Genomic DNA, 57,671 nt, shown 5'->3' with positions numbered 1-57,671 from the left:
GGAAACCAATTCGATAATCACAGCGGCAGAGAAACCAATCATCGCTAAACGACCGTTCCAATTTTCAGCTCCTTCGCTGAAGCCCCAGTTCCAAGCGTTGCGTTTTTGTTCTTGCATAGTGCGAACTCTTTTTGTTAACTTTTGTAAGGCTTATGTAAATTAATATAACAGAAACTTGAAAAAAATGCAAGTTTATGATGTGTGAGATCGATCGCAAAGGCCCATCGACCTTGAGAATTTCGCCTAACGAGGGAAAATAGCCAACTCCGTATCCGGGTCAAACAAGTGAATCTTGTCATGGGCGACGGCCAGCCAAAGCTCCTCGCCAACACGGATCGATCGCTCAGGAGGAACCCGCACCTGCATCCGCACAGCCGGAGCATCAGTCAAACACACCCGCAAATAAGTTTCGTGCCCCAAAGCCTCCACAATTTCCACTTGTACAGACAGATTTTTGGTAGCAGGAGGGTGAATGCTCAGATGTTCGGGCCGGATGCCCAAAATTAGCTCTCGCCCGTCATATTGCTGTAGGTTTTTTGCCCAAATATCCGGTAAAGTAAAGCGAAATTGCGGGTGAGAAATCAACAGCGGGGCTGTAAACTGCACCGGCAAAAAATTCATCGGCGGAGAACCGATAAACTCAGCCACAAATAGATTAGCGGGCTTGTTGTAAAGCTCCAGAGGTTGAGCGACTTGCTGAAGCTGACCTGCATTCATAATCGCAATGCGATCGCCCATAGTCATCGCCTCAGTCTGGTCGTGAGTCACATAAATAGTCGTAGTTCCCAACTGTCGCTGCAACTGCACAATTTGCGATCGAGTTTCCGCCCTCAATTTCGCATCAAGATTAGATAGCGGTTCGTCCATCAAAAAAACTTCAGGATTTCGAGCCATCGCCCTACCCAAAGCTACTCGCTGCTTTTGTCCTCCCGAAAGTTGTTTCGGCAAGCGATTTAAAAGCGGTTCTATTTGCAATAATTGAGCTACCGCCCTAACTCTTTTGCCTACAGCCTTTTCCCGTTCCGAAAAATAGCGCAAACCCGGAGGAAGCTTGCGAGTTGCTCCAACTAAAAAGTCCTCCCCCAAAGTATATATTTGCTCTTTGTTTAAAGTATTAGAAGCCAAATAATTAATCAACTCTTTTAACTGATTTTTTATTTTTTCTGCCTGCACCAAGCTGCTTTTTTCTACCTCTGTCTCTGTCTCTGTCTCTTCTTTCCTCTTCCTTCTTCCTTCTTCCCTCTTCCTTCTTCCTTCTTCCTTCTTCCCTCTTCCTTCTTTCTTCTGAGAGCGACGCAATCCAAAGGCGAGATTATCGTAAACTGTTAAGTGAGGATAGAGAGCATAATTTTGAAACACCATAGCGATATTTCGGTCTTTGGGGGGCAAATCGTTGAGGAGACGATCGCCAATCCAAATATTGCCGGCAGTCAAAACTTCCAAACCGGCGATCGATCGCAGCAGAGTGCTTTTTCCGCAGCCAGAAGGCCCCACCAGCACCATAAATTCCCCGTCTTCGACCGTCAAGTTAATCCGCCGCAAAACGCTGTTAGAAGTTGAACTAGAGGCTTCGGGCGAGACACTTTCTGCGACGTTGTTTGCTTTTTTTTCCTGTTCTCCTTGGCGGAGTGGAAAACTTTTGTAGATATTTTCTAATACAACTTTCGCCATCAAACAATTTTAGATTTTATATTTTAGATTGGGAATTGGGGGAATTCGAGGCAGAGCCTCCAGGTATGTATTCCCAGGCTCTGCCTGGGAACAAGTCTTATGACTATTGACTAATGACTACTGACTACTGACTGCTGACTATTGACTGGTAATAACCTTAATAATTTTTTCACCGGGAGTGAGGTCAAAAACTCGATCGCCCGGAGCATCTTTCCCCCAAAAAGCTATAGCATCAGTAGTCGATCGCAGCAAGCGGCCAGAAGTAGTAAAAAGTTTAACATCCGTACCCGGAACAGATCGCAGCAAGCCAACCAAAGCATCTTTAGGTTCTGCGAAACGAAAAGCTTGAGTGCCAATTTCGCCGCGATTAGTAAGTCTGACAGAACCTGCGGGCATTCGTTTAGCCCAACCCAACTCCGAAAATAGCACCAGACTGTCTTCGGGATCGATCGTAATACAACCCACCAAAACTTCCTGCTTCCGCAACCTGGTTACTTGAGAACCTAGGGCGCTGCGACCCATTGGCGGCAGTTGTTCGTCATTAACATCAAACCGGAGAACTCGGCCTCCCGAAGTTGCGACGGCCACTTGCTCGCCAACTTTGCTCAGACTAGCGCTGCGAAGCCGATCGTCCTCCTTGAGTTTAACAACAGTCATGCCGCGATTAGTCACATCAGCCAATTCCTGCACCGGCAAACGTTTAATTTTGCCTTGCTCAGTCATAGTTACTAAATCCACCCCCTCCGAATTTTCCGGCAAAATAAAGTGTGCGATAGTAATTTCCGACAAAGCGCGATCCGTACTGTCTTTAGTAGCACTAGGGGATAACAAACCGACAATCGGCTTTCCTCGGTCTTTTGGATTGCTGCTAGGAATATCAGCCACTTTCAGCGGGTAAGCTTTGCCGTTAGGAGTTAAGACTACCAAAGTGCGATCGGTTTTAGTCAGCTCTGCAGTCACAATAAAATCTTCATTTTTTTCTAAAGCTGAAACCGATTTTTCGCGACTTTTCGAGCGCGGGCGATCGTTAGCCGGCAAGCGCCGCACGTACTGCTTGTGCGAAAATTCAACAATTGTTTCTTCAGGCTCTAGAACAGGCAATAAGTTAGGCTGAATTGTTGCCGGCGATAACTGCTTGAGTCCAGAATTTTTCTTACCAGCAAATTGTGTGTCTGTCTTGGCCGCGCGTCCTGTTTCCCTAGCAAATTTAGTGCGGCGGGGGTCAGCGTACTTGCGTTTGAGCGATCGCAATTCCTTCTTTAAAGCCTTTAAAAGTTCGCGCCTGTCGCTCAACAACCGCTGCAATTCTTGAATATTTCCCGTCAACTCATCCAGTTCGGCTTGCAAATGTTGCCTTTCCAAACCAGTCAGCCGGCGCATCGGCATCGCCAAAATCGCATCAGATTGACTTTCGCTCAAATCGAGGCGAACTTGGAAAGTTTGCTTAGCAGTAGTACCATCAGGAGAATTTCTGAGAATGTCGATCGTAGTATCGAGATTTGTCAAAGCCAACATTAAGCCTTGGACAATGTGACACCGACGTTCTGCCACCTGCAACTCGTAATTGTAGCGCCTGGTGATAGTCACTTCTCGGAAATCCAGAAATTCCTGCAACAATTGTCTGAGCGTCAACTGTCGGGGTTGACCGTTGACAATTGCCAGCAAAATCGCACCAAAATTTGTTTGCAGGTCAGTTTGTTGGTAAAGACGAGCTAGCACCGCTTCGGGAGTAAATTCCCGCTTGAGTTCAATCACAACTCGAATGCCATCGCGATCGCTCTCATCGCGCAAATCAGAAATACCGTCGAGACGGCCGGCATTCACCAAATCCGCCACCTTTTCAATCCAACTCGCCTTATTCACCTGAAACGGAAACTCCGTCACCACGATCGCCGTTTTAGTCCGCACCTTGCGATTACCAGGCACTTCTTCCACCCCAGCCACACCCCTGACCGCAATGCTGCCTCGACCCTTAGTGTAGGCATCAACAATGCCCTCTGTAGCGACGATTTCCCCTCCCGTCGGGAAATCCGGGCCCGGAATCAGTTCAATCAACTTCTCGTCCGAGACTTCGGGATTTTCAATCAAAGCAATTAAACCGTCTACCACCTCTCCCAAATTGTGCGGCGGAATATTAGTTGCCATCCCCACAGCAATCCCAGTACAGCCATTGAGTAACAGAAACGGCAACTGAGCCGGTAGTGCTGTCGGTTCCTGTTCGGAACTGTCAAAGTTAGCTGCAAAATCAACAGTTGCATCGCCGACTTGGGTTAGCATAGCTTCGTGGGCGATCGGTGCGAGCCTAGTTTCCGTGTAGCGCATCGCAGCAGCCGGGTCATTGTCCACCGAACCGAAATTGCCGTGACCCGCCAGCAAAGGATAGCGGCTCGAAAACTCCTGAACCATCCGCACCAGAGCGTCGTAAACCGATTGGTCGCCGTGGGGGTGATATTTTCCCAAAACATCTCCAACTACCCGGGCGCACTTGCGGTAAGGTCTGTCTGGTGTCAAACCGAGTTCGTGCATCGCATACAAAATTCGACGGTGCACGGGTTTTAAACCGTCGCGGACATCAGGCAAAGCTCGCCCGACGATCACACTCATGGCATATTCGAGGTACGATTGCTGCATCTCGGCGTGCAGAGGCGTAGAAATTACTTGCCCGGAAAGTAGGTTTAGTTGTTTGGCCATGAGTTCTTGTGTCCGTTAATTCCTGAGTGAAGACAGCCTCTGTCAATAATGCTCAGGTTGCCTGTCTCGAATGAAAAGCGTTTGCCTTCAAGCAAACCGATAGTTCGATAAAACCGCCCAGCAGGAGGATAAAAATAAATTTAACAGGTTAAAGCAAAATCAGAGTGCCGAAGACAGACAACACTTGCCTCTTACTCTCCACTCTTACCCTAACCTCTATATTGCCGACCGTTGCGATTACCTGTCTATTTACCGTCCGCCGCGAGAAGGTTGATTTACAGTCATGCTTTTATTTATAATCGCTCACAAATGCCGATCTTTGAGAATTCAGCAGTCAAAAGCTTTTCTCATGAGCTGTCCTAGTCTGACCTGCGATCGATCGAAGCGTCGATATTTTAAAGCAATGTCGATCGGTCTAAACTAAGAATTGCCCATCCTTAACAATCCCCGCTATGTTCCCTACTCCGAATGCTTCAGCGGCAGTACCTGAAACAACATTGCTTGATTTTAAGGGCAGCACATAAAACAATTGTCACACTACCACGACTATAAATCGCAGGCTTGACCCAGAAAAAAATCCTAAAAACCTGCTAATGAAGAATTTTGAAACTGTTGTCAGTGTCAGGGGGAACACCTCAATCAATGCAGTAAGTGTTTTTTTGACAGCCCATTTATAGTGCTGTCTGGCGATTGAGTATTATATAGGTCGATCGCCACCGCCTTGCACTCGCAAAAAAATGCTTGGCGACATAAATGAGATACTCCCTGGAAACTTTTAGGCATCTGTAGGCCATTTCGCCTACAAACCAGCGGGCCCAAGACAACCGAGTTGAAGGGAAACGCAATTCGCCGATCGGAGCCACCTAGTGCCATCTGTGATATAACTAGCTTGATGAAACAAGTTTTGACATAGATGAAATCCCCGTCCATTTTACGGCGGGGCAGATGTCAAAAGTATTGCAAACACATTCACAAAAAAGATGGCTATTTGTATGCAGCCGTATTGTTGCCCATCCTTTCCTCTCGCCTTCCCCGTGCTGAGTAAAGCGCCTTGGAAGCTGGTATCTAGGAGATCGCAAAGATGAAAACCGTTCTGATTGTAGAGGACGATTTGGTTAACGCTAGAGTTTTTTCTAAAATTCTGACTAAGCGGGGTGGCTTAGCCGTGAAGCACACAGAAAATGTTGAAGAGGTGATGCAGATTGCCGCGTCTGGAGAAGCTGATTTGATTTTAATGGATGTGTCTCTTTCACGCAGCGTCTATCAAGGAAAAGCTGTTGACGGTATTAAAATTACTCAACTGCTGAAAGCAGACCCGCAAACGGCCTCGCTACCAATTATTTTGGTAACAGCTCACGCGATGGCCGGTGATAGAGAAACTTTTCTAAATCAAAGTGGTGCGGACGGTTACATCTCTAAACCCGTGGTAGACCATCAAGAGTTTGTCGCTCAGATCAAGGCTTTGCTCCCTGATTGAGTGAAATATATAGCCTTTCTCGGTAACATGAGGTGCTAGGAGTGGGCATAGGGGATAGGCCAAACCGCGCATAGGCAGGAGTGGAAAGATCCCGCCTCACCAAGTTTGAGAACCGCTATACATGAAGGAGGAAGTTGGACAACGGATTGTGTAGCTGATCTAACGGATGTAAGGAAGAAGGAAGTTCGGCAACGGATTATGTAACGGATGTAAGGAAGAAGGAAGTTCGGCAACGGATTATGTAACGGATGTAACGGATGTAAGGAAGGAGGAAGTTCGGCAACAGATTGTGTAGCCGATATAACGAATGTAAGGAAGAAGGAAGAAGAAAGAAAGAAGAAGGAAGAAGGAAGAAGGAAGAAGGAAGAAGAAGGAAGAAGGAATTTTAATTGCATTGGATCTCAATGCTACATTTGTAGCAACAGCTCGCTATCGAGTTTGCACGGGCTGTATGTAACCAGCGGTGCGATCGATAGCGATAGAATATTATATCGGTCAATCTACCGGACAGGATATTAAAAAAAAGCTTTTTGTTGAAAAGCCACAGATGCTCCCTTTCACTATTTGTCATATCAAACACTTAAAACCTCGGAATTATAAATTTTTATTGAATTCTGACTTATATTTTTTGACGAATACACCTATTGCTTTCTTTTTTCCTTGTTTAAAGTCCGATCGCGCTTTTGGTAGCGAATTTGCCTGTGGAGAACACCAAGCTTTAAAGAAACAAACTTAATATTTTTACACCAGTGCCGAAACCGAAAAAAAATGCCACGCCGCCCGGTATTACGGGCGTGCGCGACAATTTCATAACTAAGATTACAGCCCTAAATTGGTTAAGGCTAAAGAAACCGGGTTTTTTACCAAATCAGTGAGCGAGTGGGAAAAATTGTCGAAAAAACCCGGTTTCTGACCACCCGCGAGTAAGTCCTGTATTACTCTTCGTCTTCGTCGAAATCGAAACCGATATCATCGTCCTCGTCGTCAGCCAAAACTTCTAACGAACCGTCATCACTTGAGCCGACAAAATCGTCTTCATCAACTTCAATTTCCTCAAACTCTTCATCAGGCTCAAGGTCAGAAACTGCTGCGGTATCGAAACTGCTTTCGAGCGTATATTTGCGGCGGGCAGTACGGTCATCAAGTACCACATCCTCCTGCAAATCTTGGAAATCGTCATCAAACACGGCACCTTCAAAACCCGCATCCTGAACGCTGGCATCTTCGTAAGCATTGAAACCAGTACCGGCGGGAATCAAGCGGCCGATGATGACGTTTTCTTTGAGGCCTCGGAGCCAGTCGGACTTGCCTTCGATCGCCGCTTCCGTCAGCACCCTGGTGGTTTCTTGGAAAGAAGCCGCAGAAATGAAACTGTCAGTATTGAGCGAAGCCTTAGTAATTCCCAGTAGCACCGGAGTGTAATCTGCCGGAGCCCCGCCGGTAATCGACATTGCCTCGTTCACCTGCTCTACCTGCCGCAGCTCTACCAGCTCGCCCGGTAGCATCGTAGTGTCGCCGCCGTCTTCTACGCGGACTTTGTTGGTCATCTGCCGCACAATTACCTCAATGTGCTTGTCAGAAATATCTACCCCTTGGGATTGATAGACAGATTGCACTTCGTTTACCAAGAGGGTTTGCACCTGCTGGAAACTTTCCAAAGCTGCTTCAAATGTGGACTGGCGCTCTTTGAGAGCTTGGAAGAAAACTTCGAGAATTTCATGGGGGTTGGCGGGCCCGTCAGTCAGGGCTTCGGCTACACCTACTCGCTGTCCGTCGGAGACGATCGGATTCTGCCCCGGTAGCAAAGGATATGCTTCGATGCGGCCGTCATCTTCAACTACAGCCAGTTCGACCATATCTTCCTCGGTGGATACGCGGGCAGTCCCCGGACGGTGGGCCAAAATGCAGGCTTCCTTCGGCTTGCGCCCTTCCAGGAGTTCTTCAATCCGGGGCAAACCCTGGATGATGTCGCCTGTTTTCGCCCGCTCGAACACCAGGATGACTAAGTTGTCGCCCCGCTGCACCAAGTCGCCGTCATCGACGTGGAGGACTGCACCGGCGGAAACCCGGTAAGGACGAGCTATTCTGAGCACGATTTTTGCAGGTTCCGAGCCGTTCGAGGGTACGACCTTGACTACTTGGCCGGATTCTTCCAAAAACGTGCCGGGGGCGATTTCCGTACCGGCTACTAGCAGTTGACCGGGACTGAAATCTGGGGCGACGGGGAGGTCGATCGAAATCGAGTCGGCTTCCCGCATGACCAAGAGGCGGCGCACCGGCTCGTTTTGTCCTTCGCGGATGCCCCGAACCGTCCCTGCTTCTTTGCAGAGAATTTCGGTGCGGGCTACTACTGCGCCCGGAGCGATCGACTGTCCGTCTTCTACCAAAAGCCGCGTCTGAGTGCTGCCCTGGGTGGGGTCTGCCGACACGTCGCGCCGAACTACGAGGGATTCTAAAATCACTAACTGCAGGCGGAAGGTTTTGGAAACCGGCGGTGCTTCGTCGCTTTCTCCTGCCAATTCTTGAGAGAGGGCGGTGGAGTCGGAGACTGCTGCTGGGGAGTCATAATCGTTGTCCGACAAGGCGGTATCATCTTCTGGGTCTGGCAAAAGTTCGATATCTGCTGCCAGTTGCGGAGCTCCTGAACCAATTTCTAGGATGAGCTGAGTCCGCAGGAGTTCGAGTCCTTCTACTGATTTGACGCGCTCTCCGTCTTTGTAGGGGAGGCGCTGGACTGCTTTGAGGGCGATCGACTCGTTGAGCGCAGTCTGGGAAGGCACCGGCGGCTTGTCGGGAACAGGAAACTCTACGACTGGCCGCAGCAGCAATGCTGGGCCTTCGGGTGTTTCGATGTATTCCGCATAGGCGAGTTCTTCAGCAACTAAGCCGGGGAAGATTTCTTGACCCGCGTTGACAATTTGACCTTCGGTTGCCGAAAGTGGGGGGCGGTCAACGAGGTGCAGGGTTCCAGGTTTGATGACAATTTCCCGCAAAATATCATTTTTTTGCGTTACTTCTACTGCACCGCTGGTTTGGCAGAAGATATCTTTGACTACTTCAGTGCCGGCTTCGACGTACTGGCCATCTTCGACTAGCAATAGAGAGATGTCTTTGTTGACTTCGTGGCATTCTTCCGGTATCCACAGCAGGGTGCCGCCCTTGATGACTTCGAGTCCTTGTTTGGCTTTGCCGCGCTTTTGGACTTCGACGCCGGCGTATTTGACAATGCCTCCGGTGGCGGTGCGGTAGGTGTCGTCGAGCAGTTCGGCTACGACTTCGCCGTTGATGACTTTGCTTCCGGGAGTTGTTTTGAGCGAGAACCGCTGGTTGGAAGTTGTTTCGATCGTGTAATATTCTCGGCCGCCGGTGCTTTCGGCTCGGACGATGGCTTGATCGAGCAATACTTGAGCGGTGATGATTTCAATTTCTCGCTCGTCGGCGATGCGGACTACGCCCCCGTGTTCGGAGACGAGTTTGGTTTCGGCGATGACGCTGTTTTCTGGAATTCGGGAGCCGTTTTTGACTGCCGGTTCCGCGCCGGGAGGGAGGTTGTAGACTTCTCCCGAGAGTATCCAAATCAGTCCGCCCCGGCTGGCGGTGCGGGTGGTGTTACCTTGGCGGTCGGTTTTTTCTTCGGGTACGATGTCGGCAAATTTGGCTTCGCCGGCTAAGTCTGAGGCTACGTCTGTGGTGACTTTTTCGGTGGTTTTGCGGGCTGCGCGTCCGACGATCGGCACTTGAGCCAATATTTGACCTTGGATGGCGCGCTGTCCGTCTTTGACCATGAGCGTGGAACCTTGGGCGATCGCCAGTTCAATCTTTAGTTTCTGATTTTTGGCTCCCGATTTGCCTTCCTCGAAGCCGTCGCCCTCGAATACGAGCTTGCCGCCGTTTTCGGCGATCAGGGCTTCTTCGCCGTGAGAAGTGCGGAAGGAACGGGTTCGCAAGTTCTTAAACTTTGCCACGCCCGGGAATGGGGCGCGTTCTTGTTTGGCGACTTCTCCAGTGAACACGCCTCCGGTGTGGAAAGTACGCATGGTGAGCTGGGTTCCGGGTTCGCCGATCGACTGGGCGGCAATAATCCCGATCGCTTCTCCCATGTCTACCATTTTCAGGTGGGCGAGGCTCCAGCCGTAGCAGCACTGACAGACGGAACGGGTGGCTTCGCAGGTTAGGGGCGATCGCAAATACACCTCGCCAACTCCTGAAGCGCCGATCGCGTCTGCGAGCTCTTCACTAATTGGCTGGTTGCGGACTGCCATGATGTTGCCGAACCTTACGATTTCTTTGGTTTTGGGGTGCACCACGTCTTTTGCAAACACCCGGCCGAGCAGCCTGTCTTTCAGGGGTATCAGCACGGTAGCTCCGTCGGTCATCGGCCGGACTCGAATGCCGCGTTGGGTGCCACAATCTACTTCGCGGACGATTACGTCTTGGGACACGTCTACCAGGCGGCGGGTCAGGTAGCCGGAGTCGGCGGTGCGGAGGGCCGTATCGACCAGTCCTTTGCGCGCTCCGTAGGAAGAAATAATGTATTCCGTGACAGTGAGACCTTCTCGGAAGTTGGTTTTAATTGGTAAGTCGATGATTTCTCCCTGGGGGTCTGCCATCAATCCGCGCATTCCGACAAGCTGCCGCACTTGGGAGATATTTCCCCGGGCACCGGAGAAGGCCATCATGTAGACCGAGTTGAGGGGGTCTGTGGCTCGGAAGTTTTTGACTACTTCGTCTTTGAGGTCTTCTGAGGTGCTGTTCCAAGTGTCGATTACTTTTTGGAAGCGTTCGACTTCGGTGATTTCGCCTCTGGTGTACCGCTGTTCGGTGATGCGGATTTCTTCTTCGGCTGCATCTAAGAGTTGTCGTTTGATTGGTGGTACTTGCAGGTCGTCTACGCTGATGGAAACTCCGGCGCGCGTAGCAAAGCGAAAACCCAAGTCTTTGAGTTTATCTGCCATTTGCGCGGTGCGGGCAGTTCCGTATTCCATGAACGACCAAGAGATTAATTTTTTGAGCTGACCTTTGTCAACAACTCGGTTGCGAAAAACAATTTCTTTATTTTCTTTGTATTCAGTCATTTGTTTGCTGTTAGTAATTTACTCGTCAGTCATCAGTTTAGAAACCGGGTTTCTGAGAATATTTCTCCTCACCAAGCCCAACCTGTAGAAACCCGGTTTCTCGCTCCTGGCACATCACTCATCGGTCATCAGTTCAGAAACCGGGTTTCTGAGAATATTTTTGGTCACATAACCCAACCCTTAGAAACCTAGTTTCTCGCTTCTGGGACATGGGTCATCGGTCGTGGGAGTAAAACCGGGTTTCTGAGAATATTTTTGGTCACATAACCCAACCCTTAGAAACCTAGTTTCTCGCTCCTCGACTGACCGATCGCCTATTACCCGCTGTTATTTCCCAATTTTCCTATTCCTAGTTATTAATGACCGATTCGATCGTTTGGTGATAGATAATTCGACCGGGAGTAGTGCGAATAAACTGATTGAGCAAGTTGCCTTCTTTGTCTTCTCGAATCCGGCGGAACTTGAATTCTTTCGTGACCGTACCGTCGGTCGATCGTTCTAGTTTCAGCGGTTCTCCTTCTGGTTCTATATTTTCTATCGGGCCTTGAAATCTCACCCACACGTAGGAATGCAAGTCAACAACTCCTTGTTCGTAGGCTACAACCGCATCGGTGAGGTTAGAGAAATAGTGACCTGCTCCTTTTTGAGCGTCGCGATTTTCCGCTGTCAAGTAATAGCAACCGAGCACCATATCTTGCGAAGGAGTGACAATTGGTCTTCCGGTTGCGGGCGACATAATGTTATTAGAAGCCAGCATCAGCAAGCGGGCTTCCGCCTGAGATTCCAGAGACAAGGGCACGTGCACGGCCATTTGGTCGCCGTCAAAGTCAGCGTTAAAAGCCGGACAAACTAGCGGGTGAAGCTGAATCGCCCTCCCGTCTACCAAAATGGGTTCGAAGGCTTGAATTCCCAAACGGTGCAGGGTGGGGGCCCGGTTCAGCATGACTGGGTGTCCTTCAATCACTTCTTGAAGCACCTCCCAGATGCTTGGGTCGCTGCGCTGGATCAATTTTTTGGCAGCTTTGATGTTATTGACCAATCCTTGGCGGATGAGGCGGTGGATGACAAAGGGCTGGAAAAGTTCGATCGCCATTTCCCTCGGTAAACCGCACTGATGAATTTTCAGTTTCGGCCCCACCACAATCACCGAACGTCCAGAATAGTCAACCCGTTTCCCGAGCAAGTTTTGCCGGAAGCGGCCTTGTTTCCCTTCAATAATGTCCGACAGAGATTTCAGCGGGCGGTTGTTTGCGCCCACAACAGTCCGGCCGCGGCGGCCGTTGTCAATCAGCGCATCCACAGCTTCTTGCAGCATCCGTTTTTCGTTGCGGATGATAATTTCCGGCGCTAGGATTTCTTGCAATCTCGCCAAGCGGTTGTTGCGGTTAATCACTCTCCGATAAAGGTCGTTGAGGTCGCTTGTCGCAAAACGCCCGCCGTCTAGCTGTACCATTGGCCGCAAGTCTGGGGGAATCACCGGAATCACCGACAGCACCATCCAATCGGGATGAGAACCCGTAGCGATAAAGTTGTCAATTACCCGCAAACGTTTGATTAACTTCGCTCGTTTTTGACCTTTAGCATTAGCAATATCTTCGCGCAGCTTTTCCGCTTCGCTTTCTAGCGGAATATTTTGCAGCAAAACTTGCAAAGCTTCAGCACCGATTCCTACTTCTACGCCGGTCAGCGTGGAATCTTCGCTGTAAAGTTCATCTTCTATTTCCAGCCAAGCATCTTCTGTGAGCAATTGCTTGTATTGCAGCTTTTCAGCATTGCCAGCATTCAACACAACATAGGCATTGAAATAGACAATTTGTTCGACATCTCGCAGCGGCATATCTAACAGAATCGCCATGTAACTGGGGATACCTTTGAGATACCAAACGTGAGCAACTGGAGCTGCTAATTTGATAAATCCCATGCGGTGGCGACGGACGCGAGATTCTGTTACTTCAACACCGCATCTCTCGCAAACAATGCCTCTATGACGAACTCTTTTGTACTTGCCACAATGACATTCCCAATCTTTTGCAGGCCCAAAAATTCGCTCACAAAACAACCCGTCCATTTCCGGCTTTAATGTTCTGTAATTTATGGTTTCTGGTTTTATGACTTCGCCAGTTAGCTGACCATTGGGTAAAGTTCTCTCTCCCCATTGTCGAATTCTTTCAGGTGAAGCTAACCCAATCTTTACATAATCAAATCGTTGTTCTATCTTAGCCATTCTTGACTCCAATCGATGATTTACTTGAAATTATTTGCTGTAATTTATCTGTTTTGATTGATTGTTTGGCGCTTAAATCAATGTCAGACTCCTTTATATGTGGCATTAGTTTTAATGTCATAAATGACATTTTTGGATGCTCCCAATTCGCGAGAAATCTTAGTTAGCAAGAGATTCTCCAGCTTTAATGCGTTCTCGCACATCCTGTGCTTGAGCAAAAGTCAGTTTGCGATCGAGATATCCACCCATGTGAGGAATCGGAATCTCTTCGCCTTCTTCCTTCCATGTCAGGTGATACTTAATATTGTGTATAGTTATCGGATTTACGCTGTATGCTTCAGCTAGATCCTTCATTCTCTCTCCTGCTGCTAGTTTTTGCCGGATTTCTCGCACCTTTTCCCAGTCTAATTTTGCATTGGAAAGGGGATGACTTTTTCCTTGGGTGCGTCCTTTTTTTGAAGCATCTAAGGCCTTTTGGGAACGAGTACCAGCCCAGAGGTGTTCTGGATTTATACAACTGGGAGTATCGCAGGTATGACAAGCATCTATATATGTGGGAACTTCATATCCTAATTTCTCTGCTAAAACAGCACGAGTAACTGATTTCAAATTCCCATTTTTCCAATATCTGCCATAGCCTGAACAATCTTTTCCGCCTTGAAAAATTATGCAGCCGTTGTCTTGAATTTCTCCTAAAAAATGTGGAGAAACTGTGGTGAAGTTATCAGGAATATTTGTCTGAACGATCTTAGTAATAGTTTCATGTTGTACCCCATACTCTTTTGCTAGGTGGTTCTTGACTTTTTCCGATAAATATTTAGTCTGAATTTCTCGCAGTTGTACGATCGACAATTTATCAATTCCCGGAATACTTTTGCGTCTGGGAGTTTGGCGTTAGCGCAGCCCTCGAAGAGGATCGCGCCCCATCATATGTCCCCTGTTCTCAGCGGCAGACCCCGCTACAAGATGTTCCGGGTTGATGCAGCTTGGGTTGTCGCAGGTGTGGTAAGCAAAATAACCGGAATCTAGGAATCCTGCTATTTTTGATTCGAGGACTAATCGGTGGACTAATACCGTTTTCCCCGACATCCACTTACGCCCGTAACCATTGCCAAACTTACTACTTTGCCAGTTAATACAGCCTGTCTCCCGATCGAATTCTCCTTCAATTCCGGGGATAACTGTTAAAATAATCATGTCAGCGCATCTCCTTGTTAGAGCGTTGATTCGCCTCAGTAGTGGTACGAACACTGCTGAGGCATTTTTATTCGAGATTGTCGATTTTAAATTTTAGATTAAATATTACTAAAAAATCTAAAATTTAAAATCGAAAAATCTCAAATCCCTAATCTTCGTCTTCGTCGCGAGAAAGCGATTCGTAAGTAGGCCTGGAGGGCGATCGCCGCCCGCCAGCATCCGCCATCAAATCCACCTCAACGTGCTCGCTGCCTTCGTCGTTCGTATTCACTTTGTGCACGGCAATGTCCAAACACAAAGACTGCAACTCCCGCATCAACACTTTGAACGATTCCGGCGTACCGGGGCGCGGGATGGATTTGCCCTTGACGATCGCGTTTAAAGCCTCGTTTCTGCCCTGCATATCGTCCGACTTGACTGTCAGCAACTCCTGCAAGGTGTAAGCGCAGCCAAAGGCCTCCAAGGCCCAGACTTCCATTTCCCCGAACCGCTGTCCACCCTGCTGCGCTTTGCCGCCCAAAGGCTGCTGCGTCACCAAGGAGTAAGGCCCGGTGCTGCGGGCGTGGATTTTGTCATCTACCAAGTGGACGAGTTTGAGCATATAGGCGATGCCGACTGTGATTGGGCGATCGAACGCTTCCCCAGTTCTGCCGTCATAAACTATAGTCTTGCCTGGGTGTTTTTCGTTAAACACCCAAGGCTTGCCAGTTTTTTCCCGCGCCTCTTCCAACTTGCCGTGAACGGTTTCCCGCGACTTTTCAGCGCCGTGCATTTCGTCAAACGGCACCATCTTGAACCGCATCGACAGATTTTCGCCCGCCCAGCCTAGCAAGCACTCGAAAATTTGACCGACGTTCATCCGCGACGGTACGCCCAAGGGGTTGAGCACGATGTCAATCGGAGTGCCATCGGGCAAGTAGGGCATATCTTCCTTCGGCAGAATCCGGGATACGATGCCTTTGTTGCCGTGGCGGCCGGCCATTTTGTCGCCGACTTGAATTTTTCGTTTTTGGGCGACGTAGACGCGGACGACCATGTTAGCGCCGGGGGGCAGTTCATCGCCTTGTTCGCGGGTAAAAACCCGCACATCTACGACGCGGCCTTTTTCTCCGTTGGGAACGCGCAGCGAGTTGTCGCGCACGTCGCGAGCTTTTTCACCGAAGATTGCTCTGAGCAGTTTTTCTTCGGGGGGTTGGTCGGATTCGCCTTTGGGGGTGACTTTGCCGACTAAGATATCGCCAGATTCTACCCAAGCGCCTTTGCGGATGATGCCTCCTTCGTCTAGCTGGCGCAGGGCGTCTTCGCCGACGTTGGGAATTTCGCGGGTGATTTCTTCGGGGCCTAGTTTGGTTTGGCGGGCTTCGATTTCGTATTTCTCGATGTGGATGCTGGTGTATACGTCTTCGTACACCAATCGCTCGCTGATAAGCATTGCGTCTTCGTAGTTGTATCCTTCCCAAGGCATATAGGCTACGAGGATGTTGTGACCGAGGGCGAGTTCTGCGCCTTCGGTGGAGGAACCGTCGGCGAGGACTTGACCTGCTACGACACGATCGCCCTCATAGATTAGGGGGCGCTGGTTCAAGCAGGTATCTTGGTTCGATCGCTGGTATTTTTGCAGTTCGTGTTCGATGCAGCCGGCGTATTTTTGCTTCCAAACCGAAGGCTGTCTGACTTTGAGTTCGTCGTACTCACGAATCAGGAAATGTTCTTCGCTGGAATTAGACTCGGCATCTGGTGCCAGGGGCTTGACAATAATCCGGGTCGCATCGATGTAAATGACTTCGCCGTCAATCCGGGAAACTACCACCATCCCGGAATCTCGCGCGGCCTGAGCTTCGAGACCTGTACCGACGAGGGGGCGTTCGGGTTTGAGCAGCGGCACGGCTTGCCGCTGCATATTCGACCCCATCAGAGCGCGGTTGGCGTCGTCGTGTTCCAAGAACGGGATCAGGGAGGTGGCGACGGAGACGATTTGTACGGGTGAAATCGCCATGTAGTCCACCTGCATCGGGGTGGTGGTGGTGAATTCTTGGCGGTAGCGGACGGCTACGGTTTCGCCCAAGAGGTTGTTGTTTTCGTCGAGGCTGATGTCTCCGGGGGCGACGCGCAAGTCGTCTTCTTCATCGGCTGTCATGTAGATGGGGGCTTTGTCCCGCAGCACCTGTCCTTTTTCTACTGGGTAGAATGGTGTTTCGATGAAGCCGTAGGGGTTGACGCGGGCGTGGGTTGCTAGGGAACCGATCAGTCCGGCGTTGGGGCCTTCTGGTGTTTCGATCGGGCAAATCCGGCCGTAGTGGGACGGGTGAATGTCCCGCACTGCGAAACCTGCGCGTTCGCGGGTCAGACCTCCAGGGCCGAGGGCGGAAAGCCGGCGTTTGTGGGTCAGTTCTGCGAGGGGATTGGTTTGATCCATGAACTGCGATAGCTGCGAGGAACCAAAAAATTCCTTGATTGCTGCTACCAGGGGTTTGGGGTTGACTAGGGAGGCGGGGGTGAGGGAGTCTGCGTCGGAGACTGTCATGCGTTCGCGGATGATCCGTTCTAGGCGGTTGAGTCCTACTCTGACTTGGTTTTGCAGCAGTTCGCCGACGCTGCGGACGCGACGGTTTCCTAAGTGGTCGATGTCATCCGTCGAGCCGATGTCGAATTCGAGGTTGATCAAATAGTCGATCGCCGTCAAGATATCTTGGGATGTCAGCACTCGCACCGTGTCGGGGACTGTCAACCGCAGTTTTTTGTTGAGTTTGTACCGGCCGACTTTGCCTAAATCGTAGCGTTTGGGGTCGAAAAAGCGGGAATTGAGGAGCTGTTCTCCTCCGGCTACGGTGGGGGGTTCGCCCGGTCGCAGTTTGCGGTAGAGCTCCATTAGAGCTTCCTCTTCGCCGAACTGTCCTTCTTTTTCGATGGTTTTTTGGAAGTATTCGGGGTGGCGCAAACTGTCGTAGATTTCGCCGTCTGTGAGCCCTAGGGCTTTGAGGAGGACTTGGGCCGATAGTTTGCGGGTTTTGTCGATTCTGACCCAGACTAAATCGTTTTTGTCGGTCTCGAATTTGAGCCACGCGCCACGGTTGGGGATGAGACTGGCGTTGTAGGTGCGGCGGCCGTTTTTGTCGGTTTCCGATTTGTAGTATACGCCGGGGGAACGGACGATTTGGTTGACGATTACTCGTTCCGCGCCGTTGATGATGAAGGTTCCCCGTTCTGTCATCAATGGCAAGTCGCCGATGAAGACTTCTTGTTCTTTAATTTCGCCTGTTTCTTTGTTGATCAGGCGGGTTGGTACGTACATTTGTACCGAGTAGGTGCTGTCCCGGCGCTTGGCTTCGTCCACGTCGTATTTCGGGCGCTTGAGTTTGAAGTCTTTGCCCATGAAGTGCAGTTCTAGTTTGCCGGTGTAGTCTGAGATCGGGGAGAAGCTGTCGAGTTCTTCGATCAGTCCGGCTTCTAAGAACCAGCGAAAACTTGCCCGCTGGATTTCGATCAGGTCGGGCAAGGTGAACGCGAATTCTGTGTAATCTTTAGTGATCATGGGTGTCCTTTTTCCGCTGTGGCTCTAGCTTTTTACATTGCGCCAAGGCTTGGCGTTTTTACTTTGTTGTGTTTTTTTGATGGATTGTGTGAGAGAATGTATATGATATTTTGGATCGCGATCCGACTTTTGCAACTGTTATTTGTGCGGGTTGCTCGCATTCGTTTTGTGCGGATTTACGCTTGATTGAGATGTTTTTAGAACCGATATTTTGCTGTTTCAGGGTAAACTCCCCATACATTCGACTCCTCAAATTGACTCGAAAGCTATTGCCAAATTACTGAGGTTCCAAGTGTCTCCCTGTCTGTAAATTTGACTGTGTAAGGAAAGAGTTTTTGCTGGAAGTTTTGGCTAGCGTTGGGACGGCGTGCTGGCCCGATTGCTGGCAGTTCGCCGACTGCTGCGATCGCGGGGATAGTCAGCCAAAGCTCGATCGGCTGGTTCTATTATTATAGGACGCAAATTCGATCGCGTGCCGTCAACGTCAAAGGAATCTCAGGGTGAGGATGAATCCGGTTTTTAGGGCAAACAAAATATAGATGAGATTACCCCTTACCCCGAAGGCTTGCCTCTAAATCGATTAGTTTTCCTCGTTTCCTTGTTCTATAGCGAGTGAAAGGCCAAATAGCTGACAGGCATTTTCGGTTGTCTGCCGCGACAAAGTTAAAAGAGAAACTCCTCTCAATTTCGCAACTTGCTCGGCTACGTAGTATACGTAAGCTGGTTCATTACGTTTTCCCCGCTGGGGTGCGGGGGCGAGAAAAGGGCAATCTGTCTCAACTAGGATGCGATCGCTATTTACCATACAAGCTGATTCTTGTATTTGCAAGGCTTTTTTAAAGGTGACTGTGCCGCTAAAACTGATGTAGAAACCCAAGTCTAAAAACCACTGGGTTTCTTCGGGCGTACCTCCCCAGCAGTGCATCACTCCCCGCACCGGGCCGCGTTTTTCCCAAAAGTTCCGCAGCATTTCGGCCATTGGGGCGGCAGCGTCGCGACAGTGGATGATGACTGGTTTGTCAAGTTCCCTGGCGATTTCAAGCTGTGCCTCAAACACTTTAAACTGGTGTTCGCGATCGTCAGCTTTAAAAAAGTCGAGTCCGGTTTCGCCGATCGCCACTACCCTAGAGTCAGAACTTGCCTTTTCGCGAATCATATTCGCAGTTTCGTCTTTCCACTTGGCGGCATCTAGGGGGTGAAGCCCCACCGCAAACGAGACTTCTGGAAATTGATCGGCAATTGCTTGAATTGAGGCAAACTCTGCAGGTTCCACACAAGAATGAACTAGCCGAACCACACCAGCTTCGCGCCAGCGTTGTCGAATAGTTTCTAATTCAGACTTGTAAGTCTCAAAGTTGATATGAACGTGAGTGTCAATGAGCTGCATGGGGGAAGCAGATTAGATTTGATACCAGAGCATCCGAGTTGTTGACGGGAGAGTGGGGGATGGGGAGAAGGGGAGATGGGGAGAGTGGGAGAGTGGGAGAGTGGGAGAGTGGGAGAGTGGGGGAATGGGAGAGTGGGAGAGTGGGAGATGGGGAGATGGGGAGAGTGGGAAAAATTCTCTTTCTTCCTTCTTCCCTCTTCCCTCTTCCCTCTTCCTTCTTCCTTCTTCCGACGGACTTACATCCGTTACATCCGTTACATCCCGTACATTGCTCGTTGCCGAACTTCCCTCTTCCCTCTTCCTTCTTCCTTCTTCCCTCTTCCTTCTTCCTTATCTTAGGATGCTGCTTGTGTTTCGTGAGGCTTTAGGGTTCTTGCCAAGCGGGACTTTTTGCGATCGCCGTTGTTGCGGTGGAGTACGCCTTTTTTGACAGCTTTGTCAATTTTGCTGTATGCCTCAGACATCCGCTGCTGAACTTCTTGCATCAATTCAGGAGAAGGAGTTGCGGCGTACTTTTCGACGGCTACAAAATACTTCTTCATCAAAGTTTTGACCGCTGACTTGTAAGACTTGTTGTACAAGCGGTTGCGCTCGGCGATTTTGACTCGTTTGATTGCGGACTTAATATTTGCCATAATGTCAGTTGCTGGAAGTAGGTATTCATTGATACATCCCCGTCTGGAGAAAGTCTCCAGACACGGGAATTTTGCGACAAGCTTTTCGGGAGCGAGCCACAAAAAGCTTGATTTTTAAAAGCTGAGTCTGTTGATTTGAGGTTGAAAATTTTAGATTTAGTCCGCAGGTGAACCTGAGATCTCGAACCAAAGTCTAAAATTTTGAGTTCTCCACGACTCACGACCAGGCGAGTGTCGGGGGCTTCCGTTTTTGGGCGGGTCGGACAGCCACTACCGCTAGCTCAGATTGAGCTGAGTCTGTGGGTACTTTCGGGCGACGCAATAATTTTTTATTGACTCATTTAACTGCCAATTTTTTATCCCTGACGATACCCAAAGGTATGATACAGGTGTTACACAGGCTAGTTGCGGGCGATCGACCGTCACGAGTTAAAGTTACGGTTTCTGACACGCAATTTTCAATTATACAATAATTTGGCGTTTTTCTATAAAAAAAACTATCTGGTGTTTGAAAAACTAATATAGCATCTATTCTGCTTAAAATCCCAATTCCCGGAAAAATCCAAGTTAAACTATAACAAAGAATACGGGTTATTTGGGCTTCTTGCTGGATCACTCATCGAATCGAAGGAAGAAGGAAGAAGGAAAAGGGAAGAAGGAAGAGGGAAGTTCGGCAACGAGCAATGTACGGGATGTAACGGATGTAAGTCCGTCGGAAGAGTGAAGAGGGAAGAGGGAAGTTCGGCAACGAGCAATGTACGGGATGTAACGGATGTAAGTCCGTCGGAAGGGGGAAGAAGGAAGGGGGAAGAAGGAAGAGGGAAGAAGGAAGAGGGAAAAAATCCCCCTCTCCCCTCCTCTGTGTCCCTCTGTCCCTCTAGATTCTCCCCCTCTCCCTCCGCACCCGGTTCTCTGGCGAGCAATTTCCCAGGAAGGTTGTGGCTTGTCCTCGGTGTTGCAAAATCCCGACAGAGATTTAAGCGCTGCATTGAAGCCTGTGAAAATGCCACGAGTCTGGCAGTTTAAGCTTGTGGACTGGTGGTGGCATACTTTTCTAGGATATATTCACAAAAATCCCAAATTGTCAAGCAAATGTTAGCTATACAGGCGGGAATCCCCAAACCATAACCGTTTCGGATTGGTGTTAAAATGAAAAACCAGCACTAATTGTAATAATTCTGGTAGAATATTCATATCTTGGATCCAAGAATAACAATCTGGGTCTAAGTAAAAAACTTTTCATGTGACAAGTGGGGCGGGACGTGTTCCTCACTATAAAACGCAGTAGAGGGAAACAATTGGAGTACCTTGAATGAAGTTCTAGATATCCTTAACCGGACTCTGAAGCCCACACCAACCCGAAGGGTATGGTGTGGGAGCGTCACTGAATTATTGACGGCATTCCTAATCTCCATGCTGCGAATTATTACTCAGTGGGTTGAGGCGCAAGCTGAACTGCGACGAATCTGCGATCGCACCCATGACGAACTTATTGTTCATAAAGAAGCCACCGTGCGGGAGGTGCTGCAAGCTGTAAGGCGTAGAGGCGATTTGGCCCTGCTTCACTACACTGCTGAATTCGATCGCATGACTCTAAATGTGGAAGATTTGCGGGTGAGCGGCGCCGAATTGGATGCTGCTTACCAACAGGTGTCGAAAGAATTATTAAATGCGATCCGCACAGCTTGCAAACAGGTAGAGGCGTTTCACCGACAGCGCGTACCCAAGTCTTGGGTGCAGTTTGGTGATGACGAAATTGTTTTGGGCAAGCGCTACACACCGGTCGATCGCGCGGGAATTTACATTCCTGGCGGTCAAGCGTCCTATCCTAGCTCGGTAATCATGAATGCGGTACCTGCAAAGGTCGCTAAAGTTCCGAGAGTGGTGATGTGTACTCCCCCCGGACAAGAGAAGAAAATGAATCCTGCGGTGCTTGTAGCGGCTCAGGAAGCGGGAGTTGATGAGATTTATCGAGTGGGCGGGGCACAGGCGATCGCGGCTTTGGCCTATGGTACGGAAAGTATTTCCAAGGTGGATTTAATCACCGGGCCGGGAAATATTTACGTGACGCTAGCGAAAAAACTGGTTTATGGAACGGTGGGAATCGATTCTCTGGCGGGGCCGTCGGAGGTGCTGATTATTGCTGATAGTTCGGCGAATCCCGTACACGTAGCTGCGGATATGTTGGCGCAAGCCGAACACGATTCGATGGCGTCGGCGATTTTGCTGACGGCGGATTCGGTGCTGGCGAGAAAGGTGGTGGCTGAGGTAGAGAGACAGTTGACAAATCACCCGCGCCGGACTTTGACGGAAAAGGCGATCGTTAATTACGGTTTAGTGGTAGTGGTTGATTCTCTCAAAGCGGCGGCGGAACTGTCTAACGAGTTTGCGCCGGAACACTTGGAATTGCAAGTGGCAGAACCCTGGGATTTGCTAGACCAAATTCGGCACGCGGGGGCGATTTTCTTGGGTTTATCTACACCGGAAGCTGTGGGTGATTATTTGGCGGGGCCCAATCATACTTTGCCGACTTCTGGGGCGGCGCGCTATGCTTCGCCGCTGGGGGTGGAAACTTTTATGAAGCATTCGAGTTTGATTGAATATTCGCCGACGGCGCTGAAGAAGGTTAGTAAGGCGATTGATGTGTTGGCCAAAGCTGAGGGTTTACCTTCTCATGCTGATTCGGTGCGGTTGCGGACTGAAAATGAGGGAAAGAGTGAATTTTAGATGGTAGAGTTGAGGCTGGCGATCGGGATTTACGCAATTCGGGCTTAAGAAACCCGGTTTCTTCCAATATCTTGCTTAAATGACGCAATTATGTTAAGAAACCGGGTTTCTGTGTTGATGATGATGTGGCCCGGTAGCGCGAAGTTGTGGAAAGTAGCCGATAATTAACGCGAAGTTTAAAGTCTAATATCTGAGATTTATAAGGTGCATTATATTGAATACTATTTTGGTGGCGATCGACAATTCAGAGTTAGCGACTCAGGTATTGCAAGTTGTAGGGCAATTTCAGCTAGAACCGAGGGCAAAGGTGATTCTAGTTCATGTTGTGAGTTCTGGTACGTCGGATTTTGATGCGGCGGTCGATCGACCTCACGCTCAGGGAAAGGAGATTGCTTACCGAGAAGTGGAGAAGTTACTGCAATCTTATCAGCAAAAGTTGCCTTGTCAGAGCGAGTTAGAGATTGTTTCGGGGGAACCGGCGCAGGAGATTTTGCGTTTGGCGAATATTTATAAAGCAGACTTAATTGCGATCGGCTGTCGGGGTTTGACTGGTGTCAAGCGAATTTTGGCAGGTTCGGTGAGTGCTGAGGTTGTGGCTGAGGCTCCTTGTTCGGTGTTGGTGGTGCGATCGAGGTAGGGGAATTGAACCGCAGGGGGAGAGGCGGGAGGCTTCTTGCACAGTAGCTAAAACTTGTACGGTGCGTCAGCTAAGAGTTATAATTTCACACACTCAGATATAATTGGGCGTAGTTTTTTAAACCGTTAAAAAAGCACTTTCATTAAAATTCACTAACTGCAAAGGCTATGAATAAAAAACCGCATCGCTTGATTCCGCAAGTTCTGGCTGCTGGTTTGACCCTGTTTGGGGCGGCGGGTTGTTCCCCTGTCTATTTCAGTCAAGGACTTGCTCGCGCAAATCAAGGAGATTTCAAGGGTGATCTGGCTGATTATAATAAGAAAATAGACTTTAATCCCAACTATGCTATTGCCTACCGTCGGAATGAACTCGATGAGATGCGTAGACTAGCGAACAAAGAAGACTGGCTCACAGGTTTTTTGAGGGAATTCGGCGATTCTAAATTAGGCTTGTGGATGATAATTGGGGCGGCGGCTGGTTTAGGTGTCTATTACAAACTAGCTCCTACATTCGCTGATGCCTACAACAATCGGGGTTTAGCCAAGTATAAACTCGGAAAAATAAAAGAGGCACTATCCGATTATAATCAGGCGATCGAGCTGAATCCCCAACTAGCTTCTGCCTATTTAAATAGAGGTTTAACCAAGTCTCAGCTAGGGAAAAAGAAAGAGGCGTTATCCGATTATGATCACGCGATTTACCTCGATCCAAAACGAGCCGCTGCCTACGTCTGTCGAGCTTTAGTAAATCAGGAACTAGGAAAAAAAGAAGAGGCGATCTCCGATTATACGAAGGCGATATACCTCGATTCAAAATTAGATATTGCCTACGTCGGTCGTGGTTTAGTCAAGTCTGACCTAGAGCAAAAAGCAGAGGCTATAGCAGATTATACGAAGGCGATCGAGCTTAATCCCAAAGATATTGGTGCTTACAAAAATCGGGGTTTAGCAAAGTTTAGTTTAGGAAGAATAGAAGAGGCGCTGGCAGATTATAATCAGGCAATCGATCTCGATCCCAACGATGCTGATGCTTACAACAATCGGGGTAACGTTAAGTATGAACTAGGGGAAAAAGAAGAGGGACTGGCAGATTATGCTAAAGCGAACAACCTGAATCCAAAATTAGCTGTTGCCTACTACACTCAGGGTTTAGCCAAGTATCGTCGAGGAAAAATAGAAGAGGCCCTCTCGGATTATAATCAGGCGATCAACTTGAATCCAAACTATGCTGATGCCTACAACAATCGTGGTTTAGCCAAGTATAACCTAGAAAAAATAGAAGAGGCAATCGCAGATTTTAATCAGGCGATCGACTTGAATCCAAAATTAGCTGCTGGTTACAACAATAGAGGTTTAGCCAAGTCTCGCCTCGGAAAAATAGAAGAGGCGCTGACTGATTTATCTAAGGCAATTAATATCGATCCCAACGATGCTGATGCTTACAATAATAGGGGTAATGTGAAGTGTGAAATAGGGACACAACAAGAGGCGCTGGCAGATTTTGTCAAAGCGAACTATCTGAATCCAAAATTAGCGGTTGGATACTTCTATAGGGGTGTAGCTAAGTCTGAATTGGCGGAAAAAGCAGAGGCACTGGCAGCTTTTTCTAATGCGGTTAATCTGAATCCCAAATATGCTTATGCCTACTTATTGCGGGGTAAGATTAAGTGTGAGGTTGGCAATCTTGAAGAGGCGCTGGCAGATTTTGATATGGCGATCGAACTCGATCCAAAATTAGCTGCTGCCTACCTTTGTCGGGGTGCTGCCAAGTATGAGCTTGGGCAAAAAGCAGAGGCGCTCGTAGATTATAATCACGCGATCGAGCTGAATCCAAAATATGCTGCTGCCTACCTTTGTCGAGGTAGTGCTAAGTCTGCTCTAGGGAAAAAAGCAGAGGCGCTCGTAGATTATAATCAGGCGATCGAGCTCGATCCAAAATTAGCTCTTGCCTACAACAATCGAGGTAATGCCAAGTATGAGCTTGGGCAAAAAGCAGAGGCGCTCGTAGATTATAATCACGCGATCGAGCTGAATCCAAAATATGCTGTGGCCTACCTTTGTCGGGGTGGTGCCAAGTATGAGCTTGGGCAAAAAGCAGAGGCGCTCGTAGATTATAATCAGGCGATCGAACTCGATCCAAAATTAGCTGCTGCCTACGTCGAGCGGGGTTATGTCAAGTATGAGCTTGAGCAAAAAGAAGAGGCGATCTCCGATTATAATCAGGCGATCGAGCTTAACCCCCATTATGCTGATGCCTACTACACTAGGGGTTTAGCTAACTCTGCCCTAGGAAAAACAGAAGAGGCCACCGCAGATCATACGAAGGCGATCGAGCTTCATCCAAACTATATTGATGCCTACAACAATCGGGGCTTAGCTAACTCTTCCCTAGGGACAACAGAAGAAGTTCTCGTAGATTATACTCAGGCGAGCGACCTGAATTTCAACAATGCTAATGCCTACTTCAATCGGGGTAATCCCAAGTCTGACCTAAAGAAAAAAGAAGCAGCGCTGGCAGATTATAATCAGGCGATCGAACTCAATCCCAAAGATGCTGTTGCCTACAACAATCGGGGTTTAGCCAAGTATAATTTAGGAGAAAATGAAGAAGCACTCGCAGATTATATTCAGGCGATTCACCTTAATTCTTGCTATGCTGATGCCTACAACAATCGTGGTTTAGCTAAGTCTGCCCTCGGGCAAAAAGCAGAGGCGATTGCAGATTATAATCAGGCGATCGAGCTTAATCCTAACGATTCTGATGCCTACAACAATCGGGGATTAGCCAAGTCTGCCCTAGGGCAAAAAGCAGAGGCACTCGCAGATTATAATCAGGCGATTGACATCGAACCCACACTAGCTGCTGCCTACAACAATCGCGGTAATGCCAAGTCTGCTCAAGGTGAAAAAGCAGAGGCACTCGCAGATTATAGTAAGGCGATCGAGCTTAATTACTATAATGGTAACGCCTACTACAATCGTGGTTTGACTAAGTATAGTCTAGGGGAAAAGCAAGAAGCGATCGCAGATTATAGTAAGGTGATAGAGCTTAATTACTATAATGCTAATGCCTACTACCTTCGGGGTTTAGCCAAGTCTGACTTAGGGCAAAAATCAGAGGCGATCGCAGATTATCAAAAAGCCGCTGACTTGTACAAGTACCAAGGGAAAACAAGTAATTACCAAGAGGCTATTAACAAAATTCAAGAATTATCAGCACTCTAGCTATAGCCTTTCTCTAAAAGGTGAGGTACCAGTTTTGCCATGAAAAGCTTGACACTGTAAGGGTTGCAGCATACCTCGGCATACCTCATCTTTCGCTTGAAAGGCTACATACTAAAGTTTCCCATTAGTGTCAACTTAGCCTTAAACCCTCAGTCCCTGTCGGTCTTTGAAGTTAAGTTGATACTAATAATCGTTCCCCTATCTCTACTTCCCCTTTCCCTTCCCCTTGGTCAAAAAGTCCCGCAGCCGCAACAAACTAGCGGTTTGGCCCAAATTCAGCGGTAGCAGCGACACTCCCTCCAACCGAGACTGCACCCAACCGTCGCCCCAATACCACTCGTGAAACCCGTCAATTCCCTCACTCAATAACAGCCGCAGACAGTTTGACTCAGCAATGTCCACATAGTGCTGCACCGCTACCGGGCCAATCCAACTCGTGAATGTCAATTCGCGATCGATCATTTCCGGCAAACCCTTAGAAAACTGCTGAGGCCACAGCCACTGCTGCAACTGCACAGGACGCAGCAAACTGTCTCGAATCGCGGTTTCCGAAGCTTCAACCTCAATCCGCAGTTGACTTTGTTGAAAATTACCTAGCATAGCAATTTGAAATTTTATATAGGAGCTTTACTTAACTTCAATGTAACGTAATTGCACGAAGTTCGATCGACAATGCCGATCGCACCCTCAGAAAATTCCCCTACATTATAGTAAAAAAAATTTACCTATTTGGAGAGCGGTTGGCGAATAAAACTAGAAACAACTGCCACAATCCGCGCCGCCACAATCGAGTCCAGAACAATCCGTGCCGCCACAATCGAGTCCAGAACAATCCGCGCCGCCACAATCGAGTCCAGAAAAACATTCCGAGATTCCACAATCTAGCCATTCAATATAGTCTAGCCCTTCAATACAGTTTTCACACAGAGAGCTTCTGCCTGGAATTTCCCCCTGAGATTTTGGTCGATCGGATTTTGGTTCATCGTTACCCTCGAAATTGGAGGCTTCACTGCCAGATTCACTGCTAAACCGGGCTTTCAAGATTTGATTTGCCCGCTTGCAAGCCGCAAACCGACGGCGCGACGCTTTTATCGCCCCAAAGCAGCCCAATTTGGCGATCGCGCCCTTGATATACTGAGAGCAAGACTCCCCTCCGTACAGGACTCGGTGAGCACAAGAAAACCCTTTTCTCGGTGATATGTGTTTCTGATATCCGCTAATAGAAGCTACAGCTAGTTGTCGGAGGGCTGCATCAAAGATAGGCGTTTGCATTGGTTTCCCATACGTTAGATATTCCCTTCCTGCTAAAAACTACAACCAACAGCTCAACAATTCCCCGCGCCCCATCCCTCGCGCGATGCCTATTTTCGTATCCAATTGTTAAGCTCTGTTTCATTTCATTTAAATCTCCCGTCCTTACCCCACAGCCAAGAAACTCCGTGATACCATCACATCTGACTGAGTAAATACTTATAGAAAAAACTGGGGAGAAAAGCTTTGACACTACGGGTTGCAGTTGTGGGCTCAGGGCCGGCCGGTTCTTCCGCCGCCGAAACATTGGTAAAAGCAGGAATCGAAACTTATTTATTCGAGCGCAAATTAGACAACGCAAAACCCTGCGGTGGGGCGATTCCCCTGTGCATGGTCAGCGAATTTGACTTGCCGCAAAGTATTATTGACCGTCAAGTCAGAAAAATGAAAATGATCTCCCCCTCCAACGTAGAGGTGGACATCAATATCGAAAATGCCGACGAATACATCGGTATGTGCCGCCGGGAAGTGCTCGACGGCTTCATGCGCGATCGCGCTGCTTCCTTGGGTGCCAAACTAATTAACGGCACAGTCCACACCTTAGAAATTCCTGGGAACAACACCGACCCCTACATTCTCCACTACGCCGACCACTCCAACGGCACCGCTGTGGGAACTCAGAAAACCCTGAAAGTGGATTTGGTAATCGGGGCTGACGGCGCTAACTCCCGCGTAGCCAAGGCGATTGATGCAGGCGATTATAATTATGCGATCGCCTTCCAAGAGCGCATCCGCCTCCCAGAAGATAAAATGGCTTACTACGAAGGCTTAGCCGAAATGTACGTCGGCGACGACGTTTCCACCGACTTCTACGCCTGGGTGTTCCCCAAATACGACCACGTAGCCGTCGGTACCGGCACGATGAAAGTCAATCAAGCCAGCATCAAAAAACTGCAAGCCGGCATCCGCGCCCGCGCTGCCAAAAAACTGATGGGCGGTGAGATTATTAAAGTGGAAGCTCACCCCATCCCGGAACATCCGCGTCCCCGCCGGGTTGTCGGCCGAGTTGCTCTCGTCGGCGACGCTGCAGGTTACGTTACCAAGTCTTCGGGCGAAGGTATTTATTTTGCTGCGAAGTCTGGCCGGATGTGCGCCGAAACGATTGTGGAGATTTCTCAGCAGGGCACGCGGATTCCTACGGAACAGGAAATCAAGCTTTATCTGAAGCGTTGGGATAAGGCCTACGGAATTACTTATAAAGTGCTTGACATTTTGCAGCGCGTGTTCTACCGTTCCGATGCTACTCGCGAAGCTTTTGTGGAAATGTGTGCCGATCGCGACGTGCAGAAACTCACATTCGATAGCTACTTGTATAAGACAGTAGTGCCAGCCAATCCTTTCATCCAAATGAAGATTACCGCCAAAACCATTGGTAGCTTGTTGCGTGGCAATGCTTTAGCGCCTTAACTGTTAAAGCACTTTGTATAAAAAAAGCGGGCAGTCACAAAACTGCTCGCTTTTTTTATGGTTCAGATAACGAACCGCGAAGGCGCTAAGGGCGCGAAGGAAGAGGAAGAAGAAGAATTGTTAGTTCAAGTTCAACTGCACCAAAGTATCCGGTGCGAGGAAGTGGGAAATGTGATAAGCTCGCTCTTCTGTTTTTAGCAGGATTTTTTCGTAGAGGTAGCGCGTAGCTCGATCGCCCAAACTTTCTGCTTGTCCTGCTTGACGGCGCAGCAAACCTATGATAGCTTGTTCGGCAGTCAAATCATGTTCCAGCATTTGGCGACACGAATACACGCCGTCGGCTTCCGGCTCGAAACAGCACAACTCAGCTAATTTGCTAAAACTAGCCGCCGGTATGCCGCCCAACCCGTTCAACCGTTCGCCCAACTCGTGGACGCTATCTTGAGCATCTCCGTAGCTTTCTTCAAAGAATTTGTGCAAGGAGTAGAATTCTGCCCCTTCCACCACAAAATGATGTTTTTGATATTGCAGGTATAAAGCCTGGAAACTGGCCAGCAGCGCGTTCATCCCTTCACAAATCGGTGCTGTGACGGAATGTTCCAGTAGAACTGGATTTTCAGCTATGTGGCCAAACGGTCTCAATGCACTCTGAGTCTCAGCCATGTGTGTTCTCCTCTCAATAGGCAGTTTTGTTGCCAATAGATTCAGTGTAGCACCCTAGATTTACCAGTCAAGCAGGGTCGGCCTCGATAGTGGAAGACTTTGTATAGTAAAAAAAAAATTTCAAAATCTATTGAGAATAATTTGCAGTTGCGCTATCCTGTAAAAAGATGCTCGTTCTGAATGCTTCCTGAAAAGGGGGTGGATCGAGAGCAAAAATTAATGCAAATCATTATTGTTGCAAAAAAAATGAACCCAGCAGATCCAGAATTAGAAGTTTGTGACATCGTGCAAGTCAGTTGGCTAGACAGATGGCAAGTTTACCAACGCTTGCAAGAACTAGAAATTCCCTGCTGGTGCGGAGTTGACCAGCCTTTGCGGGCAAAAATTAGCACCGCCAAACAAGCTGCTCAACTCGCAAGCGTTTTGAGGCAATTGAGCGCTCCACGGCGCGAACTGGTGAACTTGCTGGAGTGCTGCTGGCAAATCGGGTAAAGCTCAAAGGAAGAAGAAAGACGTCTGAGGGAAGAAGTAAAAACAATAATGATGCGATTTAACGCATAAATACATTCACTAACGACGCTTTTTGTCAAGTTCGATAATTTTCACTGAACAGTCAATCAAGGAGTTATAACAATGTATAAATCTGGCAAGCAAGTTTCCGAGTTCAACTTAGAGGGAGAAATCCTCAGCCTAGTTATTGAAGATGGCTGCAAACTTAAATATTTGCGGATTAGTACCGCTCGCAAAGTAGAATACCTCGTGAAACTTCGCAAGGAATTGCGGTCATTTTTAGCGCCTGTTTTGACACCTGGATTGAGAGTGAAAGTTGTAGGCGAGCAAGAACTTAATTTAAAAAACGGTAAAATAAAACTGAAAGCTCGCAGTCTGACGCTGGCTGGGGGAAACAAAGATAGATTGCCCGACCAGCAAGGCTTTACGGGTGTGCCTGGTGAGATTGTGACATCAGACGATCGCGCGCTCGGCAAAACCGAAGTCAGCCCTCCAGAAGCAGATCGAACTGTAAAAGCTCGCGCCAAAACTCAAACCAAAATATTAGTATGTCAAAAATCTGACTGCCAAAAACGCGGTGCCGCAACAGTCTGTAAAGCTTTAGAAAATGCTTTGAATGCGCGGGGTTTAGAAGAAGAAGTGACAGTTCAGGGTACCGGATGTCTCAAACAGTGCAAAGCTGGCCCCAATATAGTTGTGATGCCAGATAAAACTCGCTACAGTCGCATTGCACCAGCAGAGGTTCCAGCAATTATTGACAAACATTTTGCAGTTGCTAAAGCTTAGGAACGAAATTTTAATAATTTAAACACCTGACATATTTCTTTTTTTCGACAGACAGCTAAGTCAGAGGAGGCAGAGCTTCCAGCTATTAGTTACCAGGCTCCAGTCTGGTAACTAGCAAATTCCTTAGCCGATCGCGCGTCATGAAAAAGTGGGAGACTGAGAGAGTGGTAAATCCCCAAATCCCCAAATCCCCAAATCCCCAATCTACAATCTACAATCTCAAATAAACTGAACCGTATTGACCAATAACTAATGGCCGGGGGCTTCCTTTTAGAGAATCTATAACGATACACTGTATTTTAGACCCTGTGACTATTGGGATAAAAAGCTATGTCAGAAGCTGATCTTCGAGCTAATCAGCATCAACCGTACCCTGCTGTTCAATCGGATGCCGAACCATTGCAGTCAAATTTGGCCGCTGCTGGGGGTTTTGATCCGATCGCCCCCCCTGCCACAAATACTCCTGCGGTTCCCCAACAGCCAGAAGAAGACTGGCAAACATTAGATTTTCCCAACGCGCTCAGCGTAGATGCCATTCCCACAACAGCAGAAACAAAAAATTTGCAATCTCTGACACAGCCTCCCGAAGCGGGAACACCGCCGATTTCAGAGAACCTCAAAAATCTGCTCGGTAATGCCGAACAGCGTCAGGCCAAAGGATCGACCCCAGTAACCCTGATGCAAGCACTGCACGAATGCAACCGCGACCTTTTGCAGCGCATCGCCCAGCTAGAAACAGCGCTCGAAGAGTCCCAAAAAAACTGGCAGCATCGCGAAGCCTTGCTAGAAAAGCAGACTGCTGAACTCGAAAACACTCAAGAACAATTGACGCGGCTGTTTGGCAAAGTGGAAGTTTCCCATCAAACCCTCCAGAGTCAAGAAATTTTAGTGGAGAGTTTAAGGAATAAGTTAGCAAGCAGCCAAACCAGGCTAGCGATTGTTGAGCGGGAATGTGCGTCTACGGTGCAGCGCTACAACGAACAGTTTCATCAGCTAGTAGCCACAGAAAATGTTTGCCGAGAATTACGATCGCGCTTGCACCGCCAGCAGCGCCACACTTTGCAATTCAAAGCAGCCTTGGAAAGAAGTTTGGAGATGCCGCAGAAGCCGCCGACTTACGAGCCGCCTGACAGTGGGGACGATTTGGCGCACAAGCAATTAGAATCGTTGCTGGCGACGGTCAAAAACTCTCAAGTTCCGCTGCCGCCAGCCTTTAACGCTTCTCCTGTCAAACCTTGGTCAGAGCCCGAAGAGCATCCAGATGCAGCGGCTGTGGAAGAGGCGATCGACACTGAACCCACGGCCAATCAGGAACTCAACAAGTTAGCCCAAGTATCCGGCCTTCAATTGCAGGAGAGCGAAACCTACCGGACTCAGGAGACTGTAACTGAGTCGGAGGTGGCGGTGGAGGAACCGGAATTACCGATAACTGAGTCTGAACCAGAAATTGCTGCTGTCAAATCGGGCAGCGAAGAATTGGCCAGGGCGGTTCAAATTTTGAATTCTGTGGAAACCTTTGGTATTCAAGAAGGGCGATCGAGTGAAGCCACGCCTACAGCAATCGCGCAACCAGACTGGCTGACTTTGATTGCTAGTCCGCTGCGGGCTGCTAAAAAACGTCGATCGCTAGCTGAAATTGAATTGCCGAGTTTTCGATAGTTAATTCAATGCGGTAATATCAATTCCGGTTGCACTCTTCATGATGTTAACTGTTGACTGTTAACTGTTAACTGTTGACTGTTGACAGTTAATTGTTAATTGTTAATTGTTAATTGTTAATTGTTAATTGTTACTTGTTACTTGTTACTTGTTAACAGTTAATTTATTATTCCCATGAAGAGAGGATTTGATATAATTGGTGATTGCACAGATTTACCAATTACCCACAATACAGCAAATACGGTTTCAGCTTGGGATAATATCACGGGCGATCGATTACCACAACAAAACAGTTTGTAGTGCGGACGATCGTCCGTTTTCGCGAGTTCGTAGTGCGGAATTCCTCACTACAAACTTTAACTCGAAACTATTTTTTTCCCTTTTCCCATCCCGTAAGTGAGAGCATAGCTGGTAGCCAACAGCCGCAGCCAAACAGCCGGATAGCGGGGCTCCAACCAAGGCTGTATTTTGCGGGCGAAACTGGGAAGCCATCCGAAGAGGAAACTCGCCAAAGCCAGCAGAGTAAAATTTAAGTAACTCCCCAGCCAGCGCAAAATATCCCGGAAGGTGACAAAATCTAAAATCCACAATAGGAGAGAAGGATTTTTTCTGGCTGCTTTAATTGCCAATTGATTGAAAGTTAGCCAGTCGGCTCTGTCTTTAATAAAAGTTTCCGCGACGGTGAGTTCTTGTTCTGCCAAAAGACCGAAAAAGGTATTGAGCATTGAATTAATTCTTTGGGGTGGCAAAGTGCGCCCCGTCGGTACCATCATCCCTTTAGAAAACAGCCAAGTTACTGATATATTGCTCTGGTAGGCACGAATTTGGTTTAAGTGTTTGGCACTTAATAAATTGTGCTTTAAAGCTGTATCCAATAAATCTGTTAATCGAAAAAGATTGCGGATGAGAGAGCCGAAACCGGTGAATACTAAGGGAGATTGCAAAGATGCTGCATCGCCGATCGCAATTAGGCGATCGACAGCCACGGCGCGATCGCTGCTGGTGGTGCTAAAATGGCCTGGAATATAACCAAAAGTAGTTTTTTTCCAGATTAATTTATTGACATCGCAGCGGCGGTACTCCGGCAAAATTGCGAAAAAATCCTCGTACAGTTCCAGCAAAGAACCGGGATTCTCGGCATTTACTTGGTGATAGTGAAAGAGATAAACTGTGAGTTCTCCTCCAGCGCCGGGAAATAACTCCCAAATCAGTTGGCGGCCGCGGGAAATATCGCCGTGACTCCAGAGAACGTCGCCGTAATCGGAATCCCAAACTCCCGGCTCCATTCCTCCGTCGATGACTCCTCCCACCGTCGGACAAACGCTGTCAAAAGCCCGTCCTTCGTTCAATTGCCAAGCGATGGGAGAAGCTGAACCCATTGCATCGACGAGCAAACGTCCGCTGACAGTGCGATCGGTTTTTGTCGGCAAGTGGCAGCTTTGAACTATAACTTTTTCCGCTTCAATATCGGCTCTGATAAACTCAGTTTCGTCCCAGATTTCCCCGCCCGCTTCTGTGAGTTTAACTCCCGCCAAATACACCAGTTTGTCGCTGTCCAAAGCTATATTCAGCACCTTCGGCGTGTGCAGAATTGCCGCTTTAGCAACGGGCGGATTGTTAGCATCAAAAAATTTGCAGTAGCCATCTTTGTATTCTCGCGCAATCAAAGTTTCGATTTCGGCTGCAGTAAATAAACCTAAATCAACTAAGCTTTGCATTTCGTCCCGCGAAATATTCCACTCGCGATTCATCTTCCCGAAAGGCATTCGTTCCAGCAGCAGCACTCGGTAGCCCAATCTCGCCATGACGGCGGCGTGAATCACTCCTAATGCTCCGCCGATATAAATTAAATCGTAAACAGTATCGCCAGCATCTGACACCGAAACAGTGCCTTCTCCCTTCTTCCCTATTCCTTCTTCCTTCTTCCCTATTCCTTCTTCCTTCTTCCCTCTTCCTTCTTCCTTCTCCCCTCTTCCTTCTTCCTTCAAAAACACTACTTGCTTTGGCTTTTGAGGATTGCGAGTGTTTTCGCGCCAGCGCTGCTCCCACCAGTAAACGCGCTGCAGGTCGTATTCGCCGTTGGGCATTTTTTGGAAGTATTTGACGGTGAGAGGGTAATAGGGGGCAAGAGCGTCAAAAATTGACTGTTTGGAGAGGTCTATGGTGGGGGGTTCTGGGTAGCGATCGGGAAACTTGTTTCTGACAGCCAGATTTAGAGATTCCAGGAACTTTTTTTCTCCAGGCGGCGCGTCTTCTAGACGAAAGACTTTTAAATAAGTTGTGCGCTGTACTGACCAGACAAAGGTGGAAAGTTCTGTTCGCCAATTGTGGTTTTCTGAATTGGTATCAGCGAGGGTCGGTTTTGGATTAGCATTTTGAGTTCCAGATTTTACCGACTCCGCTGCTGTTGTGTTGGAAAGCAGGCGAAAACCGTCAGGAGTAATAATTTTTTCTCCGATTTCGGGGTCGAATTCGTGCTGCAGCCAGGTACAGACTGCTGCTGTATCGGGTGTGGGGACTTCTAGATAAAGAATTTCTTGCATGATTGGGAGTTCAATTCTGAATAAATTAATAAAGATGGGGGAGTTGACAAGGGAGCAAAGTAGGCTATACTCCCGAATACTTATTTAGTTTTAAATAAGTTTACAATGTTTTAAGATTTTTAGTTTCTCGATCGCCCTAGCTCTTAGTTGACCCGCTGCGGGTCAGTATTTACTTTTTTTGATATGCACTCTTATGAATTATCCCATTCCTACGAATCCTCAAGAAATGATTGCTTTGCGACAGCAGCCGCTGAATGAAGAATTGGTGGCATCGGCGATCGCGGGTGTGATTCAAATAGCTCGATCGCGTTCTCAGTCTTTAGACGAATTAAAGGCTGAGCTGCTCGCTGACGACAACCTGCTCGATTTGGCTCAAAGGCTCTGGTTGAGCGAAATTGTAGCTCAAGCTTGGGAAAATTTGCCTTGATCGTTATCAAAATCCGAACAAGACACGGCGCCGAAAATTATCGTTCTTCTTCAGTCCGCCTGCGCGGACTTCGTTTGACAAGGAGCGAATTCCCTTCGCCGTCGGAGGTTTTTCTACTATTTCCAAATATTGTGATTATTTTAACAGTATCTGCACGTCCACACCCAAGAAACCGGGTTTTTACTTAATTCAAGGCTGAGATACATGATTGTCGGAAAAAACCCGGTTTCTGACTGCTTGAATTGATAGGTTGCGAAGGAATAAATAAGATTATCGCAATTCAACTTCTCGCTTAACTTCTGTTAAAACTCGATCGCCCCGCGTCAACCGATATTCTGCCCGCCACACTCCCGGAGTCAGAGGAGAATTTGTACTGTTTTTTTTGCCGGCATAACGCAACCAAGTGCGGCTGGGGGCGGGAATTTCCTTGCTGTCATTGATGACGGTTTCACCGTTGGGTGCAAATAATTTGTATTGTTCGCGATCGCCCTTGAGGACTCCGTAAGCCTGCACCCAAAATATTAAAGCAGGGCTATTTATGGGGAGTTTAGTCTCAGAAAATTGTCCGGCCCAGACAGCGTTATCGTCAGGTGCTTTGTTGGCAAAACCGGCGCGAATTAAACCTGTAGAAACATAGTCGATGGGCTTGTCCCAAATTGGATTGCGGGCGGTGTTGCAGCCTAATTTGGCATCGGCACCGACAAACGGATCTACAGCTTTGCCTTGATAGCGAAAAGTGACGTGTACGTGGGGGAAAGAAGCCATCCCAGAGTTTCCCACCATGCCCAAAACGGTGCCTTTTTGTACCTGCATTCCCGGCTTCACAACCACGCTGTTTTGGCGGAGGTGGCAGTATTGGGCTTCCCAGCCTGCGCCGTGATCGATTACTATGCCGTTGCCGCATTCTGTGCCTGAGACGTTGGCTTTGTCTGTCGGGTTTTGCAAGCGCCGATCGACTACACCATCTCGCACTCGCAAAACTTTGCCCGCTGCGGAGGCGATAACTGGAACTCCTTTTGCCATTGCTTTGGCGTCGGGAATGGCGAAGTCTGTGCCGTCGTGCCCGTCGTAGGTTTGTCGCCCGCAGCCAAAATCGACTGCAGCCGGGCTCGGATCGCGATCGAAGTACAGCAATACAAAACAGTCTTTTCCTAGGGTACAGTCGATCGGCTTACCGAATTGCCCGCTGGGCTTTTGGGCGACGGTTGAAGAAACGAGGCGCTGGGCGATCGTGTTGGCTTGGGCGATCGGTGCATTGACTGAGGTGTTATTAGCACAGGCAGCCGCACTTGTCAACCCCACGGCCAACAAAATTGCAGAAAAGTGTTTTTTTGATATGATAGTCATTCGTCGGTGGGAGATAAAATTTGAGGAATGAAGTCAAAAATTAATCAATCATTCAAAATATAGTTGGCTCAATCATCTAGACGATCGATCTGGCGTTTTAGTTTCCCATATTTATTGTAAACTGTCGCGTCTTTTATTTATACTGGTCTGTTTTTTGATACTTTTGTATAGCGGAATTTCTGCCCGCTAGAGAGGTTAAATTGCCAAAGCAAAACAGCTTAGTTTTCTCGGTTTTTACTGCTTAATTAGTTAAAAAATGCTCTCTAAAATTCGATCGCTGATTTCGATAATTCGGCTTTGTGGCCTTGCGGTTGCTGCTTTGGCGATGTGGGCATTTGCCACCATTGCCGAAGAGGTTTTGGAAAAAGAAACCTACGCTTTCGATACATCTATCTTACTATATCTTAGGAGCCTGCACACTCCACTGCGCGATCGCCTCATGCTCGGCTTGACATTTTTGGGAGAACCCAACCTGCTGCTCATGCTGAGCGTGAGTTTGGGTATTATATTGTGGGTACGCAAACATCGCTCCGAAGCCACAACTATTGCTGTTACAGGCGTGGGAGGTCTGGGTTTAAATCTACTCTTGAAACAACTGTTTGCGCGCGATCGACCTCTACTTTGGGAGCGCACGGTTGACGTAAAATTTTACAGTTTTCCTAGCGGACACGCGATGATTTCAATGATTATTTACGGTTTGCTAGGATATCTCTTGGGTTCGCGCTTTCCCAAGCAGCGCTGGTTGATTTACAGCTTGACTGTGGTATTAATTGCGGCTATTGGTTTGAGCCGGCTTTATCTCGGAGTTCACTGGCCAACCGATGTTATTGCTGGTTATATTGCTGGTTTTATATGGCTGCTTGCTTGTATTTTTAGTTTACAAGTATGGCAGCAATTTCATGATTCTCGTCCTGTTGCTGAAGAGAAGTTTTTGTCGCCTGAAAATCCTCAAGAATAGTTTTAGCTGTTGACGGTTGACTGTTGACTGTTGACTGTTGACTGTTGACTGTTGACTACTAAGAGGGCGGGCACGGGGGCACCGCCCCTACTAATAAATAACAACTAACACCTAACAATTAATACCTAACAACTATAGCAATCCTAAATGAGTCGTAAATCTTTTTACCCCACCCCAACCCTCCCCTTACTAAGGGGAGGGAGTAAGAAGTTTACAAATGATTTAGAATTGCTATAACAAATAACAAATAACAAATAAGAAATAACAAATAACAACTAACAACTAACAACTGCCAACTGCCAACTGCCAACTGCCAACTGCCAACTGCCAACTAACAACTAACAACTGCCAACTAACAACTAACTATTTGCTTTTGGGTAAAACACATCGCAATTCCTTTTTCGTAGTAAGCCGCCTCGTTAATAAAAATTGGATATACCGTCGATTTACCTTCATAGAAGACTGACTCGCCCTCAAAGGTCAAAAACATCGGATCGCCGGGATTTAGGGCTTGATAATCTCTGGATTGTAGCTGAGGATGAATCATTGCCTGAATCTCTCCCTTTTCGTTTCTGGGATAGTCGATCGCCCCGATGGTATGATAAACAGTCAGGGGATTTGTTGCAGCAGGCATTGTGCCTTGATTGTAGCTTTCTACGCACTCTAAAATTGTGCCGACAACCTGCTCGGTTTGCTGAAATAAAGAGGCATCCAATACGCTTTGCGGGACTGCACCAACTTCCAGCGTACCGCCTAATTCGGAAAGCGATCGCAGCAAAGGACTATCATGATTCTTGGTTGTAGAAGCGAGTACCTTGAGGTGGGGATACACAGAGGTTAAATAAGCTGCTAGTTGCAGGTTAAATGGATGATGGCTGGCGAGAATAAATGTTAGCCCCATGTTGGATGTGGTGCTGTGCAAATCGATAATTACGTTGGGCAGATGAGTGTTTTTTGAGCTAAAAATGCGGTAGATTTCTTTTGCCCGCTGCGCTTCATAGGTAGAGAGATGGGGATTTTCTAAATCTTGCCTTCTAAAGCAGCGGTTGAGGTCGATATCGATGTAGCGTGTCCCGATTTCGCAAGCTTTGGGATTGGCTAGCAGGGTGATAGTTTCAAAAGTCGATCGCCCAATTAACTCTGGTGCGCGATCGAACTTCTTCACCAGGTAAATGCCTGTGAGTTCGTTTCCGTGGGTTCCTCCCACTATGGCAACACGTTTAATTTGGTTCATAAACAAATAACTTCCTATCCCAAGCCTACCACCCTTTGTCATCTGTTGGTAAAAAACATGAAATTGAGGTTGATTATGTGTTTATATTTAGATTAGCTAAAGTTTTAGTAAGCAGGTATCACACGTAGAACTGAGAAACCTGGTTTCTCTGGGTATTTCTCGTCACTAAACCAAAAAATAATTACGATCGCCACCGCGAAGAAATCGAGCGCATTATTTCGGAGATAATGTTGGTATCGAGTAAATAATGCAGCGTCATTCAAAGATGACCTCGCGTCCTGCAAAAGTTCGATCGCGAACTTCTCCCCAAATTTCATCAGGATTTAAACCCAGTTCGTGCAGTTGATATTTTTCACGAAATGCACTGAGAGATTCTCCAAAGCTAAGTTCGAGATTCTGTGGCTGTTTGCGGCGTTGAATGTATTCGCGCAAGGCGATTTCTACTAGAGTCTCGAAATCAATTTCTCCCTCAAGTTCGATCGCCTCTTGCAGCAGTGCCGTATCCACATTCAGGCTCGTCACCATTGGCTTTCCTCTTTTAACGGTTATTTTATTATAGTTGTGATGTCTCGCTCAGAAACCGGGTTTTTGCCCAGAAGACGCATGACAGTGTAGAAAGCCAAAAAAACCCGGTTTCTTTGATTGTGACGTGCGGGCAACTCCCCACCAAGCGAAAAATCCTGTCACAATAAAATGAATCCTACCGAGAGACGAAGGGCATGACGCGAGAGGAAGCAGTGCGGCGAATTGACCGAGCAGCCGAGGAAAAATTGACGGAACTGGATTTGTCGGGGCTGGGGTTGGAGGAATTGCCGCCGGAGATTGGCAAGTGCACGCAGCTTGAGACTTTGGTGTTGGCGAAGTTCGATGGAGAGAAAAACAAATGGGTTGGGAATAAGTTAACTGAGTTTCCTGATGCTGTTCTTCAATTAACCAACTTAAAAATACTTAACCTCAGTCACAATCAGATTACCTCCATCCCAGAGGATATCGGGCAACTGTCGAATCTGACAGGGCTTTACCTCAGTAACAATCAGATTGCTTCCATCCCAGAAGCGCTGGGGCAACTGTCGAATCTGACACAGCTTTCTCTCAGTAGCAATCAGATTACCTCCATCCCAGAAGCGCTCGGGCAACTGTCGAATCTGACACAGCTTTCTCTCGGTAGCAATCAGATTACCTCCATCCCAGAAGCGCTGGGGCAACTGTCGAATCTGACACAGTTTTCTCTCGATAGAAATCAGATTACCTCCATCCCAGAAGCGCTGGGGCAACTGTCGAATCTGAGACAGCTTTACCTCCATAGCAATCAGATTACCTTCATCCCAGATGCGCTGGGGCAACTGTCGAATCTGACACAGCTTTCTCTCGGTAGCAATCAGATTACCTCCATCCCAGAAGCGCTGGGGCAACTGTCGAATCTGGCACAGCTTTCTCTCGGTAGCAATCAGATTACCTCCATCCCAGAAGCGCTCGGGCAACTGTCGAATCTGAAACGGCTTTACCTCCATAACAATCAGATTACCTCCATCCCAGAAGCGCTCGGGCAACTGTCGAATCTGAAACGGCTTGACCTCCATAACAATCAGATTACCTCCATCCCAGAAGCGCTCGGGCAACTGTCGAATCTGACACAGCTTTCTCTCGGTAGCAATCAGATTACCTCCATCCCAGAAGCGCTGGGGCAACTGTCGAATCTGAAACGGCTTGACCTCGGTGGCAATCAGATTACCTCCATCCCAGAGGCGATTCGTGGCATGGAAAAGCTGGAAAAACTCGACTTGCGGGCAAATCCGCTCCCGATTCCTCCCGAAATCCTCCAAGGCGAAAACTACCACGAACCAGGCGATTTGCGTACCATCCTCGACTTCTACTTCCAAACCCGCGACCCCAATGCTACCGAAGAACTCAACGAAGCCAAACTTTTGATTGTCGGTGAAGGCGAAGCGGGAAAAACCACCCTAGCCAACAAACTCCTCAACCCCAACTACAAACTGAAAGAACGAGAACCCACCACCGAAGGCATCGATGTGATGCGCTGGGAATTCCCCCAACCTAACGGCAAACCTTTCCGCGTCCACCTCTGGGACTTTGGCGGACAGGAAATCTACCACGCCACCCACCAATTTTTCCTCACGGAACGTTCTCTGTATGTTCTCCTCGTCGATAACCGCCGCCAAAACCCCAACCTCTGCTACTGGCTGAGTATCATCGAACTTCTCAGCAACGGCAGTCCCGTATTCCTCGTCCAAAACGAAAAACAAGATATCCGCTGCGAAATCAACCTCGGCCAACAGCGGCATGACTTTGCCAACTTAGAAAAAGATTGCCCTACCAATCTCGCCAGCAATCGCGGACTCGAATTCCTCCAAAACGCCCTAATAAACCGCATCACTACCCTCGACCACATCAGTACCCCCATCCCCAAACGCTGGGCCAACGTCCGCCACGTTTTGGAAAACTATTCGCAACGCAAAACCCACATCGAAGTCAGTGAATTTTTCAACATCTGCGTTCGCCAAGGTTTCAAAACGCCGGATAAACCCGCCATGTTGAGTCTCAGCAAATACCTCCACGACTTGGGTATCATCCTCCATTTCCAAAAAGACCCCATCCTCAAAAATGTAGTTATCCTGCGTCCTGAATTGGCAACCAACGCTGTTTACAAACTCATCGGCAACAAAAAAGTCACCGACAATGGAGAAGTTACCGACAACGCAGAAGTCATCGCCAACTACGGGTATTTCACCCAGGAAAACCTCAAGCAAATCTGGCGCGACAGAGAATACCAAGACTTGCACGACGAACTACTGCACTTGATGAAACACTTCAAACTGTGTTACGAAATCCCCTCCCAACCCGGACAATACATCGCCCCGCAACTTCTCCCCCTCGAAACGCCCCACTACACCTGGGACGACACCGATAACCTGATTTTGCGCTACGAATACGACTTCATGCCCAAAGGTATCATTACCCGTTTTATCGTGGAAATGCACCTGTTAATCTACCGCCCTCAATCCGATTTACCAAAGGGTAGGGGGGATATTGTCTGGCGCGATGGAGTCATTCTCGCCGACAATTACGCCAAAGCCGAAGTTATTGAAAATTACCACCAACGAGAAATCTGCATTCGAGTTTCCGGGAACCATAAAAAATCTCTTTTAGACCGCATCCGCCACGAACTCTGGAAAATTCATGCTACCTATGACAATCGCCTAAAATATAATGAATTCATCCCCTGCAATTGTTCCGAATGCAAAGGTAGCCAAGACCCTCACCTCTACGATTTTGATGCTTTGCGCCGCCGTTTGGCCAACCGCCGCTACGAAGTCGAATGCGAAAAATCTTATCAAATGCTTCAGGTGCGCGGCTTAATGGAAGATTTCCCGGATAATTTGCAACAACGGGAAAGAGAGAGAATTTCAGAAATCAATGCACCTGGCCCTGTAGATTCCTCTAATTCTCAGCAAATTGTGTACAACGTTCACTTAGGCAATAACAAAATGACTCAAGATTCTCCTCAAAACAATAATAATTTTCAAGGCGCACAAATAGCCAACGCTGCTATCGCTAACGAAGTAAAAGACAATGCCCAACAAACAGCCTCTGGCGGCCTTCAAAACAATAACGCGAATACCGCTGAAATTCTACAACTGATTTCATCAATGCGCGAAACCGCCACGCAGTTTCCCGAAGACATCCGCGAGGGAGTAATTATCGATATTGAAGATGTCGAATCGGAAGTCAAGAAACCGGAGAACGAATGGAATAAAGCCAGGTTAAAGAAAAGCTTAACAGCTCTTGTCGCGTTGGCTGGTATTCTCGGCACTGGTGTGGGAGGCGCGCTTGATATTACTAATAAGGCGATCGATCTTGGTGAAAAAGTGGGTATCGAACTTAAGCTACCATCGGCACAGTAAACTAGATACAAATCTCTGATTTTCTCGGTTTCTTGGCCCCCTGCGAAAATCTCAGAAACCGGGTTTCTTTCTACATTTCTCGTCACCAAACCAAAGACTCGTACAAACCCGGTTTCTTGGCCTCAATGCGTAAACCTCGGTTTCTTGGCCTCAATGCGTAAACCTCGGTTTCTTGGCCCCATGCGAAAATCTCAGAAACCGGGTTTCTCTCTGTATTTTTCGTCACTCAACCAAAGACTCGCAGAAACCCGGTTTCTTGGCCTCGATTGGTACTTCTCTCTGGTCAATTACTGCGATCGCACTAATCTTATTGCCAGCCTTGTCTTCAGACATGATAGGATCTAAAATTAAGGTGATTCGGGCGATCGCCCCCACAGCCAAAATCCAGGTATTGCCATGCGTAAAATTGTACTCTTCATTGCATCTAGTTTGGACGGTTATATCGCGCGATCGAATGGCGATATTGACTGGCTGTTTACAGACCAAAATTACGGCTACACTAAATTCTTAGATAGCATCGATACGGTTCTCATGGGTCGGAAAACTTACGAACAAGTGCTAACTTTTGGCGAGTATCCCTACCAAGAAAAAAAAAGTTATGTTTTTACTAAAAATCTAGATTTCGCAGCAACTTCTGATGTGGAAGTAGTAACACAATTAGAGAGTTTTGTCAATGATTTGCGCTTGATAGAGGGCAAAAATATTTGGTTGGTGGGAGGCTCTTTGTTAATTCGCGATTTCCTGAAAAACAATCTTGTCAACGAGTTAATTCTCTCAGTACACCCGCTGATTTTGGGCGAGGGAATTCCTTTATTTGCTAATCCCAATACTACAGCTTTGCAGCTAACTGGATGTCAGACTTATAGTTCTGGTATGGTTCAGCTATCCTATGATGTAGCGGCTTGAGGGCGCGCTTTGTTGTTAAGCTGATGATGAAATATTTTTGCGGCTGGTTGCTATTAATATCTGTTTTCTGGGTGGCGCTGCCGGCTGAGGCATCTGTTTGCCGAAATTATCAAGGGCGCGAGATTTGCATTGTCGATATCAAACGCAGTGCGAAAAATTATTGGGAGTACAGGGTAACTCTGAGTGTGGATCGAGTTAAACAGCCTCTGGAAGTCTACAATTGCCGCGATCGCACTACGGTTAAGAAAGATGGCCGTGTTTTGGCGTTTGGACAAAACAACCCTGGTGAAATAGTCTGCAGTTTTTTTGACCGAAAATAGTTTTGCTCATCGATTGATATCGTTTTCCTCTAATCGGGAGCATCTATAATACAATAGGGTTCACTTAACATATTTATGCCCCGGAGATCCCCCTCGCATCCCCCTTAAGAAGGGGGACTTTGAGAGCATTCTTGTCCCACCCCCTACTCCCCTTTTTAAGGGGTGTGCCAGGGAGATCGTCTTAAGTAAACCGTATTTATCTACAATATTGGTTCCTAGTGCGAAATTCAGTCCGCACTAGGAACCAATAGTGGTAAAACTAATGCGTTTTTAAACACATTAGTTATTGTTGGCGCTTAAACTTTGGCCAAACGATCGCCATTGGGAAGATGTTCTATCTCTGCAGCCTCTTGACTGTAAGAGTTCTCGCCCGCAGCGCCGTAATAGTCTCGATACCATTCTACAAACTTATGGATACCTTGGGCGATCGGCGTACTGGGCTTAAATCCTACATCCTGCATCAAATCGCTTACATCTGCATAGGTAGAAAGTACGTCACCGGGCTGCATTGGTAAAAAATTCTTAACGGCTGTTTTCCCCGTTGCTTTTTCAATGACTTCGATAAAAGTCAACAATTCCACAGGGGAATGATTGCCAATATTATAAATCTTGTAGGGAGCCGTGGTGGCAGAATTTTGGGCGATCGATTGAGGCGGTTTTGCCATGACTCGGACAACTCCTTCAATTACATCGTCAATGTAAGTGAAATCGCGCTGCATTTTGCCGAAGTTGTAAACGTCGATGGGTTTGTTTTCGGCGATCGCCTTGACGAATTTGAAATAAGCCATATCCGGTCTTCCCCAAGGGCCGTATACTGTAAAAAAGCGCAATCCCGTAATCGGCAAACCGTACAAATGGCTGTAGGAATGAGCCATCAGTTCATTAGCTTTTTTGGTGGCTGCATAAAGGGAAATCGGATGATCGACGTTATCGCTAACTGCAAAGGGAACTTTAGTATTAGCACCGTAAACAGAACTGGAAGAAGCAAAAACTAAATGCTCGATTTGGCTGTGGCGACAGCCTTCTAAAATGTTGATAAATCCTGTGAGGTTGCTGTCTGCGTAGGCGTGAGGATTTTCCAGCGAGTAGCGAACGCCCGGTTGACCGGCGAGGTGAACAACACGGTCAAATTTTTGGTCTTGGAAAAGTTGGGATATGCTAGGGCGATCGCTCAAATCTAAATATTGAAAAGTAAATTGCGAATGCGTCTGGAGTTGAGCTAAACGCGCTTTTTTGAGGTTGACATCATAATAGTCATTTAAGTTATCGATGCCGTAAACTTGTTGCCCTTGGGATAGTAATCTTTGGGCTAAATGATAGCCGATAAAGCCTGCTGCACCAGTTACTAAAATTTTCATAAAAACATTCGGTAAGTAGGAAAATCGGTCACAAAGCGTACTGAGAGGGAAACGACTCGTGCGACTTACCATACAACATATCGCAAGTATGTCACTATTCAACATCTGCTGGGAAAGCTGGAAAATCCCCGTAGGCTGCGGATTCACCGACAATCTGCCAGAAAGCGGGGAAATCTCACAGATCCGCACCATACACATACCTTAAACAGTTGACATAGGTCGCGCGACGTTTTTAAGATGGGGATTTACACCTCTGCCTAAAAACATTCTGCGTAAACCATTGCTATTTAAATTTGAATAATCGGCATGATTTAACCGCAGAGAACGCAGAGCACGCAGAGGAAGAGAAGAGAGGAGAGAGATGAAGCGAAGCAATGGCGGAAATTAAGCGATTGCTTCGTTTCACTGGCAATGACAAACTATTTATTACACATCCTGCATTAAAATTTGCCGTCTACTGCTGAGACGCAGCGTTCGCAAATTGCCGGATGTTCGATCGACTCTCCGACGTGGGTTGAGTAATTCCAGCAACGATCGCACTTTTGGCCGTCTGCTTTGACTACACCAATCGCCAACTCTGGAGATTGGTAACTGTACGGCAATTCTGGCATTGCTGCATTCGATTCGATCAGTTCAACTTCTGAGGTGATGAACAAATAGCGCAATTCGTCTACACCGTTGCTACCACTTGCAGAATGATGGTGTACAGCTACTTCAGCAGGAGTTTTTGCTTTGGGTGCCGCACTTAATTCTGCTTTCGGGATTGCAGGTATTTCTGCAAAACTTTGTTGGGCTGCGGATGTTTGCGCCTGTATCGGTACAAGCGCTGTCTCTACTACGGGCGCTAGCACGATCGCCTGTGTTTCTACAAGCATAAGCGCAGTTGTTTGTCCCAGCACATCGGCTGTCAGAGAATCTATTGTTTGTCCAATTTCTTGACGGTTTTCTGCAAACAGCAAGTGACGGAAAGCAAACCAGATTGTAAATAAGATACCGATGACTTTAAAGAAGACTTCCAAGAGAGGAATTTGATTCATCGTATCCAAAACTGCCAGGGTTACTCTACCCGTTACCAATACAGAAGCTAACAGCCCTAGCGTTACCATAACTTTTTGGTATTCTGTGATAAAGTTGCCCGCGTATGCAGGTAGATCGGCGACAAACTGGGCGCTGCGATCTAACACTTGCTGCAAGTCTAAAGCCGATTCTTCTGGGGTAGAATACTCTACAATTTCAGAATCTGCATCGCGCTTAGCGACTGTTTGTTGCTCAACACTAACAGTCTTTATTGTCAAGTTTTTTGCAACACTTGCAGCTTTTTCTTCCTGTCGATCTTGTACTGCTTTTGCTTTCTCCTCTGCGGTTAGTTTGATCGCTGCATTTTGCGATCGCACATAATCCACCAATTCTTCGCTGCTAGGATTCAAAGCTTGTAATTGCTGTCTTTTTTCGACATCGGGAACGTACAATAAAACCTTAGCTTCCAAAGAAGAACCGATCGCCTTTTCAGTCCTGGCTTTTTCCAAAACCTTGTTAACTTCACCGCGCACTTGTCGCAAATACTGCCAGCGCGCAGCCAATTCTGGATTGTGCCACGAAGCATCAAGTTGCACCCAGCCGGCTTCAAATACTGACTTGTAAGGAGTCGGATAGGGAAGGTACTGCCAAATATCCTCGGCCATGTGACACAAAACAGGTGCGATCGCCCTGGCTAAATTCTCCACAGCAATTGCAATCACCGTCTGACAACTGCGACGGCGACGGGCATCTGTCGCGCTGATATAAAGTCGATCCTTCCCAATATCCAGATAGAAATTAGACAAATCCACCGTGCAGAAATTCTGCACAGTTTGGAAGAATCGGGAAAATTGGAAGCTTTCAAAAGCATCTTGAACTTCCGCAAAAACTTCGCCCATTCTGTGCAACATATAGCGGTCGAGTTCTGGCAAATCCTCGTAAGCTACAGCATCTTTTGCCGGATCGAAGTCGTGCAAATTCCCCAGCAAAAACTTAGCTGTATTGCGAATTTTGCGGTAAACATCCGATTGCTGTTTGAGAATGTTTTTGCCCAACGGCACATCGGCAGAATAGTCTACCGAAGACACCCACAACCGCAAAACATCGGCTCCATATTCCTTAATTACCACAGCCGGATCGACGACATTTCCTTCAGATTTGCTCATCTTGCGGCCTTTTTCATCCAGCACAAAACCGTGAGTCAAAACTGTTTTGTAAGGAGCAATGCCGTTGGTTGCTACACTGGTTAGCAAGCTGGATTGAAACCAGCCGCGGTGTTGGTCTGAACCTTCCAAATAGATATCAGCAGGATAGTTTAATTCCGATCGACCTTTGGCAACTGCGGCCCAGGAAGAACCGGAGTCAAACCAGACATCCATCGTGTCGGTGCCCTTGCGGTAGGTGCGGCCATTGTTGCGGTAAGATTCCGGCAGCAATTCATCGATCGACAATTCCCACCAAGCATCGGAACCCTTCTCGGCAAAGATGGCTTGGACGTGGGCGATCGTTTCTTCATTTAACAGCGGTTCGTTGGTTTCTTCGTCGTAGAATACGGGAATTGGAACGCCCCAAGTCCGCTGGCGAGAAATGCACCAATCTGCTCGATCGCCGACCATTGCAGTAATTCTATTTTCACCTTGGGCGGGAATCCAATTCACATTAGAAATGGCTTTTAATGCTTCATCTCGGAACCCTTCAACGGACGCAAACCACTGTTCTGTAGCCCGAAAAATCGTCGGCTTTTTAGTGCGCCAATCGTAAGGATAGGAGTGAGGATAAGCTTCCTCTTTAATCAAACAATTTGCCTTTTCCAATGCCTCAATTACCGCGCTATTGCCGTTTCCGAGGACATTTAAACCTGCAAACTCTCCGGCTTCTGCGGTGAAATTTCCGTTTTCGTCTACGGGCGTTAAAACTGGCAAACCGCAGCGTTTTCCGACGATAAAGTCTTCTTGTCCGTGGCCGGGCGCGGTGTGCACCAATCCGGTTCCTGAGTCAGCGGTAATGTAGTCGCCGCCGGCAACGATCGGGCTTTCGCGATCGAACAACGGATGTTTGTAGGTGCAGCCTTCTAATTCTTTACCTGGGAAGGTAGCCAGGATTTTTAATTCTGTGTTGAAAGTTGCCGACAGTCGATCGACCGCATCGACAGCGACTAACATAAATTGTTGTGCGATGTGGGAATTTGCCGGCGGTTCCACCACTGCATACATCAGTTCGGGATTGACTGCGATCGCCAAGTTTGCCGGAATCGTCCAGGGGGTAGTCGTCCAAATCGCGGCCCAGAGGCTCGGCATATAGCGCTTGAGCTTCGCCTGCAAAGATTTTGACAAGTTTCTGACATGAAAGCCGACGTAGATGCTGCGCGAGACGTGGCCTTCGGGATATTCCAATTCTGCTTCGGCGAGGGCTGTTTTCGAGCTCGGACTCCAGTGCACGGGTTTAAAGCCGCGATAGATGTAGCCTTTGAGAACCATTTGACCGAAAACGCCGATTTGAGCGGCTTCGTATTCGGGTTTCAGGGTTAAATACGGGTGTTCCCAGTCGCCCCAAACGCCGTAGCGCTGGAAGGATTCGCGCTGCTGTTCCATTGTTTGCTGCGCGAAGGTGGCGGCTTTGCGGCGGAGTTCGATCGGCGTAAGATTTAGCCGATCGTCCGATTTCATGTTCTGCAATACTTTAAGTTCGATCGGCAATCCGTGGCAATCCCAACCGGGCACGTAGCGAACTTTTTTGCCGCGCAGCATTTGGTAGCGGTTGATAAAATCTTTAAGGATTTTGTTGAGGGCGTGGCCGATGTGGAGTTGTCCGTTGGCGTAGGGTGGCCCGTCGTGGAGGATGAACAATTCGCCTGGGTTATTTTCCGAAAGGCGATCGTAGATTTCTTGATCTGCCCAAAATTGTTGCAATTCCGGTTCGCGACGGGCGGCGTTAGCCCGCATATCAAACTTGGTTTTGGGCAGATTTACGGTGTCTTTGTAGGATTTAGCTTCCATTTTTGAGAAACGTTTTATCTAGTTAGTTGTTAGAAGAAGGAAGAAGGAAGAAGGAAGAAGGAAGAAAGAATGCTTGTACAGCATTTTTTTCAGCCATCAATATCTTATTTTTAGTTAGGTGGACTTACTTATCAAGTCCGGTGAAATAATCATAATTAATTTTTAGCAAGGAATTTAGTCCTCTCTCGTCCTTGAAGAGCTGACAACCAGATATTCCAGTATAGGCGATCGACCGCACATTAGATCGAACCAAATCCGTAGAGAACCCTCTCTTCTCTCCGCGCCCTCTGCGCCCTCTGCGGTTAAAAAATCATTCATAAATCGAGGTGGCGCTACTGACTCAGCCAACCGAACATTTCACCAACAGTCAGATTCAAGGATTCAGCGAAGGGTGGAACGGGGAGGCGATCGCCCGGTTATTCAAAAAATGCTATGGTGCGATCCTCTGCGAGGGCTTCGCTAACGGCAAAATAGACAAATACCAGTTCTTCTTCCGGGTCAATCAACCAGCCCATCTGGGTTCCGTGGCCGAGACTGTGGAGAATGTTGCGGACGACTTTAGTTTGACTTTGGTCGGGGGAAAGAATTTCGATTGTCCAGTCGGGGGCGATGGCGAAAGTGTTGGCGACTTCGCCGTTCTCGTCGCGGGGAATGCGTTCCCAAGTAAAGACTGCAAGATCGGGTACAGTCGATCGACCGCCAAAGGTACAGCGCAATTCTGGATAGGCGCGGGCGATGCGTTGCGGTTTGAGTACCCGGTTGATGTCAGCACCCAAATCGCTTTGAATTGTGCTGTGTTTTCCTTGGGGCATAGGTTTTTGGATAATTTGGCCGTCGATGAATTCGCTGGCGGGTTTGGTTTCCGACAGTTGGAGAAATTCATGGAGACTCAAAGGTTTAGAAGCGGTTTGAACCATTATTGTTATTTGATTTAAGTTTAATTTGTATTAGTTAAGCGATCGGGCATTTAATTTATCAAGAAAATTGGTCTAAAACCCCGTACTTCGCTTGACGGCTTTAAGGGGTCTAACTCGTTTGACGGCGAGTCCGACAGGGATTGAAATCCCTGTCTCATAGCGCAAGTCCTCTGCAAGAGGACTGAGGAGGTTGATTAACGTGCAATGCGAAACTCAACATCCAATTAAATTGAGACTTGCAGTCGGTTTTAACCGACTTTTGCTATGAGACACGGAATTCATTCCCTGTCGGACTGTCGGACTGTCGGACAAGCAATAAACGCTTAAAGAAACAGTCCCAATCCGCGGCTAACCGCATTTCCCATACGATCGCATAATGACGCGGCCGGCACTCCCTGTCCTTCCTGTTCCCATTTTTCCACGAGTTGGCGGCCCAGGGGTGTGAGGCGAAAACTGTCGGTAATCCCTTGTCCGTCTACTTCGCGCCGCAAAACGCCAACTTGGATCAGCCAGAGTAGGGAGTTTTCCGCTACGAGTTCGGATACGGGCGATCGGGTGTAGCCGCTTTCAACACCCGCGTTTGAGGCGATCGCAGTTAGGAAAACACTGTTATCGCGGATGGTCTGGAAGAAGTGTAATTGAAAAGGGCTGCACCGGATCGCGCGATCGGCTCTTTTGACAGTGCGATCGGGATAACTAATAGATTTAAATGCTTCGGATGGGATAAAAGTCATTGAGAGATTTTTTGAATAGGTACTATATTTTTAATTGTTACAGAGATAAACAACAATTAACATTTCAAGCTGGCGATCGCTTCCTGTATCCCTGGCAACGGGTACTCCAATCACCGGACAGTCACAAATATCAACCCAATTAATACTAATTTAACACTTATTATGACCGATACACTGAATAATATCAAGAAGTTTGTTGATTACACCCGTACTTTGAAGGGAGACGAAAAAGGCGAGGCTCAGGTATTTTGCGATCGCCGTTATTGCCCCTTTTACACACAGCAAAGCAGACCGAGCCGCCCTGCTACGTCATGCCAACATGATCGATCGCGGCAGTCACGAAGGAATTTCAGAAGAGCTAGATCAAAAGGATGTTAAAGAGCGATATCTAGCTGCTGTGAAAGCGATCGAGCAGCAGTAATGCGAGGAAAATATCATGCTGTCTATTAACTGGAAAGGATACCGATTGGCATTGCTGAATGATGCAAATGAATCATAGAGGAATCGGGACATCCCAGAATTTGAGGTAGTGCAGTAACAGCAGCAGCGGACAGCGCAGCAGCAACTTCAGCTTGTTTTCTCTATTGGCGTACTTTTTACTGTTCAAGAATGGTCTCATGCTTGGGATGTATCATCCTCGTCAGCTTTCTTTACTCTAATCATAAATCCATTATCACCCCTCACCCATTCACGTTTATGTTTTATGTCCTGTAGGTTGGACGAAGAGCATTTCTCAGCACCAATAGATTTTTGATCTGGATTGGAGATCAAAGACCTTGTGAGAAAAGTTTCGTCGATTTTTATCTTCTGTTTCATGTCAATGTGCCTTTAAGAAACGCTTTATGCCTGCGTTATCTATCGACGGTAGGCAATAAGATGAGATCCTTTGTTCTCGTTCTGCAATTTGTTTTGTGGCGGTCGATATGTTTTGCGAATCTACTGCCAAGCAATAGGTCTTGTCATCCGACTGTTTCGTCCATTTCCTCTGAGTCCCATCATCAGATTAGCGCCAGTCCAGCGCATTGTCGTCTATGTCAGCCAAGTCATTTATGATGTCAATGACTGATGCGTGTCGGTTTTCAGGCGAAACCTCAAGGCACTTTTTAATGGTCTTCCGCATTTTTTCTGGAATATGAGGAAGAAAACTTCGCCTGTCGGGGAAAGTTTGACTAAGGATGGCAGCCTGAAATTCATCGTCCGACGCAAATACCTGAAGTTGCCTCTCAAAATCTGCATTTCCGTTGCACATACGGTAAAGCGTAAGCCCTACTTGATAAATATCTGTTTGGCGGGTTAAATGCAAGTCTTCATCGAGAGCTTCTGGCACAAAATGCCCTGAATATATCATGTCTGGAAGCGCACTCCCATCGGGATGAGTGAATTTAGCTAAACCAAAATCAGATACAAGCGCTTCATCTCTATCTGAAAGCAGAATGTTGTCAGGCTTTATATCAAAATGAATCAGCCCTTTCGAGTGGATATTAGCTAAACCGCTCAGGAATTGAGTTGCGTACCGAATAATCTCGCGAACGGTCAAGAACTCAGCGTCCATACGCTTTTTCAGCGAACCCTTCGCATACAATGGCATTGCAATGTAAACAAAATCTTGATCTTGGCAAGCATAGTGAACTGGCACTACATTAGTGTGTCCGCTAAGATATAGAATCTTAGACTCTTGGAAGAACTTCTCTGGATCTAAATCAGTTCCGCTCTCTTGCTTCTTACTGATCTGTTTCACAACGATGACAGCATCCAAATGCTTATCCGTAGCCTTGAATACTTGCGAATTGCGCCCTTCTTGTCCGATTTCCTCTTCGAGGTGGAAGCAGACTTCCGCAAATTGGTAATTAAGCATTTATTGCTCCAACCGCGCAAAGGACAGCCTCGCGTTGTATTTCCGTGTACGATCGCCACTTCTCATATGGTTCAATAACCAATTCTCCTGAAACGTATTTCTTTGCATCGGCGTATGGTATGTCTGTTAATTTAGCCAAAGATACTAATCGGGCGATGGAGTATCTCGCAAGATGGCTGCTCGCGAAAGCCTCTTGAATGACTGCCTCGACTTGAAGCCTCTCAACACTAATTTGCTTTGCCGTTGATTCAGCAACACGTATGACAGCCTTCTTGATATTATATTCGTGTAGAATATCCAGAACGGTATTCCGAACGTATTTTAGCTTTTCGGGTACTTCCAAAGCGTTTGGGATCTTGAGAACCTCAAGATTGATGATGTTACCTTCATCTTGAATCGCATAAGTGACTTTGGCAGGTTCGACTCTAAAACCGATAGTTCTCATAACTTGTTTCCCTCATAAATAAATGCAAAACGTTCGACTTGATTGCGAAACAAGTGTAATAGAATTCCTCCAAGTCGTTTTCATTATATTACGATGAAAACATATGACGCAAGCCGCCGATTTGCATCTGAGCAGGATTATTATGTATATGATTTTCGGAAACACTGCGCGCAACGGGCTAACTTCTTTTTAGAGAGAATTTTTTCTCAGAGCTATCCCAAAATAGGTGGATAGGTAGATTTTTTCTTGCGATCCTCCCAAATCAGGTGGATCTGAGGAAAGCTTCTTCATAATACACCGATCGAGGTGGATCTAAGGAAAATTTCCACATATCTTCAGATGTGTACCGTTAGCACTACGAGTATTATTAGACACATACTTTGTTGTGACTGCATGGTGATGGAACCTCGCCCCAAAAAGCTCTTAGATCAACTGCGTGAAGTGATCAGGCTCAAGCATTATGCTTACCGGACGGAAGAAACGGCGTTGCAGAATAGGGGTATGATTTATAAAAATTTAGAGCGATCATTCGGCGTTCGAGCGATGGTTTTATATCTGCATTCAGCAACACCATAAACCCAATATTCAGCACTTTTTCGGATAATCACAGTGTAGAAATCAATCATATTTTGTTTGGTAAACTAATTTTAATTTAGTCGAAAAATCTTAAGTACACACCGATAATTTAACACGCGATCGCCCGCAAGTCAATACCGAAAATAACCCAGCCGAACTATTTGAAAGCGCGAATTTTCCCTTTCCCGCACTCAATCCCGAATCTCCCATTCAAAAGATTGACGCTAGTAGCCCAAAATGAATTAAAATACATTTATAAATTCCAAGAGAAACACAACTATGACATTACCAGTAGGGTGCGCGGCTCCTCAATTCAGCGCCAAAGACACAAACGGCAAAACAGTCTCCCTCTCCGACTTCACCGGTAAAACCGTAATCTTGTATTTCTACCCCAAAGATGACACCCCCGGCTGCACCAGACAAGCCCAAAGCTTCAAAGCAGCTCATGAAGAATACAAGGGCAAAGATATAGTAGTTCTCGGTGTCAGCCGCGACAACGAAGAATCGCACCAAAAATTCACAGAAAAGTACGGTTTGCCTTTTCAACTATTAGCAGATGTTGATGGCGCAATTACCAAAGCTTACGATGTCGAGAAAGGCGATTATGCCAAGCGCGTCACCTTTGTTATCGACGGCACCGGCAAAATTATTCAGGTTTATGAAGGAGACAATCTGAAAGTTGACTCTCACGCTCAAGATATTCTTGTCACCATAGTTTAACGCCTGTTTTTAAACCCGGAGATCCCCCCTAACCCCCCTTCTTAAGGGGGGGACAAGAGTGTTCCTGCGTCCCTCTGATTAAGCCTAGATAAGAGTTAACTCCAAGTCTCTCTGATTAAGCCTAGATAAGAGTTAACTCAAAGTCCCTCTGATTAAGCCTAGATAAGAGTTAACTCCAAGTCCCCCTTCTTAAGGGGGATTTAGGGGGATCGAGGCTCGGCTACAAGCGAGGTATACAGACGATCGACATCGCTCAAGGAGATTTAAATGACAAATAGTACCAGTATTTTGAGTTACTTAGGCCCACAAGAAGTTGAGGCAAATCTAGGTGCCGTCTTAGTGGGCAGTTTTGACAAAAATCAAGTGGCGGCGATTTCAGCAACAGAAGGCTCAAATGCCCTGAATGCTGAGATGAATTTATCTACGGGCATCTGGAACATCAGTTTAGAGAAAGGATTCGATAGCACTGGAACTCGCACTGTGCAGGTGAAGGCAACTAATAAGGCTGGTAAAGTTATCGGCGAACAAAAAATTAACATCAAAGTTAATCCTGCTTCTAACTTACCCGATCGCTCTTTTACGTTAATTATTCTCCAATTTACCAGATTCAAAGCCGGAACATTGCCTAGTAGCAGTCTCAACGATCAACAAAAAGCGGACGTACCAGCCGGAACAACTTATCAAATTACCGACTACGAGTTAGAAGACGGACACCTAAATGTTCAACTAAGGAATCCCATCAATCCGGTGGGGAAGTCCGGCTTTTTTTACGAAAAGCACGCAATCATCACAAACGGCGCAAAAATCATGATATTCGATCGCGCCGAATTACCCACCCCGCCGCCTGGAATGATGTTGCTGTGGGTAAACAAAAAAACCTGGTTAAAGCGCAATCCCGCAGATTCTGCTACTTTAGCAGAAAATCAGAAAGTCCGATTTTACCAGGGAGAAACTTTCAATATTCTCGGCTATGCTTGCGTAGACAATCATTTTCGTGTCACCCTAAATAACCAGATTCCCAACTTTGTCCAGTCAGGATTTTTGTACTCGCAACACGTCCAAATTTTGCAAAACGGGATAGGAATTCAGTGTGATAGAAATGCTGTGACGATGACTGTTATCAAAACTGCTGTGCTTAAAAAGCGGCCGGTCAATCCAGCAAGCCTGCAACCGCAAGAAAAAATTAATTTGCCGGCGGGCATGATTTACGGAGTTGCAGGATTCTCTATAGAACAAGGTGATGTCAAAGTCTCGCTGACTGAAAATTTGCCTTCCTTTGGCAATACGGGTTTTATTTTTCCCGATTTCGTGCAATTCAGTCGCGGTGGTAAATCTTTCAATCCTGCCCCTAATTTAACTTATCAAGGGCCAACAGAAGTTTTGGTAAATCAGGCGATCGTCCTGCAGGGTACTTTTGACAAGCAGGAAGCGGTAAAAGTTGATGTAATAGCTGAAGATAAATTTCCGCTAACCGTTACGCTAAACCAACAAGCCGGCACTTGGCAAGTGAATATGCCTAAAGGATTTAGCGTAGCAGGAGCTCGTTGGCTGAGGTTGCGCGCAACTGACAGCAAACGCAATGTTACCGCCAGCCAAGTAATTTACATTACAGTTAGTTCCGATCCGCTGACTGTCGGAAAAGGTTTGACCTTAAAGATAGTTTCTGCTACTTTCTTTAAAGTAGCTCCGGTTGATTCTTCGCGACTAGAAAATCAGCAAAAAGTTTTTGTCAAAGCAGGTCAGATTTTTACGTTGAGCAAGTACGGATTTGTTGACGGGCATCTCAAGGTGGTGCTGGATTCGGCAATTTCGCCGATCGGCAGTTTTGGCTATTTTTACGAACCAGACGTTCAGTTAGCCAAAGGTACAAAAACCTTGAAGTTTGACCTCGCCGACGTACCCAACAACAGCGGGGGTGCGGAAGTGTTGGTAACTCAAACAACTGTGATTAAAAGCCAACCAGTAGATTCATCAAAACTGCCCGCCAATGGAGTTGCAGATTTAATTTTAGGTAGCACATACACCATCACTGGCTATGCGTGCGTTTTGGGTCATTTCCGAGTAACTCTCGCCGAATCTATTCCTGATTTCGGGAATGTCGGATTTATTTATTGGCAGTCCGTTAAAATCAAGAAAAACGGCAAAGAAGTTCCCTTTGACCCCGCTGCTTTGACAATGACAATGCTGCAACCAACGGTATTGAAAAAACGCCCGTTAGATGCTAGCCAACTAAGTGCTACTGAAAGAACTACACTGCCTTTAGGTAGAGTTTACGGCGTGGAAAGCTACGGTTTGGAAGGCAGTCACCTAAAAGTTTCCCTGACTGAAGAACTGCCGAATTTTGGCAATACAGGTTATGTTTTTCCGAGCTTTGTTCAGTTCAAACGGGGAGATAAAATTTTCGATCCAGTTCCGAACAATGTGGAATTGAACGTGCCGTATTTTTCGCAGCGGGACAATCCGCGCTTTGACTGGTCTACTTGCAATGTAACTGCGATCGCAATGGTATTTTATTACTACGGCGTTCGCTCTAAATGGGGCGGACAGTTGGAGGATGAGTTGTTGCAGTGGTGTTTCGACTA

39 protein-coding genes and 1 pseudogene (2 of these 40 running past the window's edge) are annotated in these 57,671 nt (G+C 47.4%); 16 read left to right on the top strand and 24 right to left on the bottom strand.

Annotated features, from left to right (window positions below):
* The 3 genes from QT998_RS02155 to QT998_RS02145 form a co-directional block, all read right to left on the bottom strand.
* Positions 1 to 117: the 5' portion of a chlorophyll A-B binding protein gene (locus QT998_RS02155; RefSeq protein WP_194066599.1), read on the bottom strand. The gene continues 36 nt to the left of window position 1, outside the view; the window shows 117 of its 153 coding nt (coding positions 1–117); the start codon lies at positions 115 to 117; its stop codon lies off the left edge, out of view.
* 126 nt (positions 118 to 243) lie between these two features.
* A complete protein-coding gene (locus tag QT998_RS02150) occupies positions 244 to 1,671 on the bottom strand; it encodes an ABC transporter ATP-binding protein (RefSeq protein ID WP_333113279.1) in 1,428 nt (475 codons plus the stop codon).
* A 138-nt stretch (positions 1,672 to 1,809) separates the two neighbouring features.
* Entirely contained in the window at positions 1,810 to 4,362 is a 2,553-nt protein-coding gene (locus tag QT998_RS02145) for a DNA gyrase/topoisomerase IV subunit A (RefSeq protein WP_333087815.1), read from the bottom strand.
* Positions 4,363 to 5,443: 1,081 nt separating this feature from the next.
* Here QT998_RS02145 and QT998_RS02140 point away from each other — a divergent pair.
* Positions 5,444 to 5,839, top strand: a complete 396-nt coding sequence (locus tag QT998_RS02140) for a response regulator (protein WP_194009855.1) — start codon at positions 5,444 to 5,446, stop codon at positions 5,837 to 5,839.
* A 935-nt stretch (positions 5,840 to 6,774) separates the two neighbouring features.
* On the opposite strand, the gene QT998_RS02135 is transcribed toward QT998_RS02140, so the two are convergent.
* The 7 genes from QT998_RS02135 to rpsT form a co-directional block, all read right to left on the bottom strand.
* Positions 6,775 to 10,914, bottom strand: coding sequence for a DNA-directed RNA polymerase subunit beta'' (locus QT998_RS02135; RefSeq protein WP_333113282.1), 4,140 nt, complete (start codon positions 10,912 to 10,914; stop codon positions 6,775 to 6,777).
* Positions 10,915 to 11,263: 349 nt separating this feature from the next.
* Positions 11,264 to 13,138 carry a DNA-directed RNA polymerase subunit gamma gene (locus QT998_RS02130; protein ID WP_333087812.1) on the bottom strand — a complete coding sequence of 625 codons (1,875 nt, stop codon included), beginning with the start codon at positions 13,136 to 13,138 and terminating at the stop codon, positions 11,264 to 11,266.
* A 159-nt stretch (positions 13,139 to 13,297) separates the two neighbouring features.
* The gene (locus tag QT998_RS02125; RefSeq protein WP_333113284.1) at positions 13,298 to 13,990 is read right to left on the bottom strand and encodes a hypothetical protein; all 693 of its coding nucleotides are present in this window, start codon (positions 13,988 to 13,990) and stop codon (positions 13,298 to 13,300) included.
* A gap of 42 nt (positions 13,991 to 14,032) precedes the next feature.
* Positions 14,033 to 14,335: an HNH endonuclease gene (locus QT998_RS02120; RefSeq protein WP_333113286.1), complete on the bottom strand. Its 303-nt coding sequence runs from the start codon at positions 14,333 to 14,335 to the stop codon at positions 14,033 to 14,035.
* A gap of 148 nt (positions 14,336 to 14,483) precedes the next feature.
* On the bottom strand, positions 14,484 to 17,867 hold the full coding sequence (rpoB, locus tag QT998_RS02115; protein WP_333087807.1) for a DNA-directed RNA polymerase subunit beta: 3,384 nt from the start codon (positions 17,865 to 17,867) through the stop codon (positions 14,484 to 14,486).
* A gap of 580 nt (positions 17,868 to 18,447) precedes the next feature.
* Positions 18,448 to 19,254, bottom strand: a complete 807-nt coding sequence (locus QT998_RS02110; protein WP_333087804.1) for a TatD family hydrolase — start codon at positions 19,252 to 19,254, stop codon at positions 18,448 to 18,450.
* 335 nt (positions 19,255 to 19,589) lie between these two features.
* Complete coding sequence (rpsT, locus tag QT998_RS02105) at positions 19,590 to 19,889, bottom strand: 30S ribosomal protein S20 (protein WP_333087802.1); 300 nt, start codon at positions 19,887 to 19,889, stop codon at positions 19,590 to 19,592.
* A 720-nt stretch (positions 19,890 to 20,609) separates the two neighbouring features.
* On the opposite strand from rpsT, the gene QT998_RS02100 reads away from it, so the two are divergent.
* From QT998_RS02100 to QT998_RS02085, 4 genes are all read left to right on the top strand, one after another.
* Entirely contained in the window at positions 20,610 to 20,915 is a 306-nt protein-coding gene (locus tag QT998_RS02100) for a hypothetical protein (RefSeq protein WP_333113287.1), read from the top strand.
* Between the two features lie 387 nt (positions 20,916 to 21,302).
* Positions 21,303 to 22,616, top strand: coding sequence for a histidinol dehydrogenase (hisD, locus tag QT998_RS02095; RefSeq protein WP_333087798.1), 1,314 nt, complete (start codon positions 21,303 to 21,305; stop codon positions 22,614 to 22,616).
* A gap of 211 nt (positions 22,617 to 22,827) precedes the next feature.
* Entirely contained in the window at positions 22,828 to 23,253 is a 426-nt protein-coding gene (locus tag QT998_RS02090) for a universal stress protein (RefSeq protein WP_333087892.1), read from the top strand.
* Between the two features lie 167 nt (positions 23,254 to 23,420).
* Positions 23,421 to 26,477 carry a tetratricopeptide repeat protein gene (locus QT998_RS02085; RefSeq protein WP_333113289.1) on the top strand — a complete coding sequence of 1,019 codons (3,057 nt, stop codon included), beginning with the start codon at positions 23,421 to 23,423 and terminating at the stop codon, positions 26,475 to 26,477.
* A gap of 204 nt (positions 26,478 to 26,681) precedes the next feature.
* Here QT998_RS02085 and QT998_RS02080 read toward each other — a convergent pair whose 3' ends face one another.
* Together QT998_RS02080 and yidD are read right to left on the bottom strand one after the other, a co-directional pair.
* Positions 26,682 to 27,077 (bottom strand): hypothetical protein, encoded by a 396-nt coding sequence (locus QT998_RS02080; RefSeq protein ID WP_333087794.1) that lies wholly within the window; start codon positions 27,075 to 27,077, stop codon positions 26,682 to 26,684.
* Positions 27,078 to 27,230: 153 nt separating this feature from the next.
* Entirely contained in the window at positions 27,231 to 27,749 is a 519-nt protein-coding gene (gene yidD / locus QT998_RS02075; protein WP_333087793.1) for a membrane protein insertion efficiency factor YidD, read from the bottom strand.
* Positions 27,750 to 27,974: 225 nt separating this feature from the next.
* Between yidD and chlP the strand changes: the two genes are divergently transcribed.
* Complete coding sequence (gene chlP / locus QT998_RS02070) at positions 27,975 to 29,195, top strand: geranylgeranyl reductase (protein WP_333087791.1); 1,221 nt, start codon at positions 27,975 to 27,977, stop codon at positions 29,193 to 29,195.
* Between the two features lie 120 nt (positions 29,196 to 29,315).
* Here the strand turns inward: chlP and QT998_RS02065 are convergent, their stop codons facing one another.
* Positions 29,316 to 29,858 carry a Dps family protein gene (locus QT998_RS02065; RefSeq protein ID WP_194070820.1) on the bottom strand — a complete coding sequence of 181 codons (543 nt, stop codon included), beginning with the start codon at positions 29,856 to 29,858 and terminating at the stop codon, positions 29,316 to 29,318.
* A 246-nt stretch (positions 29,859 to 30,104) separates the two neighbouring features.
* Here QT998_RS02065 and QT998_RS02060 point away from each other — a divergent pair, with 246 nt between their 5' ends.
* The 3 genes from QT998_RS02060 to QT998_RS02050 all read left to right on the top strand — a co-directional run bounded on the left by QT998_RS02060 (position 30,105) and on the right by QT998_RS02050 (position 32,813).
* Complete coding sequence (locus tag QT998_RS02060; protein WP_333087790.1) at positions 30,105 to 30,350, top strand: Asr1405/Asl0597 family protein; 246 nt, start codon at positions 30,105 to 30,107, stop codon at positions 30,348 to 30,350.
* A 141-nt stretch (positions 30,351 to 30,491) separates the two neighbouring features.
* Positions 30,492 to 31,154: a (2Fe-2S) ferredoxin domain-containing protein gene (locus QT998_RS02055; protein ID WP_333113291.1), complete on the top strand. Its 663-nt coding sequence runs from the start codon at positions 30,492 to 30,494 to the stop codon at positions 31,152 to 31,154.
* Between the two features lie 330 nt (positions 31,155 to 31,484).
* The gene (locus QT998_RS02050; protein WP_333113294.1) at positions 31,485 to 32,813 is read left to right on the top strand and encodes a hypothetical protein; all 1,329 of its coding nucleotides are present in this window, start codon (positions 31,485 to 31,487) and stop codon (positions 32,811 to 32,813) included.
* A gap of 356 nt (positions 32,814 to 33,169) precedes the next feature.
* On the opposite strand, the gene QT998_RS02045 is transcribed toward QT998_RS02050, so the two are convergent.
* Positions 33,170 to 35,356, bottom strand: coding sequence for an NAD(P)/FAD-dependent oxidoreductase (locus QT998_RS02045; RefSeq protein ID WP_333113298.1), 2,187 nt, complete (start codon positions 35,354 to 35,356; stop codon positions 33,170 to 33,172).
* Positions 35,357 to 35,549: 193 nt separating this feature from the next.
* Between QT998_RS02045 and QT998_RS02040 the strand changes: the two genes are divergently transcribed.
* Positions 35,550 to 35,783 carry a hypothetical protein gene (locus QT998_RS02040; RefSeq protein WP_194070816.1) on the top strand — a complete coding sequence of 78 codons (234 nt, stop codon included), beginning with the start codon at positions 35,550 to 35,552 and terminating at the stop codon, positions 35,781 to 35,783.
* A 270-nt stretch (positions 35,784 to 36,053) separates the two neighbouring features.
* Here the strand turns inward: QT998_RS02040 and QT998_RS02035 are convergent, their stop codons facing one another.
* Complete coding sequence (locus QT998_RS02035; protein ID WP_333113301.1) at positions 36,054 to 37,130, bottom strand: M23 family metallopeptidase; 1,077 nt, start codon at positions 37,128 to 37,130, stop codon at positions 36,054 to 36,056.
* Positions 37,131 to 37,386: 256 nt separating this feature from the next.
* Here QT998_RS02035 and QT998_RS02030 point away from each other — a divergent pair, with 256 nt between their 5' ends.
* Positions 37,387 to 38,088: a phosphatase PAP2 family protein gene (locus QT998_RS02030; RefSeq protein ID WP_333113303.1), complete on the top strand. Its 702-nt coding sequence runs from the start codon at positions 37,387 to 37,389 to the stop codon at positions 38,086 to 38,088.
* A gap of 352 nt (positions 38,089 to 38,440) precedes the next feature.
* On the opposite strand, the gene QT998_RS02025 is transcribed toward QT998_RS02030, so the two are convergent.
* Together QT998_RS02025 and QT998_RS02020 are read right to left on the bottom strand one after the other, a co-directional pair.
* Entirely contained in the window at positions 38,441 to 39,322 is an 882-nt protein-coding gene (locus QT998_RS02025; RefSeq protein ID WP_333113305.1) for an aspartoacylase, read from the bottom strand.
* Between the two features lie 255 nt (positions 39,323 to 39,577).
* A complete protein-coding gene (locus QT998_RS02020) occupies positions 39,578 to 39,847 on the bottom strand; it encodes a type II toxin-antitoxin system VapB family antitoxin (RefSeq protein ID WP_333087777.1) in 270 nt (89 codons plus the stop codon).
* Positions 39,848 to 40,041: 194 nt separating this feature from the next.
* On the opposite strand from QT998_RS02020, the gene QT998_RS02015 reads away from it, so the two are divergent.
* The 3 genes from QT998_RS02015 to QT998_RS02005 all read left to right on the top strand — a co-directional run bounded on the left by QT998_RS02015 (position 40,042) and on the right by QT998_RS02005 (position 44,471).
* Positions 40,042 to 43,245, top strand: a complete 3,204-nt coding sequence (locus QT998_RS02015) for a leucine-rich repeat domain-containing protein (protein WP_333113306.1) — start codon at positions 40,042 to 40,044, stop codon at positions 43,243 to 43,245.
* 396 nt (positions 43,246 to 43,641) lie between these two features.
* Entirely contained in the window at positions 43,642 to 44,151 is a 510-nt protein-coding gene (locus QT998_RS02010; RefSeq protein ID WP_333113308.1) for a dihydrofolate reductase family protein, read from the top strand.
* Positions 44,152 to 44,174: 23 nt separating this feature from the next.
* The gene (locus tag QT998_RS02005; protein WP_333113310.1) at positions 44,175 to 44,471 is read left to right on the top strand and encodes a hypothetical protein; all 297 of its coding nucleotides are present in this window, start codon (positions 44,175 to 44,177) and stop codon (positions 44,469 to 44,471) included.
* A 296-nt stretch (positions 44,472 to 44,767) separates the two neighbouring features.
* Here QT998_RS02005 and QT998_RS02000 read toward each other — a convergent pair whose 3' ends face one another.
* The 7 genes and pseudogenes from QT998_RS02000 to QT998_RS01970 all read right to left on the bottom strand — a co-directional run bounded on the left by QT998_RS02000 (position 44,768) and on the right by QT998_RS01970 (position 53,793).
* Positions 44,768 to 45,829, bottom strand: coding sequence for an NAD-dependent epimerase (locus QT998_RS02000; RefSeq protein ID WP_333087771.1), 1,062 nt, complete (start codon positions 45,827 to 45,829; stop codon positions 44,768 to 44,770).
* A gap of 440 nt (positions 45,830 to 46,269) precedes the next feature.
* Complete coding sequence (gene ileS, locus QT998_RS01995) at positions 46,270 to 49,842, bottom strand: isoleucine--tRNA ligase (protein ID WP_333113313.1); 3,573 nt, start codon at positions 49,840 to 49,842, stop codon at positions 46,270 to 46,272.
* A gap of 332 nt (positions 49,843 to 50,174) precedes the next feature.
* Positions 50,175 to 50,759 (bottom strand): annotated as a pseudogene (locus QT998_RS01990) (Uma2 family endonuclease).
* Between the two features lie 323 nt (positions 50,760 to 51,082).
* Positions 51,083 to 51,493: an Npun_F0494 family protein gene (locus tag QT998_RS01985; protein ID WP_333087766.1), complete on the bottom strand. Its 411-nt coding sequence runs from the start codon at positions 51,491 to 51,493 to the stop codon at positions 51,083 to 51,085.
* A gap of 493 nt (positions 51,494 to 51,986) precedes the next feature.
* A complete protein-coding gene (locus QT998_RS01980; protein ID WP_333113316.1) occupies positions 51,987 to 52,112 on the bottom strand; it encodes a hypothetical protein in 126 nt (41 codons plus the stop codon).
* 384 nt (positions 52,113 to 52,496) lie between these two features.
* Positions 52,497 to 53,348 carry a serine/threonine-protein kinase gene (locus QT998_RS01975; RefSeq protein WP_333113319.1) on the bottom strand — a complete coding sequence of 284 codons (852 nt, stop codon included), beginning with the start codon at positions 53,346 to 53,348 and terminating at the stop codon, positions 52,497 to 52,499.
* The gene (locus QT998_RS01970; protein WP_333113322.1) at positions 53,341 to 53,793 is read right to left on the bottom strand and encodes a hypothetical protein; all 453 of its coding nucleotides are present in this window, start codon (positions 53,791 to 53,793) and stop codon (positions 53,341 to 53,343) included. The genes QT998_RS01975 and QT998_RS01970 overlap by 8 nt, the downstream gene beginning before the upstream one ends.
* A gap of 855 nt (positions 53,794 to 54,648) precedes the next feature.
* Here QT998_RS01970 and QT998_RS01965 point away from each other — a divergent pair.
* Together QT998_RS01965 and QT998_RS01960 are read left to right on the top strand one after the other, a co-directional pair.
* A complete protein-coding gene (locus QT998_RS01965) occupies positions 54,649 to 55,089 on the top strand; it encodes a peroxiredoxin (protein ID WP_333113323.1) in 441 nt (146 codons plus the stop codon).
* Positions 55,090 to 55,356: 267 nt separating this feature from the next.
* A protein-coding gene (locus QT998_RS01960; RefSeq protein ID WP_333113325.1) for a C39 family peptidase crosses the window boundary here: on the top strand, positions 55,357 to 57,671 show its 5' portion. The gene runs 340 nt beyond the window's last position; the window shows 2,315 of its 2,655 coding nt (coding positions 1–2,315); its start codon is at positions 55,357 to 55,359; the stop codon falls past the right edge of the window.

Source organism: Microcoleus sp. S1D4 (genome assembly GCF_036700765.1).
Taxonomy (GTDB): Bacteria; Cyanobacteriota; Cyanobacteriia; order Cyanobacteriales; family Microcoleaceae; genus Microcoleus.
This window is presented reverse-complemented; position numbering and strand designations above follow the sequence as displayed.

Coding starts and splice junctions, on each gene's coding strand:
- QT998_RS02085 (WP_333113289.1), top strand. CDS start 23,421: ATGAATAAAAAACCGCATCGCTTGATTCCGCAAGTTCTGGCTGCTGGT.
- QT998_RS02015 (WP_333113306.1), top strand. CDS start 40,042: ATGACGCGAGAGGAAGCAGTGCGGCGAATTGACCGAGCAGCCGAGGAA.
- QT998_RS02145 (WP_333087815.1), bottom strand. CDS start 4,362: ATGGCCAAACAACTAAACCTACTTTCCGGGCAAGTAATTTCTACGCCT.
- QT998_RS02050 (WP_333113294.1), top strand. CDS start 31,485: ATGTCAGAAGCTGATCTTCGAGCTAATCAGCATCAACCGTACCCTGCT.
- ileS (WP_333113313.1), bottom strand. CDS start 49,842: ATGGAAGCTAAATCCTACAAAGACACCGTAAATCTGCCCAAAACCAAG.
- QT998_RS02000 (WP_333087771.1), bottom strand. CDS start 45,829: ATGAAAATTTTAGTAACTGGTGCAGCAGGCTTTATCGGCTATCATTTA.
- QT998_RS02140 (WP_194009855.1), top strand. CDS start 5,444: ATGAAAACCGTTCTGATTGTAGAGGACGATTTGGTTAACGCTAGAGTT.
- QT998_RS02020 (WP_333087777.1), bottom strand. CDS start 39,847: ATGGTGACGAGCCTGAATGTGGATACGGCACTGCTGCAAGAGGCGATC.
- rpsT (WP_333087802.1), bottom strand. CDS start 19,889: ATGGCAAATATTAAGTCCGCAATCAAACGAGTCAAAATCGCCGAGCGC.
- QT998_RS02135 (WP_333113282.1), bottom strand. CDS start 10,914: ATGACTGAATACAAAGAAAATAAAGAAATTGTTTTTCGCAACCGAGTT.
- QT998_RS02080 (WP_333087794.1), bottom strand. CDS start 27,077: ATGCTAGGTAATTTTCAACAAAGTCAACTGCGGATTGAGGTTGAAGCT.
- QT998_RS02065 (WP_194070820.1), bottom strand. CDS start 29,858: ATGGCTGAGACTCAGAGTGCATTGAGACCGTTTGGCCACATAGCTGAA.
- QT998_RS02150 (WP_333113279.1), bottom strand. CDS start 1,671: ATGGCGAAAGTTGTATTAGAAAATATCTACAAAAGTTTTCCACTCCGC.
- QT998_RS02120 (WP_333113286.1), bottom strand. CDS start 14,335: ATGATTATTTTAACAGTTATCCCCGGAATTGAAGGAGAATTCGATCGG.
- QT998_RS01965 (WP_333113323.1), top strand. CDS start 54,649: ATGACATTACCAGTAGGGTGCGCGGCTCCTCAATTCAGCGCCAAAGAC.
- QT998_RS02010 (WP_333113308.1), top strand. CDS start 43,642: ATGCGTAAAATTGTACTCTTCATTGCATCTAGTTTGGACGGTTATATC.
- QT998_RS01980 (WP_333113316.1), bottom strand. CDS start 52,112: ATGAGACCATTCTTGAACAGTAAAAAGTACGCCAATAGAGAAAACAAG.
- rpoB (WP_333087807.1), bottom strand. CDS start 17,867: ATGATCACTAAAGATTACACAGAATTCGCGTTCACCTTGCCCGACCTG.
- hisD (WP_333087798.1), top strand. CDS start 21,303: ATGCTGCGAATTATTACTCAGTGGGTTGAGGCGCAAGCTGAACTGCGA.
- QT998_RS02045 (WP_333113298.1), bottom strand. CDS start 35,356: ATGCAAGAAATTCTTTATCTAGAAGTCCCCACACCCGATACAGCAGCA.
- QT998_RS02035 (WP_333113301.1), bottom strand. CDS start 37,130: ATGACTATCATATCAAAAAAACACTTTTCTGCAATTTTGTTGGCCGTG.
- QT998_RS01970 (WP_333113322.1), bottom strand. CDS start 53,793: ATGAGAACTATCGGTTTTAGAGTCGAACCTGCCAAAGTCACTTATGCG.
- QT998_RS02025 (WP_333113305.1), bottom strand. CDS start 39,322: ATGAACCAAATTAAACGTGTTGCCATAGTGGGAGGAACCCACGGAAAC.
- QT998_RS02060 (WP_333087790.1), top strand. CDS start 30,105: ATGAACCCAGCAGATCCAGAATTAGAAGTTTGTGACATCGTGCAAGTC.
- yidD (WP_333087793.1), bottom strand. CDS start 27,749: ATGCAAACGCCTATCTTTGATGCAGCCCTCCGACAACTAGCTGTAGCT.
- QT998_RS02040 (WP_194070816.1), top strand. CDS start 35,550: ATGAATTATCCCATTCCTACGAATCCTCAAGAAATGATTGCTTTGCGA.
- QT998_RS02005 (WP_333113310.1), top strand. CDS start 44,175: ATGATGAAATATTTTTGCGGCTGGTTGCTATTAATATCTGTTTTCTGG.
- QT998_RS01985 (WP_333087766.1), bottom strand. CDS start 51,493: ATGACTTTTATCCCATCCGAAGCATTTAAATCTATTAGTTATCCCGAT.
- QT998_RS02130 (WP_333087812.1), bottom strand. CDS start 13,138: ATGGCTAAGATAGAACAACGATTTGATTATGTAAAGATTGGGTTAGCT.
- QT998_RS02055 (WP_333113291.1), top strand. CDS start 30,492: ATGTATAAATCTGGCAAGCAAGTTTCCGAGTTCAACTTAGAGGGAGAA.
- QT998_RS01975 (WP_333113319.1), bottom strand. CDS start 53,348: ATGCTTAATTACCAATTTGCGGAAGTCTGCTTCCACCTCGAAGAGGAA.
- QT998_RS02110 (WP_333087804.1), bottom strand. CDS start 19,254: ATGCAGCTCATTGACACTCACGTTCATATCAACTTTGAGACTTACAAG.
- QT998_RS02030 (WP_333113303.1), top strand. CDS start 37,387: ATGCTCTCTAAAATTCGATCGCTGATTTCGATAATTCGGCTTTGTGGC.